The sequence below is a fragment of the Delftia sp. WSY_10 genome, from assembly GCF_043104705.1.
GTDB classification, from domain to species: domain Bacteria; phylum Pseudomonadota; class Gammaproteobacteria; order Burkholderiales; family Burkholderiaceae_C; genus Comamonas; species Comamonas tsuruhatensis.
This window is the reverse complement of the sequence record NZ_JBICKY010000058.1, coordinates 1-57305: the sequence shown is the minus strand read 5'-3', so window position 1 is coordinate 57305 and position 57305 is coordinate 1. Positions and strand designations below refer to the sequence as shown.

Sequence of the window (57305 nt, the reverse complement as noted above, 5' to 3'; positions counted from 1 at the left end):
TATCTCCAGCGGCCACAGCGTCAGCGGCCCGCCGGTGCGGAAATCGCAGATGGTCTGCTCTTCCTGCACCTTGTGGGTGCGCAGCACGCTGCCCGAGGGCAGGGTGAATCCATCGACCAGGTTGCCTTCCTTGGCACTGGGCTTGAGCTGGACCACCACCATGGATGGCGTGGGCGCCAGGTAATGGGGGCAGACCATTTCCAGCATGCGCTGGGACAGGCGCGGGAACTCCGCGTCCATCTTCAGCTGGATGCGTGCGCTCAGAAAGCTGAAGCCCTCCAGCAGGCGCTCCACATAGGGGTCGGCCACATCGGTGTCGTGCAGCGACAGACGGCCCGCGACCTTGGGAAAGGCGGCAGCGAACTCGGCGCCCAGCTCGCGCAGATAGGCCAGTTCGCGGTTGTAGTACTCGACGAGGCGGGGATTCATGGTGTGTGTGGCGGCGTCCGGGCTCAGGCCCTGAGGTTTTGCAGCGAGACCTGGCCCGTCTCCAGGTCCAGGCTGGTCTTGAGCAGCAGCTCCAGCGGATAGGGCATGGACCAGAACTGGCAGCGGATCTCGAACTGCAGCGTGTTGTGGTGGTTGAGCTGCTCGGTGGAGGCCAGCAGCGTCACGGCCAGCGTCTTGGGCAGGATGCGCGGCTCGAAGGCCAGGATGCTTTCGCGGATGCTGCGCTCCACATGGCTCCAGTCCAGCTCGGACAGCAGCTGGCCGGCCAGCGGCGGCATGCCGTAGTTGATGACCGAACGCTGCACATGCTCCAGCCCCTCCATCTCCACGTGGTCCCAGGCATCACGCGCATTGAGCAGCCAGCCCAGGTCGCGCAGCAGGGCCTCGCGCAGGCGGGATTCGTTCACGAAGACCGCATCGGGCCGCTCGGTGCGCAGATGGGGCTCATGGTCGGTCAGCCGGTCCAGCAGGGCGGGCTGCAGCCGGTCCTTGGCTGCGGTCGCCTGGTTCTGGCGCGTGCGCAGCGTGGGCATGGGGTTGAGGGGACTGGGGCGCATGGCTTGTTTCTTCAGGAACCGGCCGGCCGGGCAGCCGCCAGGGGGGTCACGGGCTCCTTCGCCTTCAACGCCGGGTCTTGGCGGCAGGCGGAAAGAGGGCGCGAACGGGCAGAGAAGATCTGAACGATCTGCTCCTTGTCATCGGTGGACACCTTCATGCAGGCGCAGCCATAGCCGTGGCTGCCATGGCCGGTACGCACCCAGTCACGGTTTGCAAAGCGGGGCCAGTCACCCTGGACCTGATGGCCGCCCTGCACGCCAACGGTCCATTCGGTATCGCGATCGGTCAACGAGGCATTGGCGGGCGTGGGGTTGTCGAACCAGCCGCAGCGCAGGGCATTGGCCGGGCCGTGGCTGGAGGCCGATGCAGGCCACGGGCCCAGACACAGCAAGGCAGCCAGCAGCAAGAACGGGCAGCGCAGGGCTTGCGGGGACGCGGGGGCGACTGTTCCGTGCATGGCTTGCTCCGTCATCGCGTGGCGGTGTCCAGCGCCAGCTGGCGCACCTGCAGCATGGGAAAGTCCTCGGAGTCGGTGACCCAGGTGCGCTGGCCGTGGCCGGCCACGTGGCCCGAGGATTCGTCAGGCTCGGAGGAGCCTGAGTCCAGCGGGCTCCACTGCGTGCGGCGCGACATGCGGACGGCGTCGTCATCGCCGGGCGCCAGCGGATAGCGCGCGGGCATGAAGCCCTGCAGCGCGCCGCCCTCGCGCAGCGTGACCTCGCAGGGCAGCCAGATCAGGTCGCGCAGGTCCTGCACGGGCTCGAAGCCGATCTGTGCAATGGCGTCGAAGGGCAGCCAGTAGTAGCTGCCGTGGGCCAGCAGCTCGCACACGGGTCCCAGGCGGGTATCGCTGTCGGCCAGCCATTCGAAGCGGTGCTCGCCCATGTGGCCGGCCGTGGCGGGCGCCTCGTCCAGGGCGCGGGCGCGCAGGTCCTGGGCGGCCGCTCCTTCATGGGCCAGGGCGTCGATCAGGCAGGCCAGCCATTGCGCGGGCTCGCCCATGAGAAAGGGCTTTTTCTTGCCGGCGAAGACCTCGGCGCGCAGCACCTCGCAGCGGATGGCCTCGCGGTAGGCGCGCGCCATGGGCTCGCACGAAGGGTCGAGCTGCGCGCACAGCTGCAGCTGCTCCAGCGCCTTTTGCCATTCGCCCAGCACGCACAGCAGCTGGAAGTAGTAGACGCGCAGGGGCGCCGAGGCCGGTGCCTGGCGGATCTGGTCCTTCAGGGCCTTGAGTTGCTCGTCCAGGGAAAGCTGTGAGGTGAAGCTGGGCAGGGGCATGGTGAAAACGCAGGAAAAAGAGAGGGGCGGGGTGCGGCTGCGCCCCGGTCAGTCGTCGTAGGAGCGGCAGCCCCAGCGCACGGCGTCGGGCGCCTCGCCGGCCACATGGCCGATGACGATGCGCGGTGGCGTCTCGTCCAGGCCCTTTCTGAGCGGCATGGCGCGTGCGTACTGGGCGGGCAGCTCGCCAAAGCCTTCAAGATCCCAGCTGCTGCGCGCCTGCGGCCGGGCCTTGGTGCGCTGGACCAGGGCCTGCAGGCTGCCCGTGGCGCGCGCCGCGACAATGCTGCCGCTGCCGCCGCGCACGGTGATGGAGGACACCTGCGTGCCATCGATCTCCAGCGGCGTGGCAAACAGGTAGAGCAGGTCCAGGCTTTCGCCCGGCGCGCGGTCCACCACGGTCACGCCCTGCGCGCGCAGGCGCTGGGCCAGCGCTTCGTCGCGGCCATCGGGAAACTCGATGCGGCAATGCAGGGCGTCGGTGAACAGGGTGGTGATGTCCGCTGCCGTTGCTGCCGTCGTTGTCGTGGCGGGGCCGGCCTGCACCGTGGCGCAGGCCGTGCCGGCCAGCAGCAGGGTGAAGAAGGTTTTGGAACAGGCGTTCATGGCGTGGCTCAATGGGCGCATCAGGCGCATCAGGGATGGCGGTAGATCTTGAAAGCGGGCTTGTGGGTGCGGTAGCCGGGGCCTGCCCAGAAGCCGTTCTGCTTGAAGTCCGAGATCCAGACGCTTCCGTCGAACATCTGCATGTGGCCGGCCGGCGATGAGGTGAAGCCCTGCATCACCGCCACATCGCCTTTCTTGTAGCCACCTTCGGGCATGGCGTCGTAGCGTGTGAAGCCGGCGGCCACCAGGCTGGTGCCGTAGTCCTTGGCATCGCGCGTGCGCTGCAGTGCGATGCCGCCAGCGCCGATCGCATCGCGCACATAGCGCGCGCAGTAGCCGGCGGAACTGGCGCGGGCATTGGTCTGCAGGGTGGCGACGGCGTTGTCTACATTCCAGGGCATATGAAAATATCCTTTTGATTTCTCTTGATTCTTGATTTGGAGATATTGCTGAAAAGCCTTGTTGGTGACACGCGTTTCACCATGAAAATTTCAGAGGAACCGGCAGGCGCATGCGGTGCACATCCGAAAGAACCATGAAGTCCCCACCATGGCCGTTCTTATCCCTCCATTCCAGGAAATGCTTGTTCTGTACTATGTATTTGCGCCTTTGCGCCTCGTCTGGAGGTACGTTTGCCGTCTCCTGGCCTATGTTGACGCCAGGACGTGCGCCACCCCAGCAATCCACACCCTGGAAACCCCAGCAGCCCAGAGGCTGCGAAACTAATGAGTCACTGTCATTGAAGTCATAGCAATCACGAAGGTAGAACCCAAGTTCATCAATTTCCACGGACATCTTGCCCGGCTCCTCTGTGGTGACCAAGCCAGATACAGCCAGGTTGAGTTGAGACTCGCCCATGGCACCGTAGAAATCGTCCATGGGATCCAGCATCTTGCCAAATACCAGGAAATTCACCTGGCAGGTGTCTTCGAGGATTTTTGCGGGATTGTTCAGGTTGCCAAAGCGCCAAATATTTTGTCCTGAATGTGCAGTTTCCTGGTTTTTAATTCGACGTTTCAGCTGCTCAATCCCGGCATGGCTGTTCCATTTGTTCTTTAAAGTTTCTTGGGCATTTTTTACTCGCTCGAATCCTAATGCCCATTTCATGGTGACACTGGTTTCATCCAGATGAACTGATGGCAATTGACTCAGGCGATAGGGATCCAGGCTTCTCTTTGCCAATGTCGGCATTTTGTAGGCCGCCCCATTGAACCATCGTTCCATTAGTTTTGCTGCCACAGGCCACCCCATGCGTGTACGCATCACGGCCGGTATATCCCGAATTTTGAATACCGGAGTCTGGTATTTTGGTGCGTTCAATGATTCCAAGTGACTTTGTAAGTCACGCTGAAATGATTCGGTATCTATCGAAAGAATGCTCCCCATGTTATCCCTTTAATTTTTGAGAAATATAAAATATCTCAGGTTAGGTTTGCTATTTTTGCGAAAGATGGCAGTTTCAAGGAATTATTTGTTTTTCGGTCAATGGAGGACAGTCCGTGCATTCAGGTGGAATACCTTCAAAAACCACATCTCTGCCAACCTGAATGGTACTGATGGGAGGATTGAGGTACCAATATAACTGTCCGTTGATCCATAGATCAACCACTTTGCTCTCTTCCATCAATGTCTCAGGATTGATTCGATACAGTCGAACGAATCCAGGTAGTTTCATATCCATGTGGAAAAGTCGTTGCAAAGGAGATGCATCGTAGTACTCCAGTCGATAGACTTGCCGCGGACTAATGGATGTTCCAATCATTTTTGGGGTCAGACCATATGGAACCCACAATGCCAGACTCACGGCAATCACCGCAAAAAATGCCCAGACCAAATATTTCAGCAATCTTTTCATGATTTTCTTAGGGCATGGAATGGCTTCTGGCGTACAACAAAATGCATCTTTCCTGTAATCAGGTACCGCTGCCGCCGACCCGCCGCAGCCGGCCGGCGACATCGTCTTACTTCGCGCCCTGCTTGACCGAAGGCAGCTTGGACACCAGGCGCAGCGACACCGTCAGGCCTTCCAGCTGGTAGTGGGGGCGCAGGAAGAACTTGGAGGTGTAGTAGCCGGGGTTGCCCTCGACTTCCTGCACCTGCACCTCGGCGGCGGCCAGGGGCTTGCGGGCCTTGGTTTCCTGCGAGGAGTTGGCCGGGTCGCCGTCCACGTAGTTCATGATCCAGTCGTTGAGCCAGCGCTCCATGTCGGTGCGCTCGCGGAAGGAGCCGATCTTGTCGCGCACGATGCACTTGAGGTAGTGCGCGAAGCGGCAGCAGGCGAACATGTAGGGCAGGCGCGCCGACAGGTTGGCATTGGCCGTGGCGTCGGAGTCGTAGTACTCGGCGGGCTTGGCCAGCGACTGGGCGCCGATGAAGGCGGCCACGTCCGAGTTCTTGCGGTGCACCAGGGGCATGAAGCCGTTCTTGGCGAGCTCGGCCTCGCGGCGGTCGCTGATGGCGATTTCCGTGGGGCACTTCATGTCCACGCCGCCATCGTCGGTGGGGAAGGTGTGGGCCGGCAGGTTGTCCACTGCGCCGCCCGATTCCACGCCGCGGATGGAGGTGCACCAGCCGTAGTACTTGAACGAGCGGTTGATGTTGACCGCCATGGCGTAGGCCGAGTTGGCCCAGCAGTACTTGCCGTGGTCGCCGCTGTCGGTTTCTTCCTCGAAATCGAATTCATCGACCGGGTTGGTGCGCGCGCCGTAGGGCAGGCGTGCCAGGAAGCGGGGCATGGCCAGGCCGATGTACTTGGCGTCGTCGGACTCGCGCAGGCTGCGCCAGGCGGCGTACTCGGTGTTGGTGAAGATCTTGGTCAGGTCGCGCGGGTTGGCCAGCTCCTGCCAGGATTCCATCTGCATGATGGCGGGCGCCGCGCCCGAGATGAAGGGGCAGTGGGCCGCGGCGGCCACCTTGGCCATTTCACCGAGCAGCTCCACGTCCGGCGGGCTGTGGTCGAAGTGGTAGTCGCCCACCAGGCAGCCGAAGGGCTCGCCGCCGAACTGGCCGTACTCCTCTTCGTACACCTTCTTGAAGACGGGGCTCTGGTCCCAGCCCACGCCCTTGAAGCGGCGCATGTTGCGGTGCAGCTCCTTCTTGGAGATGTTCATGACGCGGATCTTGAGCATCTCGTCCACCTCGGTGTTGGTCACCAGGTGGTGCAGACCGCGCCAGGCGCCTTCGAGCTTCTGGTAGTCGTCGTGGTGGATGATGCGGTTGATCTGCTCGGACAGCTTGCGGTCGATCTCGGCAATGATGGCCTGCACCGTCTGGTAGGCATCGTTGGACAGCGTGATCGCCGAGCCCAGGGCCTGCTGGGCCAGCGTCTGCACGGCCGCTTCCACGGCTTCGCGGGCCTGGTCGGTCTTGGGCTTGAATTCCTTTTGCAGCAGGCTGCCGAATTCGCTGCCGGCCAGCGCCTGGGTCGATTGTTCGAGTTGGGTTGCGGTATTCATGACGTGCTTGCCTTCCTGATGTGCTGCCTCAAGCCTCGGATGCAGGGCCCGAGGCCTGCGGGGCAGTGATGTTGGGCGCGGCGGCCAGCGACTTGAGCAGCGCAGGGTCCTTGAGCACCTTGCCGATCAGCTCCTCGGCGCCCTGCTTGCCGTCCATGTAGGACAGCAGGTTGTGCAGCTGGGTGCGTGCCTCCAGCAGCGAGTTGAGCGCGCCCACGCGCCGCGCGATGGCGGCGGGGGAGAAGTCCTCCATGCTCTCGAAGCTCAGGTCGATGTTGAGCTTGCCCTCGCCCGTCAGCGTGTTGTCCACCTGGAAGGCGACGCGGGGCTTGATGGACTTCATGCGCGCATCGAAGTTGTCGATGTCGATTTCCAGGAACTTGCGGTCGGCGATCTCGGGCAGCGGATCGACGGGCTTGCCCGACAGATCGGCCAGCACGCCCATCACGAAGGGGATCTGCACCTTCTTTTCCGAACCGTAGATCTCGACGTCGTACTCGATCTGCACGCGCGGCGCACGGTTGCGCGCGATGAATTTCTGACCACTCTTGCCGGTTTTGGTGAGCGACATGCGGGTGTTCCTTTCAAGAAAAAAATAGGTCGCAGAAGTAAAAAGCCTGGAGTCCCGCCTTGCGGCGGACCGAAGGGCTGAGGGCGCAAGAGGCCGTTTGGAAACGGTCAAAGCCGTGGAAAGGCGCAGATGTCATGGGGACGCTGGCTCCTTGAAGTCGAAGTCCGGCTCCAGCAGATCAGTGCAGGCTTCGCAATAGAGGTAGGACACAGAGCGTTTGCTCTCTGTGGTTCCCCAGCCGGTGCCGTCATCGATGGCCAGCCGGAATTCGCGGCCACCCTTGAAGCGCACGACGGCACTGGCGCTGCAACTACCGGTTTCATAGGCACGCGCGTAATTGAACTGGCTGCTGGGCCTGGCGTGGCGCAGGAAATAGCGCACACGCTTTTCGTCAATGCGCAGTGAGTCGCAATGGATGCGGGGGTCTTCGCTTTTGGCGGTGCCGCCGCGGATCGTGATGCGCTCGATGGCGTTTGCATGCAGTGCACCGGCATCTGCGAAGGCTGGCGTCGAGAGACCCACGCCCAGGGCCATGAAACAGCATTTGGCCTTCATGTCTGCTGCTCCTGCAGGTGGGCGCCCGTGATCACTTCCACCTGGGCCAGGCTGTCGGGCGACAGTTCGCGCAGGATGTCCATGAAGCCCATGCGCATGAAGCGGGCGGCGCGGCGGATGAGCAGGGGGGCGGGGTTGGAGGGCTCGGTGCGCTCCACGAAGGCGGCGATTTCCAGCAACTGGGCAATCGCCTGTTCGCGGTTGCGTGCCGGGGTGTGGGGGGTGCCGGGCGCGGGCTGGGATGCCAGGCCGTCCCCGGTGCCGGCCTGTGCGGCCGGATCGGTTTCAGCGGCCGTGTCGGCGTCGCCTGTGGACTGGGGCAGCCATTGACCGAGGGCCAGCAGCAGCTGGCGCAGGCCGTCGAGCTCGGGCTGCTGGTGGCTGGGCAGGTGCTGTTCGCAGCAGGCGCGGATCCGGTCGAGTTCCTGCAGCGCGGGGGTGACGGCCAGCAGGGTCTCGTGGCCCTCGGCATGCGTGCGGGCCGAGGCCATGCGCAATTCGTCGGCGGTCAGGTGCGGCAGGTCCTCGGGCACGTTGCCCCTGGCCATCAGTTCGGCGTCGCGCACGCTGATCTGGCCCAGGGCTCCGCGCAGGAAGTCGGCGTTGCGCAGGTCGCGCACAAAGCCCGTCACGTCCGACAGGGTGCCCAGGGCGTTCATGCGCATGAAGTAGTCGTCGCCGTCCTCGGGCAGGGGGTGGACATGCTCCCAGTGGCGCTCCAGCAGGGCGGCGCACAGCTGCAGGCCCTGCAGCGTGCCGGGCAGGCCGTGCAGGATGGTCCAGGCACGGCACAGCAGCACGGCCACGCGCAGGTCCTTGGTGCGCTGCATCAGGGCCGAGGCCTGGCGCTCCACGTCGCGCCAGTCCGGTGGTTCGGCGGGGATGACGGTGTCGCCGAACTGCTGTTCGACCTTGCCCTGCGCAGCGCTTTCCATGGACTGGAAGTCGTTGTCATAGGTGAGGTCCGGGCCGCAGGGGGGCTCGGCGGATGTCTCGGTCAGCAGGTCCTGGATATTGGCCATGGGCGGGATTCGATGTGGCTTGGGGTTTGGTGTGCAGGGGCCGTGCGCTCTGTGCGGGTTCAGGCGCCCTTGAACAGCCGGGTGAACAGGCGGCGGTGCAGCACTTCGTGCTGGACCACTTCGTCAGGGGCGTGGCGCGGCGTGGCCGAGATCCACCAGACGGAGGTGGTGGAACCGGGGCGCATGCAGGCGCGCCAGTCCATGCGGGGCAGGCGCGCGGCGTTGCCCTGCGAGGCGCCCATGTCGAGGTCGGCCAGCAGGCTGTGGATGGAGGTGCTGTCCGGCGCGCTGCGCTCCTGCTGGAACGGCCATTGCAGGGTGGCCAGCCGCTCGTCGAGCTGCTGGGCCGACAGAGGCAGGCGCCGCGCGTCGATGAGCGCATCGCGTGCGCCGCTCAGAAAGCGTTCGATGTCCTGGTCCGACGCCGGTATGCCGGAGCTGCCGTCCACCGTGGCCATGATGGCCAGCGGAAAGAGCCGGCCGATGCGGTCGGAGCTGGGGCCGATCACGCCCACCATGGACTGGCCCAGGATGGAGGCAGGGCACAGGAAGAACCACAGCGGCGAGTGCACGAAGCGCGTGGACCAGCCGTCGGCCGCATCGCTGCGCAACTGGTCCATGCCGTTGCGCAGCCATTCGTCCCAGCGCATGGTCAGTGCGTGGGGCATGCGTCGGCCCACGAAATCGCCCTGGCTGGGCAGCTTGCCCCACCAGGCGGCGCAGGGCCGCTGGACAGTCATGGCGTTCACAGCCGGTCCGGACATTCGAATTCCTCCATGGCCTTGAGCCGGAATGGGTTGAGAACGCTGCTGGTGGTGACTTCCATGCGCAGCTTGCGTCCGTCGATGGTGAAGATGGCCGTGAAACGCTCGGGCGAGTTGCCCGGCAGGATCTGGGCACGGTCGAACAGGCGGTGCAGCGCCCAGGGGCCTTCGGTCACGATGCCGGTGTTCTGGGCGCCGGCGGCCGTGATCTGCAGCCGGGCCTGGCCGGTGCCGCGCGTGCCGGGCCAGGAGACGGCCTTGGGGATTTGCGGGCCGTGCTGGTAGCGCACGATTTCGCCGTCCACGTCCAGCACCATCTGGGAGATGGAGGCGTCCATGTCCAGCGGCTTGATCTCCAGCCGGATGCCGGGCGTGTTGCCGCCTGCGCGGAAGAACACGTCGCGGATGGAGGCCGCGCGCTGGAAGGCGGCCAGCGAGGCAGAGCCCCCCACCGGCGTCCCGTCCACACCCTGCTTGAAGGTCCAGGGCACGGTGGAGATATCCACCATGGTCTGCAGCTGGGTGCGGAAGAACTCGTCCATGGTGCCGCCGGTGGCGAACAGGCGGGCGAAGTCGTCCGTGGTCACGTCGCGCGTGGCGCTGCGCGTGAAGGGGTAGCGGCCCAGGATGGCACGGCGGCAGAAGTCGCCGATGGTGGCGTTGAGGTTGCCGCCCAGCGTGCTGCGCACGCTGCTTCCCACGAAGGACGAGGTGGACGTGGCCAGGGCCTCGTACATGCTGTTGAGCGGAGGCGGCACGCGCTTGGCTTCCGAGCGCACCTTCTCCAACGTGCCGCTCAGCGAGGGAGGCACGCCGCCGCCCTGGATCACCTGCTGGCGCGCTGAGGCGATGACGGCCGCCGCCTCGTTGAGCACCTGCAGGCTGGCGGTGATGGGCGCCGGGCCCGAGCCGTTGCTGGTGGCAAGGCGCCGGTATTCGCGGAAGCGGAAGTCCACGATGTCGGCCTCCAGCGTGCCGGTGGCCAGCATGCCGCCCACGTTCAGCGGCTTGCCGGTCAGGCGGCTGAGCTGGTGCTGTTCCTCGCGGATGCGCTGCAGTTTCTCGCCCAGCCAGCTGCTGGTGCTGCCCGAGCTGCCGCCTTCCTGCTGGTCCGGGCGGCGGGCCAGCGTGGTCTCGCGGGCCACGGCGCGGATGAACTGCTCCAGGCTGGAGTTGGCGGACGAGTACAGGCGGGCCTGCTCGCCGGCCTGCTCCAGCGAGGCCGTGCGTATGGGGCGGATGTCGGCCAGGAAGGTTTCCCACAGGCGCGCGTACTCCATCAGGTACAGGCGCTTGACCTCGTTGGCCAGCTGGCCCGTCAGCACTTCCTGGGCCACGCTGCGCCGGCCTTCGGCCTGGCCCAGCACCCAGGTTTCCTCCTTGGCCAGCAAGGTGGTGACCTTGGGCAGCTCGTGCAGGAAGAGGCCGTGGTAGCCGTCATAGGTGAACAGGCCGCTGATGCCCTGGGTGAGCGGCTTGCCGCTGGCACGCGCAAAGACCTGGGGCGCCTCGGGCCCGCTGGCACGCACCACGCTGAAGTCGGGCGGCAGCTTGTCGCCGGTGTTCAGCAGCTGCTTGAGGCGGCTGTAGGCGCGCTGGGCGGGCGACATCTGGGCCAGGCGCTGGCGCACTTCGGCGACCAGGTTGGCGTCAATGGGTTGGGCAGAAACCACCACGCGGCCGTCGATGAGGCGGTCCAGGTGCTCGGACAGCTGGTCCACCAGGCCGGCCTGCACCAGATGCTGGGGCAGGGTGTTTTCCCAATCGCTGCGCAGCCAGGCCTTGACGAAGGTGGCGTCGAAGTGGTCGGGCTCGTAGAGCATGAGATAGGCCTTGAGCGTTTCGTAGCTGGCCTCGGGGCTGCCGGTGCTGACCTGGCGCAGCGAGCGCGCGACATGGCTGCTCAGGCGCGGCAGCCAGGCGTCTTCCAGCAGGCGCAGGTAGGTGGCGTGGGCGGCCGTCTGCACCTTGGGCACCTGCAGCAGGCCCCAGCGCCAGCCCAGCGGGGCCGATTCCTCGAAGCGGCTGCTCTGCGCCACGCGCGCCGCGTGGTTGAGCATGGGCACCAGGGCGACCACGTTGTCGGGATCGGTGGCCTTGGATTCCTCCACGGCCTGGCGCAGCGTGCCGGCGTTGTCGGCCACTTCGTTCAGGTAGCGCTGGTTGTTCTCGTAGCTCAGCGTCCAGGCCAGGGCCGCGCCGCCCAGGGCCAGCAGCAGGGCGCACAGGCCGGCGGCCTGCATCAGGCGCAGTTGGCGCTCTTTCTTGGCGTTGCGCCCGGTCAGGCCGGACTCGTTGAACATCACGTCCTTGAACAGCGACTCCAGGAAGTAGCTGCGGCCCTGCTGCGGCACGGCATCGGCCGGAAGGCGGCCACGCAGCGCAAAGCGGCGCGACAGGGCCGACATCACGCGGTCGAAGGGCATGCCCTCCTGCGTGCCGCTGGTGAAGTAAACGCCGCGCAGCAGCGGCTTTTCCTTGAAGCGCGAGGCGGAGAACGCCGCATCCAGCGTGTCGCGCACCACGTCCTTGAGGCCGGCAAACTGCTGGGGCAGTGCGTAGAGCAGGCTGCGGCGCGCAAGGTCGGGCTCGGTCATCAGCCGCTGGGGCAGCAGGCGGTTGATCTGGGCGACCAGTGCGTCGAACTCCTCCATGTACAGGGCGCTGGCGGCCTGCGGGTCGCTGGCGGGCGAGCGTTGGGTTTTTTCGTCATAGGGATAGGTGAAGCCCCAGACCTGGGCGCGCTCCTCGCGGCTCATGGCGCCGAAGAACTCGTTGAAGCCCGCCAGCAGGTCGCTCTTGGTGACCAGCACGTAGACGGGGAAGCGGATGGTCAGCTCCTCGCACAGCTCGCTCAGGCGCAGGCCGATCAGCTGGGCCAGCTGGGCACGCTCGGTATCGCTGCTGCTGAGCAGCTCCTGCACGCTGAGCGTGACGATGACGCCGTTGACCGGCTGGCGTCCGCGAAAGCGCCTGAGCAGCTGCATGAAGCCCTTCCAGGCAGCCTTGTCCTGCTCCGCATCGCTTTCCTGGGTGGTGTAGCGGCCGGCCGTGTCCAGCAGCACGGCCTGGTCGGTGAACCACCAGTCGCAGTTGCGCGTGCCGCCCATGCCGGGGATGGCGCGCTTGCCGAACTGGGCCGCCAGCGGGAAGTCCAGCCCCGAGTTGATCAGGGCCGTGGTCTTGCCCGAACCCGGCGAGCCGATGATCAGGTACCAGGGCAGCTGGTAGATGTAGCGCTTGTTCCAGCGCCCGAACAGGCCGCCTTCGGTCTGGCCGAAGCGGGTCTTGCTCAGCGTGTCCAGGGCTTCCTTGAAGCGGGACTCCAGCTCGGCCACTTCCTCGGAGCCGGCAGCGGGCGTGCCGTCCGCCTCGCGCGGCGAGGTCAGGCGGGACAGGCCGGTCATGAGGTGCTCGTTCATGCGCTGTGCGCGCCACCATTTCAGCAGCAGGCGCAGGAACCAGAGGATGAACAGGCCGGCGATCAACCACCAGCGCACGGTGGGGCTGCCCAGTGGCTGGTAGGGCTGGATGAAGACGAGGGGGCCGACGAACCAGATGAGCAGGCTCAGGGCCACCAGGCCCAGAAGCTCCAGCATGTAGCGGTTGAACAGCCATGAGGCGATGCGACGGATCATGGGGGTCAGTTCCTGGTCTCGGGTGCGGCAGGCAGGGCCTGCAGTTGCTGGTCACGCTGCTGGGGCGCGACCAGCAGGACGATTTCCACCCGCCGGTTCAGCGCCCGGCCTTCGGCCGTGTTGTTGGGGGCGACGGGGTCGCTGTCGGCACGGCCCTCGGCATGCAGGCGCTGGCGGTCGCGCAGCGAGCCGCCCAGCATCTGGGACACGGCCTGGGCGCGCTCCTGCGACAGGTTCCAGTTGGAGGGGAAGCGTGCCGTGCGGATGGGCAGGTTGTCGGTGTAGCCATTAACGATGACCTTGCCCGGCACTTCGTCCAGCGCCGCGGCCACGCGGTGGATGACCTGCACGTAGCGGGGCTTGACGACGGTGGCAGCCGGGTCGAACAGGCCGTCGCCGCGCAGGATGACGGTGCTGCGGTCGGCTTCGTCGCGCACGCTGACCAGGCCTTCGCGGATTTCGGGCTCCAGGAACTGGCGCAGCCGCGGCTTGATGGTGGCCACGGTGGCAGCCGCCGAGGTGCGCGGGAACCGGATCTCGTTGATGGTGGCGAACAGATCATCCGAGCTGTTGGACAGCCGGTAGCTGAACCACAGGTAGATGAAGAACGCCAGCAGCAGCGTGATGGCTGCCGCCACCCACAGCGGCACCATGGCCCAGGGCGGCGAGGCCAGGCGCTGCACGCCGCGCCAGTGCACGGACAGCAGGCTGCTGCGGTCGCCGCGCGTCGATTCGATGAGCTGCAGCAGGCGCGCCTTGAGCGTCTCCAGCTGGGCGCGGCCGTTGTCGATCACGCGGTAGCGGCCTTCGAAGCCCAGCATCACGCAGTAGTACAGCAGCTCGATGAGGTCGATGTGCTGGTGCGGCGTCTGCACCAGCCGGGCCAGCAGCTGGAAGAACTTCTCGCCGCCCCAGGTTTCGTTGTGCAGGGCCACGAGCAGGCTGTAGTGAGGCCAGATACCTGCGCTTCCCCAGGGCGTCTGGGCGGCGGTTTCGTCGAGCACGGTGCAGATGCAGTAGCGTGCGCCGATGATGGTTTCCATGGGCACGCCGCTGGCGCCGGCACGCTGCTCGAACTCGCGTATGTGTTCGAGCAGCAGCTGCTGCAGCGCGCGCGGGTCTTCGTTGGTGACCATGGCGCGGATCTGGGGGATGAGGTTCAGCAGCTGGTTGGCGGCGGCCACCAGCGGGTTGCCGCCGCTGACCACGTCGGGCAGGTTGGAGCGCAGCGGCTCCTGGCCGGCAGGCGCGGTTGCGCCGCTGGCTGCGCCTTCGGCTCGGCCCGCGTCGCCGTCTCTCCCCCAGGGCATTTGGTGGCTGATGTTGGAACTGTTCATGTCGGAAGATGCGTCGCGCCGTCAGCGGCGGATGGCCCAGAACTCCAGCTGCAGGTCGGGGAATTCACCGGAGACGTGCATGGCAAGGCCGCCGGAGCTTTGCAGCTGGTTCCACAGGTCGTGCGTGGTGTCCACCTCGAAATAGTTGTAGCCCGCGTGGTAGGGGATCTCGCGCGGGGCGATGGGCAGCGGCCGCAGCGTGACGCCGGGCAGGTGCAGGTTCACCAGGTCGCGTATGCGCTCCACCGGGCCCAGCTTGGTCTGGGTGGGGAAGTGGGTGCGCAGGAATTCCGGCGTGGTCTGGGCATGGGCGGCCAGCACGAAGTCGCAGGTGGTCAGCAGCTCGGTGGACGGGATCAGCGCCACGCGCACGCCGTACTGGCGGTCGTGCAGCGGGATCTGGATGGCGTTTTGCTCCAGCACCGAGGACAGGCTGCGCCGCAGCTCCAGCATCAGTGGCGGAAAGCTGCGCCGCAGGTCGTCGTGGTCGTAGGCGGGCAGCACCTCGGGGCGGCGGCGCTCGTGGTCGAAGGTGGTCAGCTCGGCGGCCAGACGCAGCAGTTCCTCGAACAGGCGCTCGGGATGGATGCTGCCGGTGCGCACCCAGTGCTGGGCGGCGCCCGTCCAGTGGTTGATGAGCTGCAGCAGCAGGAAGTCGCCGACCTCGCCGATGCCGCCGCGCTCGGGCTGGATCATGCGCTGGGCCAGAACCTCGCCGCGCTGGCGCAGCAGGCCGTGGATTTCCTTGCAGAAGGTGTTGAGCACCGAGCTGGGCCCGTTGTTGACCACGGTGGGAATGAAGCCGGGCTCCAGCAGCACGCCTCCGCTGGCCTGGCGCTCGACCACATGGGCCACGGGCAGGCTGACCCAGCCTTCGGTCAGCTCGTGGGCGGGGCGCAGGCTCAGGCGCAGCCGGCCCAGCTGCACCTCGGCGGGCTGGGCGCCGACGTCGTTGCTGTCCGCCACTTCGGTCACGTCACTGAGATAGCGCGCGGGGCTTTGCGTGCCTTCGCCAAAGGTGACCTCGCTGCCCGACAGGCGGCGCAGCGGCAGGGCCAGGTGCACCACCACGTCCTTGAGGTCCTTGCCGATGTCCAGCGGGGTGGGCGCCTCGTCGTCGCCCGGCAGCTGGAACGGCGTGCCGTCGGGCAGCACGCCGTGTGCCGAGCGTATGCCCAGCTTGCCCAGGCGCAGCAGATCGGTGTCCAGCTCCAGTTCCGAGAAGCCCCAGAAAAAGGGCTGTCCCGGCAGGCTGCGCGACTGCAGTTGCCGGAACAGGAAGCGCTCCTGCTGCTGGAAGTGCTGGGGCCGAAGGAACATGCCTTCGGCCCAGATGACTTTGCGTTGCCAGACCATGGTGGATAGATGTGCGTTTATTGGGATGCGGGTTGGATGCGCACGGTGACCTCCTCGCGGGTCAGGTGCACCTGGTAGCGCACGGGCTGCAGCTTTTCGGTGGAGCCCATGCCCCACCAGCGCCTGCGCAGCTCCACGGAGTTGGGCGCGGCGGCCGAGGCGCGCCAGGTGCTGCGCTCCAGATCGCGGTAGGCGGCGAACAGGCCGAAGGCGCGCACATCGGGGTTGCCCTTGCGCTCAATCACCTGGCGCTGGCCGGGCGCGATCAGGAATTCCTCGCGCCGCACGAAGTCGCTGCCCAGCTGGCCGTCGTCCTTGTCCTGCAGGTCGAAGAAGCCGGCGCGGTCGAAGGCGGCGGAGGCGCGCAGCTCGTAGATGCGCAGCAGCACGGGCTTGGGGATGCCTTCGCGGTCGGGGTTGATGTCCATGTCGGCCACCACCTCGAACACGGCGGCGGGCACGGCCGTGGGCGCCACTTCAGGCGCGCGGCTCAGGGGATTGAGGGAGCCGCAGCCGGCCAGGCCGGTCGCCATTGCCGTGCCCAGGCCCAAGGCGCCCAGCGTTTGCAGCGCCTGACGGCGCGCTTGCGGTACATGCGGTGCATGCGATTTCCACATGGCTTCTCCTGTCTCGATATCAGTCATTGGTGTCACGCGGGCAGATCCACACCGTCAGCGCGCTGAGGTTGTCCTGGTGCGGATTGCCGCTGGATACGACGCGGCCGACCATGCGCTGTATCCATTCGTCGGGGCGCTGGCTCGCGGCCAGCAGCTGCTCCATTTCCGACTCGTGCATGCCCTCCCAAAGGCCGTCCGAGCACAGCAAAAAGACATCGCCGGGCTCCAGGGCCACGGCGGCGGAGCGGATGCTGGGCGGCACCTGGCCTTCGGCACCGATGGCGCCGGCCAGGACGTTGCGGTTGGGCAGGCGGCGCGGGTCGTTCTCTTCGTACAGGCCGGCGTGCAGCAGCTGCTGCACCAGGCTGTGGTCTTCGGTGCGCAGGTGCATGCGGCCCGCGCGGAACCAGTACAGGCGCGAGTCGCCCCAGTGCGCCCACAGGGCGCGGCCCTGCCCGGGGTCGATGCACAGCACCACCACGGTGGCGCTCATGTGCATGCGCGAGGCCGAGGTGGACTGCTGGCCGCTGACGCGGTGCTCCGCCTGGGAAATCAGGGAGGCCAGGCTGGCAGGGGCGAACAGCGGGTTCTCCCGGAAGCCCTCCAGCACGGCCTGGACCGTGAGCTGGGCGGCAAGTTCGCCATGCCCGTGCCCGCCAGCCCCATCGGCCAGGGTGCAGCACAGGCCGCCGGCGCCCAGGTCCATCAGGCCCATGGCGTCTTCGTTGCTGGAACGCCTGCCGCTGTGGGATGCGCTGGCCACCTGGATGCTGTAGCGGTGGCCGTCTCCGTCGAGGTAGGCGATCACGGCTGGCCTTTCACGGACTGCTCGGCGTTTTCGTAGGCCTCGACGAAGGTGCGGCCCGAGAAGGCCATCAGATCGTCCTCGGCATGGCGGCGCAGCACGTCGAAGTTGTGCTTGTAGTCGTCCCACAGCGCAGCCTTGCGGCCATTGGTCAGCAGCTTGTCCAGCAGGCCGGGGTTGGTTTCGGTGCGGCGCTCCAGCTCGGTCGGATCGAACCGGGTCAGGGCCTCGGCATAGGCGGCGCGGATGCCGGCCATCAGGGCCAGCTGGTGCACGTGCAGATCCTGGAAGGCGTCCTGCATGGCGGGCAGCGGCTTCATGAAGCCCGGGAAGGTCTGGTGGACCATCTGCATGAGCACGCCCTCGGAATTGGGCAGGAACTTGAGCGGATTGTTGGCGCCCGTGGCAATGATGGTGACGCCGGCACGGAACTCGCGCTTGATCTCGGAGCGCGCCGCCAGCAGGTCGATGGTGCCCTGCACGGCAATGCGCAGGGCTTCGCCGAAGGTGCGCATGAATTCGGGCGTGACCTCGAAATGGGTCTTGGCCGGGTTCAGGCCCGCGCCTTCCATGAAGGCCGTGGCCAGGGCCTGCAGGTCGGCGTGGGCGGCGCTGGCGGCGTTGGCGGCCGGCTGGGGCTGCACCGGAGCATCGACAGGCGCGGCGGTGCAGGGCAGGGTGCCGACGGGAATGGCGGCGGCGCCCTGGCCGAGGATGCTGGAGGCTGCGTTGAAGTGGGCGCTGGAGCTGGAGCTGGTGTTGGCGGGAGCGGCGGCAGCGCTTGCGGCAGAAACGATGGCTGGCGCAGCTTGGCCTGCGCCGGACTGGAAGATGTCCAGGTCCAGCCCGTTGGTGGGCAGCAGTCCGTCGAGCACGACGGGCTCGGCGGGGATTTCGGGGGCCGTCGCGGCAGCGGGGGCCGTGGCCATCGGTGCAACAACTGGTGCAGCGGCAGGTAAGGGAGCTGGTACGGCAACTGGTACGGCAGTTGGTGCGGCCTGAACCTGTACAGGTTGTTGTGTCTGCGCCGCAGGCGCCAATGACTGCTCCAGGCCGGCCGGCTGGGCCGGCGCCGCTGCACCCTGTGCAGCAGGCTGCGCAGGCGGCTGCATGCGCGGCAGGTTGAAGGCCTGGCCCAGCTCGGAGCCCCGGCCCGATGCCTGTTGCAGCGGCGCTGCGTCGGCGGGCAGGCCGCCCTGGTCGAACAGCGCGAGCGGATCGAGCTTTTGCGATGCCTCGAAGCACGAAGGCAGGCCGGTATGGGAGGCGTCATGCAGTGCCTCGGTGCTCAGGCCCTTGAGGGGAAGCGTTTGGACCATGCCGTCATGGCGCTGCTGAATCAGCTCGCCCTTGCCGTGCGAGGGCAGGCCGGCCCAGCCTTCTTCCTGCTGCCGAGCCTGCTCGGGCGGCGGTGCAAAGGGGTCGAAATCATTGGGAATCAGCAGCGGGCGATGCTGCGGCCTGGCCGGCTGCGGCATCGCCATGGCCGCTTGCTCGGGGGGGATTGCACTCTCGGCAGAAGGCGCAGGCGGGGTCTGGATGTCATCCAGGCTCAGCGCCGTCAGGCCTTCCCAGGGATCGGCGATGCCGGCGGCGGCTGGAGGCAGAACGTCTGCCAGTGGCGCAGCTTCTGCCGGCCCCGTTGCTTGCGGCTGCAGCGGGCTGTCAACTGCGAGGGGCTGCTGCATCGGTGGCTGCGGGATTGCCGTGACCGGCGAGGGAACCGATGGCGTTGAGGGTGCTGAGGGCGCAGAAGGTGCTGAGGGCGTCACAGCCGCTGCAAATGCTGCGCTGGCAGGCGCCGGCACGGCTGCACCGGGCGAGGCCGGTGCCTCGAAAGGGGTGCCCGGCGCCACGGCGGCCAGGGTGTAGGCGCCGATGCGGATGCGCGCGCCCAGTGTCAGGGCCACTTCCTGGCCCGAGCGCACGGGCTGGTCTGCCACCCAGATGGGATCACGCTCGCTCAGGTTCGCAACAAAGGCTCCCTCGGAATCGAGCCTGACCATGGCGTGCACGCGCGCCACGGAAGCGTCCGGATCCGAGATGATGAGCTTGTTCTGGCCACTGCGTCCGATCGTGCCGCCTGCCATGCCGAATACGGCATGCCAGTGGCGGTCGACCGCAACGCCATCGTGGTCCACGACCCTGAGTTCGATTTTGTCCATGGAGTCTTAGGCTAGGCAGTTTTCAGGAAGCGTCGGGGGCCTCGGCAGGCCTCAGGAGGCCTTGCGCGCGGGCGCCGGGCGCTTGTTGCGCAGCGCGGCCCGGGCATTGTTGAATTCCCGGCCCCAGGTGGGATGGCCCTTTTCGGCCTCGGTCAGCTGGAAGGTGGGGTCCAGGGCCAGGGCCATGTCGAAGTGCTGCCGGCAGGGCTTGCGGCGGCCTTCCACGCAGTGGCTGAAGGCGATGTACTTGAGCGCCTTGACCTGGCTGCTCATCGGCAGCTCCTGCGCGGTGGACAGGGGCGTCAGGGCCGTGATGGCATCCTCGTAGCGGCCATCCACGTAGAGCTGGATGGCCTCGACCAGCTCCTGCTCCTTGATCACCACCGGGTCCACGGGCTTGACGGGCTCGACAGGCGCCTGCACCACGGGCGGTGCTGGCTCGGGCTCCACCGGCTTGGGTGCGGTTTCGCAGGCGGCCAGCCCGAAGGCAACGGCAAGGGCAAGGGTCAGGCGCTGGAGGGAGTGAGGGATATGCATGGACATGGTCATCGGGCATCAAAGTCATGGGAAAGGGTCACCGACTGGCCGTCGGTGATGCGGATCACCTGCCGATAGCTCTCGAAGCCGGGGTTGCGCAGTTCCACCGTGTGGGAGCCTGGCGCCAGCTTGAGCAGCACGACGGGAGGGGTGACGCCGGACGGCTTGCCGTTGATCAGCACGTTGGCCCAGGGGCTGACCCTCAGGCGCAGGTTGTGATCTGTCCGTGGCGTCTCAGGCCGTGCGGCCAGTGCGGCGGAGCGCACCGGGGCCGAGCCCGATGTCAGTGCGGTGATCGATGTGATCACGCGGCTGTTCAGTGCAAAGCCGCCGGCCGTGGGCGCTGCGGTTGCCACGCGCAGCCGTTGGGCGGCAGGGCAGCGCTGGGTCCAGCGTTCCTGGGCGCGGCTGTAGGCGTCCCGCCACGGCGTACCCGTGGTCTCGTAGGCCTGCAGCGCAAAGCCGGGGTGGGCGGCGAACGCGGCGTCGAAGGCGGCCTCGCAGCGCGCCCATTCCTTGTGCGTGCAATAGGTGTAGGCCAGGTACTTGTGGGCGGAGGCCCGCTCCATGGGATCCGCCAGCCCGCCAAACAGCGCAGCCTGCAGCGCACGCTCGGCCTGGGCCAGGTCGCGCGCCTCGAACAGCGCAATGCCCTGCGCCAGCTGCGGGCGTCCTGCCGAGCCGGTTTGGGCCGGCGCGGCCTCCTCGCATGCCGCCTGGGAATGCGCCAGGCAGGGCAGGCCGAGCACTGCAGTGCACAGCATCCATCGCCAGCGGTGGTTCATCAGTCGAGCCATGCGCCGCGCTCATTCGAAAAGATGGTTCACGGTCACCGACTCGCCCTTGGTGACCGTGATGGTCTTGGTCACCGTAGAGGCCGCACCCGGGTTGCTGATGTCGATGCGGTACTCGCCCTCCGGCAACTCCATCTGGGTCAGCGGCGGGCTGGTCCGTGCCGGGGCGCGGTTCACGGAGACATAGCCCCAGGGCACGACCCGGAACACCACCTTGCCTGTGGCCGCTGCGGGCTTGGCGGGGCGGGCTTCGGTCTTGGGCGGCTCGGTGGGCAACGGCTCGGGCACCGCGGCCACCGTGACGGGGGCGACGGGCGCCCCTTGCTCGGGCTGGGAAGGGGGGAGTTCAGCCAGCGCGGCCTGCTCCGGCGGGGTCATCGGCTGCACCTGCTCCGTGGAGGCCAGCGAGGCCTCGTTGAGCAACTGCTTGAGCAGCGCCTGGGCCTCGGTGCGGTGCTGTCCTTCGGGGAAGCTGTCCAGGTAGTCCTGCAGGCGGGCCAGGCTGGACTGGCTTTGCGCCTGCTGCCATGCCAGGCTGTCGCGGGCTGCCAGGGTCTTGGCACGGGCCTGGTCCTGGGAATGGTCGTACCACAGCACGCCGCCGCCCGCGATGGCCGCCAGCACCAGGGCGCCGATGGCCATCGGCACGGCCATGCCGCTGCGCCTGGCCTTGGGCACTGCCTGGACGGCAGCGGCCGGAGGCTGCACCCCTGCGGGCGCGCCCTGAACGGCGGGTGCGGAGGCGGGCTGTTGGGATGCAGGCGCCTGCGCCTGAACCGGGGGCTGCGCAGGCTGAGCGGGGGGCAGTGCCTGGTCGATGTCGATGTACGGACCGTTGTCCAGGCCCATGGGATCGGCGGCAGATGCCTGAGGCGTCATCTGGGGCGCGGCTGCGGCTGCAGATGGCTGGACAGGGCCGCCTGTTGCCAAACCCCCAGGCGCGGTGGGAGCGGGCGGCACCGGTGCGACCGTGGCGACAGGAGGGACCGATGCAACAGATGCAACAGGCGGGACCGCAGGCACGGGCATGGCTGTGGCCGCGGGCGCTGCCTGCGGCGCTGCTGCAGGAACGAAGATTTCCGTGATCGGCACGAAGCGCGGCGCCTGCACGGCTGCCGACTGGGTGGCCATGGCGGCCTGTACGGACGCAGGCGGCGTGATCGGGATGTAGATGGGGCTGGGCTCCCCCGGCGCAGGCGCTGCCCGGGCGTCGGTGGACAGGCCCAGCAGGCTGCGCAGCTCGGCAATGGATTGGGGGCGGTCCTGGGGGCGAACGGCCAGCGCCCTTTGCATGCCCTGCAGGAAAGCGTCGGAGTAGCCCGGGACCTGTTCGGAGGTCAGCGGCTGCATGGGATCGGTGACCATGCGCGCGACCGAGGTGGCCGGGATGCGGCCCGTGGCGGCCTGGTGGATCAGTGCGCCGACCTGGTAGATGTCCGTCCACGCGCCCTGGGGCATGGCGCCGTCGTCCACGTATTGCTCGATGGGCGCAAAACCGGGCTTGAGCACCATGGTCAGCGCCTGGGTCATGTCGCCGATGATGCGGCGCGCGGCGCCGAAATCCAGCAGCACGGGGCTGCCATCGCGCTGCACGAAGATGTTGTCCGGCGCGATGTCGCGGTGGAAGCAGTCTTGCGCATGCAGCACTTCCAGCACGTCCAGCAAGGGGATCAGCAGCGCGCTGAGCCCGGCCTGATCCATGCGGCCGGACGATGCCTTCAGCACCTGGCCCAGCGTCTGGCCCTCGTAGTGGCGCATCACCATGTAGGCCGTGCCGCCGGCTTCGAAGAAGCGGTAGACATGCACCAGGGTGGGGTGGGAGAAGCGCGCCAGCAGGCGGGCCTCGTTGATGAAGCTGCGCAGCCCGGCGTCGAAGGCGCCACGGTGCTGCGAGCGCACATGCACCTGATGGGAGCTTTGCCGTCCGGCCAGTGCCGAAGGCATGTACTCCTTGATCGCGACCTCGCGGTCCAGCGAGAGGTCGCGGGCCTTGTAGACGATGCCGAAACCGCCTTCGCCGATGACATCGAGCACGCGGTATTCGCCAATCTGGACACCTGCCGGAAGGCAGTTGGTCGAACATGCTGCTTCGCTATCCATGCAATCCCACCCAAGATGTTGTTTCACACGCTGGCGGGCGAGGTCTGTCGCAGTGCCAGGGTGCCGAATCTGTTCGAGGCCATTGGACAAGCACAAAGCCGGCATCGCACCGGCAATCTGTCTATGCAACCGCTGGCTTTCCTCGATCAGCCAATTGTCTGAAGCCGGGGGCCAAAGACGAACGTCATGGACTCGTCATGAATACAAGATCGTATTTCAATCGGACTCCGAATGCGGCGTGAGTGTAGCTTGAGTTCTGCAAAAAGCCATGACACGTATCGAATGGATAAGCGATGGATACATTTTTTTTCAGATGTATCGGCCGTAACAATTCAGTCGGGCCAATTGTTTGTATTTTTCCGATCTTATCCACTATCATCGCGGCTCCAACAAAGGAGGGCGGTTCACGACAGTGAGGATTGCAGGCGATTGTCAATACATTCCTTGACCATCCAGGGTATGCGCCGCACTGATCTGAATCACATGTTCAGTGAATCGGTTTCGTGCGCTCTGCCCGGGAGTGGTTTTCCCCTTTGTTCGCGTGTGAACCATCCGATGCAGTCGGTCTATTGGGTTGCATGCGAACGTTTAATCCATTAATTCGAGAGGTGTGCAATGTCCGTTGATATGTTCATGAAGGTCGAGGGCGCCAGTGGCGAATCCCAGGATTCCAACCACAAGGGCTGGACCGACATCGACTCCTTCACCTGGGGCGCGACCCAGCCCAACACCATGGCCAGCGGCGGCGGTGCCGGCGCCGGCAAGGTGAGCTTCCATGACCTGAACGTCATCGCCAAGGTGGACAAGTGCTACCCCGCCGTGCTCAAGCACTGCGCCACGGGCAAGCACCTGGGCCAGGTCGATATTTCGCTGTGCAAGGCCGGTGGCTCGCAGATCGAGTTCACCAAGATCACCCTGACCGACGTCATGGTGACGAACGTGACCGTCAGCGGCGCCAACTCCTCTGACACCGTGACTGTCAACTACTCGTTCCAGGCTGCCAAGGTCAAGACCCAGTACTGGGAACAGACCAACCAGGGCGGCAAGGGCGCCGAGAGCCAGATGGGCTTCAACATCAAGGAAAACCGCGAAGCCTGAGTCTTCTTGCGCAGGCTTGCTGCTGCGGCAAACCCGCGTCGGATGCATCCGGCGTGGGTTTGCCGTGGATGAGCGGGAATATGGCCTCCATCCATCGATGGAGGCTTTCCAGTATGGAAAGCTGGAATCGAGCGGTGGATGGAATATCGGGCAGGACGTGCCTTGTCTCTGCACGCAAAGGCCGCTGCTAGCAGATTCACATGTCAGTTCCTTGACAGAAGGCTGCCTTCCATTCCTGTCAGAGGCTGAATGCCTCAATATCTTGCAATATTTAACAAATACACAAACCCATGGCCGCAGGCATGGGGAATTGATGCGCTCGTTGCACCAGGTGTGTGCAGAAACTCTCTGGAAAAAATGGATTGGCGCAAATATGCGCAGGATTACCGCGAGTGGGTTCCTGTTGGTGTTGGTCCAGTCACTTTGAATGCCTGGTGCCGGGGGCTGCCAAACGCTATGGTGTGTATGGCCTTTGCGGCGGCAAGTCGCGGAGCATACACGAAGATCGGCCGTTGTCGAGGATATTCTTGTAGGTCCAATTATTAAAACGCAATTCGTTTCTTTAATAAATCCCACTGCCAACTTGTGTACAAGAAAGAGTACTAAATGCGTGAATGGACCATTGCCCATTGCCTGATCGCAAATCAGGCAATGGTATTGCTGCTACGGTCGGCGTATACCCTGTCTTCGGCCATGCGCGAGTCCGGTGTCGAAGGCAAGGCCTGGCCCTTCTTCAGGGCTCCGGGCATGTCGTTGCCAGCCCCTGACGGCGGCCAGCGGCAAGGCCTGCGTGCTCCAGCAGGCGTGGCAGTCGCATGAGCATCGCGGTTGTTTCCTCGCCGGTGTGCGAGACGCGCCAGGGGCCTGCAAGCAGCGCGCATTCGCTGGCTGCGCAGATCTACGCCTGCCTGAAGAACGACATCTTCGATTTCCGCCTGCTGCCTGGCGACCGTTTCAGCGAAGGCGAGATCGCCACGCGCATGCAGGTCAGCCGCACGCCCGTGCGCCAGGCGCTGTTCTGGTTGCAGCGCGATGGCTATGTGGATGTGCACTTCAAGAGCGGATGGCAGATCAAGGCCTTCGACTTCAAGTACTTCGAGGATCTGTACGAGGTGCGCACCCTGATGGAGACCAGCGCCGTGGCCAGCCTGGTGGGCGAATCGCTGCAGTCATTGCAGCCGCTGCGCGAAGTCTGGTGCGTGCCCGAGGAGCAGCGCGAGACCGACCCCGCCGTCGTGGCCTCGCTGGACGAGGCCTTCCATACCGGCCTGGTGGCCGCGACCGGCAACCAGGAGATGGCGCGCATCCACCTGGACATTACAGAGCGCATCCGCATCATCCGCCGCCTGGATGTGATCAAGCTGCCGCGCGTCTCGGCAACCTATGACGACCATGCCGCCATTCTTGCCGCCATCGAGGCCGGCGATGCCGCGCTGGCCCAGTCCTGCCTGAAGCAGCACATCGCCGACAGCCGTGCCGAGGTCAAGCGCATCACCTTCTACATGCTGCAGACGGCGCGCGAGCGCTATGGAGCCCTGCAGCAGACGGCTTGATGGTCGGGATGTGTGGAACGGGCCTCTTCGGAGGCCCTTTTTCATGGGCGCACGGGCCGCTGGGCGAAGGCGGGCGTGCATCCGGCCCGGCAAAGGCTGCAAGTCGCGGGTAAGCGGCCCGCTTATCCCTGCATTGCGGCGGCGGCGTCCCGGTAGTCTCCCTGCCAAACCGTGGACGGGCCCTGCGCCCGCACCATCCGCAAACTTACAGGGAAGAGAACATGAGCATCAGAACCGACAACCTGAATGTGCAAAGCCTGTTGGCCCGAGCCCAGTCCAGGCTCAACAGCAGCACCACGGCGCAGACGGCTTCGGACTCGGCCATCAAGAAGAGCGATGCGCAGGCCGGCGCCACGAAGACGGACAGCACCAAGACGGAGACCACCGAAGCGGAGAAAGTCCGCAAGCTGGCGCCTTCGCTGTCCAAGGCACACGAGCGCATTGCGGCCCAGGCCCAGGCGGGCTCTACCTCGCTGTCGGCGCTGGGGCAGTTCAAGTCGTCCCTGGTGGATCTGGCCACGGCGGGCAAGGAGATGGCGGCCCTCACGGCGACCAGCACCACCCAGTCGGTTCAAGGTGCGCTGGAAAAGCTGGTGGCGCGCTACAACGCCAGCGCGGCCAAGGGCAATGCCAGCGCGGCCGCCGGCTCCACCACCGATGTGGGTGCCACCCGCGCGCTGCGCGAGCTGCGTGCGGCCATCATGAGTGTCACGGGCAGCGCGACTTCGCCCAGCCTGGCCAGGATCGGCATCGTCCAGCGCCAGGACGGCACGCTGGCGGTGGACGCCAAGGCCCTGGAAAAGTCCATGGCCACAGATCCCGCAGGCGTGACCTCGGCCCTGGCCGGCATTGGCAAGGCGGTGGAAAACAGCGCCAACGATGCACTGTCCACGGGCAGCCGGCTGAGTTCGTCCATGGCAAGCCTGGGCGACCGGGTCAAGGCGCTGCAGCAGCAGCAAAGCGCCGTGGTGGCGACGGCCGAGAAGCTCGGCGATTCCCTGGTCGGCTCGGCCAACTGGAATCGCATGGTGCTGGACGCCTACCTCAAGAACTAGTTTTTGCCGCGTTTCCGTCCCGCATCCTGTTTCCCCATCATGAAAAATCTGCGCATAGGCCTTCGTCTCGGAGGCGGTTTCACCATTCTTTTGCTGATCATGCTGCTCATCAGTGTCACCAGCATCGTCAGCATGGGGCACATGGCCCGCTCGACCACGGAAATCACCGAGGTGGCCCTGGCCAAGGAGCGGATGATCAGCGACTGGTTCCGCAACATCCACTCGGGTTCGCGCCGCACCACGGCCATTGCCAAGAGCAGCGATCCCTCGCTGGCCACCTTCTTCGCCGAAGACGCAGCCGAGTCCTCGCGCCAGTCCAGCAATCTGCAGGACCGCATCGAGCCGCTGCTGCAGACCCAGGAGGAAAAGGACATCTGGGTCGAGATCAAGAAGGCGCGCGCCGGCTATCTGGCGGGCCGCGACGTGGTGACCAAGGCCAAGGCCGAGGGCCGCGCCGAAGACGCCGAGCGCCTGTTCACCCAGCAATACCAGCCCGCCACGCAGCGCTATATCGACATGGTCCAGCGCCTGCTGGACATGCAGCGCGCGGCCATCGACAGCTCCGCCGCCGATGTGCTGGTGCGCTTCTCGGCCAGCCGAGCCGCCATCATCACGGTGGTCTCGCTGGCCTTTGTGCTGGGCGCGCTGGCCGCCTGGTGGATCACGCGCGGCATCACCAGGCCGCTGGCCGAGGCCCTGCGCGTGGCGCGCACCGTGGCCAACAACGATCTGACCAGCCGCATCACCGTCGATTCGCGCGACGAAACCGGCCAGTTGCTGCAGGCGCTGCGCCAGATGAACGACAACCTGGCCCAGGTCGTGGGGCAGGTGCGCTCGGGTGCCGACAGCATTGCCACAGCTTCGGGCGAGATCGACGCGGGCAACCAGGACCTGTCCTCGCGCACCGAGCAGCAGGCCAGCTCGCTGGAGCAGACGGCCGCTGCCATGGAGGAGCTGACCAGCACGGTCAAGCAGAACGCAGAGAACGCGCGCCAGGCCAATCAGCTGGCCGCTTCGGCGTCGCAGACAGCCGTGCAGGGCGGCAAGGTGGTGGCGGGCGTGGTGGACACCATGGGCGGCATCAGCGAGTCCAGCCGCAAGATTGCCGACATCATCGGCGTGATCGACTCCATTGCCTTCCAGACCAACATCCTGGCGCTGAACGCCGCCGTGGAAGCGGCGCGCGCCGGCGAGCAGGGCCGCGGCTTTGCCGTGGTGGCCGGTGAGGTGCGCGCGCTGGCGCAGCGCAGCGCCTCGGCGGCCAAGGACATCAAGGACCTGATTGCCGACTCGGTCTCCAAGGTGGAGGCGGGCACGCGCCAAGTGGCCGAGGCCGGACGCACCATGGACGGCATCGTGCAAAGCGTGCAGCAGGTCAGCGACCTGGTGGCCGAGATCACCGCCGCCAGCCAGGAGCAGAGCAGCGGCATCAACCAGGTGCACCAGGCGATTTCGCAGATGGACACGGTGACACAGCAGAATGCGGCGCTGGTCGAAGAGGCGGCCGCTGCAACCGGCTCGCTCAAATCCCAGGTGCACCAGCTGGCCGCTGCAGTGAGCGTATTCCGTATCGAGGGCGCGGCGTCCGCTCGTCCGGCGGTGGCCCCAGCCCCGGCCCCTGCCGGGCGTGCACAGCCTGCGGCAGCGCAGATGCGCGCTCCTGCCAGGCCGCTGGCCGCGCCTGCGGCTGCTGCGTCCCCGGGCGCACCCGCCGCCAAGCCTGCAGCCGCCAAGCTGCCGGCCTCCCGGCAGTCCGTGCCCGCCACTGGCAAGGACGATGGGGACTGGACCTCGTTCTGAGCCCGGCCAGGTTACTTGGGGGCGCCCAGCTCGTACTTGGAGCCCTCTCCCTGGCCGTCGGTGATGGCGGCGGCCTGGCCGGCGGCCGGATTCACGCCGCCTGCATCTTCCTTGTTGGTGGCACCTGACCCGCTTGCCGGTTCAGACGCCCGGGCGGGCAGCGGCGCGGCGGCCGGCAACGGCTCATGCGGGTCGCCCTTGGCATGGGGCATGACCTGCTCGGCCGTGATCACGGGCTGGCCCAGCAGGGGCTTGTCCGGTGGCGGCTGGTTGAAGCGCGGCACTTCGGCCATGGGAAATCCCGCGCGCTGCGACGAGGTCTCGCCCGAGCAGGCGGCCAGCGTCAGCAAAGAGCTTGCGGCGACGCCCAGGGCCAGCCGTCTGGCAAGTGTCGTGGCATGCACAAATTCATGGGGCATGGTTGTTCTCCGGTGGTCTATCTTCCGGCCGACATGCTCCCACGCGCCCAGGGCTGGTGGCGTAGGTCCATGCCGGATTCCCGGTCGCCGACCACCGCAATCCTTGCTCAGGGCTGGCTGCCGCTGGCCTTCCACGATCCGTCGGACTGCTTGCAGAACCAGAAGCGCCAGTTTTCCGAGGTCTTTTTCAGGCGCACATCGGCCGACAGCAGGCGGCAGCTTCCGGCCGTCCCGGTCTGCACGGTCTGCTGCGGCTGCAAGGCCAACGTCACGCGCTGGTTGGTTCGGTTCGGGCCGCTGGTCCATTCGGTCACGGAGCCGTCGGCGGCCTCGTTGAGCACCTTGGCCACGGCGGCCTTGGCATCGGGCAGGTCCCTGGCGGGAATGCGCGCGGCGATGGTGTCGTTGAGGAAGATCGAAGCCGCAGCGCTGGCGCTGGTGGACACCAGCGAAGCGGCAGCGGCCAGCGATGCGACGGTGATGGCAAAGGTTTTCATGCAATGGGTCCTGGAAAGTGGGCCGACGCCCGCAGCGGGGTGCCGGAAGGAGAGTATCGGGCCATGTTAACGGCTGCAATGGCGCCTGCGGGCGTCGCGCGCCGCCGAAACCAGCGCAAGCTGCGCCACAGTGCTGCCGAGGGCTGCGCAAAACGTTTACAGTCCTTGGCGGATTTCCCCGTCCCTTCCTGCCAGAAACTCCACTGCATGCCACGATCCTCCCGCAATCAGAGCACCCAGCGCTTTGCCATTCCATGGACACTTGTTGCCGGCTTTGGCGCGGCGGCACTGGCCACCCTGGTCATTGCCTTCGTCAATTTCAGGGCGTCTGAGACGCGAGGCCAGGCCGTGGTGGCCATGGACCGCACGACACTGGCCATGCGCCAGCTCAGCCAGCTCAATGCTTCGCTCAAGGACGCTGAGACCGGGCAGCGCGGTTTTCTGCTCACGGGCGACCCGGCCTACCTGCAACCCTACCAGCAGGCACGCGATGTGCTGATGCAGCAGCTGGAGGCGCTCAAGGCGCGCACTTCCAATGACTCCGACCAGCACCGGCTGCTGGCGCAGATCGAGGAGATATCGGCCCAGAAGCTGCGCGAGCTGCAGGAGACCATAGACCTGCGCAAGTCCGGCGATCTGGACGCCGCCATGGCCCTGGTGCGCCTGGACGTGGGCAAGAACGCCATGGACCGGCTGCGCGAGCTGATCGACGACCTCTACACGCACCAGACACGGGAGCTGGCCCAGCGTCGCCAGCTGTGGGTGGAGGCATCCACCACCTCGACCTACTATTCCTGGGGCGGCTCCCTCATCCTGCTGGGCCTGATCCTGGCATCGGCCGCGCTGACGGTGCGCGAGTACCGCGTCAAGGCCCGCCAGTCGTGGGTGACGTCCGGTCTTTCCGGCCTGGGGCAGCAGTTGCAGGGAGACCACCGGCTGGAAGACCTGGGCCAGAAGGCGCTGGAGTACCTGGCCAACTATTTGCGTGCCGATGTGGGCGCCGGCTATGTGGTGGACTGCGCCGATGGCGGGTTGCGCCTGTTCGGCGGCTATGCCCTGCCGCGCGAGCGACTGCAGCAAAAGCTGCTGCCCGGCGAGGGGCTGGCGGGCCAGGCGGCCGCGTCGCGCAAGCTGCTGCATGTCAGCGATGTGCCTGCCCAGCATTTGCAGATTTCCTCGGGCACCGGCCAGTCCAGCCCCTTGCAGCTGATGCTGGTGCCCGCCATGGAAAACGGCGAAGTGTTCGCCGTGATCGAACTGGGCTTTCTGCGCCCCGTGGGCGAAGCCGAGCGCAGCCTGCTGGAGCGCGCCTCCGAATCGCTGGCCGTGGCCATTCGCTCGGGCCTGGACCGTTCGCGCCTGGAGACCTTGCTGGAGGAAACGCGCCGCCAGTCGGAAGAGCTGCAAGCCCAGCAGGAAGAGCTGCGCGTGAGCAACGAGGAGCTGGAGCAGCAAAGCCGCATCCTGCAGGAGTCGCAGACCCAGATGGAGCACCAGCAGACCGAGCTGGAGCAGACCAATGCCCACCTGGAAGAGCAGACGCAGCAGCTGGAGTACCAGCGCGAGCAGTTGCTGCGCGCCCAGGGCGCGCTGACCGACAAGGCCCGCGAGCTGGAGCTGGCCAGCCAGTACAAGAGCGAGTTCCTGGCCAATATGAGCCACGAACTGCGCACGCCGCTGAACTCCACCCTGATCCTGGCCAAGCTGCTGGCCGACAACAGGCCGGGCAATCTGCAGGCCGAGCAGATCAAGTACGCGCAGACCATCCACGCCGCAGGCAGCGACCTGCTGGCGCTGATCAACGACATCCTGGACCTGTCCAAGATCGAGGCCGGCCAGGTCACCGTGGTCGCCGAGCCCGTGACCATTGCCACGGCGCTGCAGACGCTGATGGAGCCGTTGCGCCCGATTGCCCGCGAAAAGGGCCTGGAGCTGACCTGGACGGTGGACCCGGGCGTGCCCGCCACCATGCAGACCGATCCCATGCGGCTGGCCCAGGTGCTCAAGAACCTGTTGTCCAACGCGCTCAAGTTCACGGCCAAGGGCTCGGTGGGCCTGCAGGTGTCCTGCGCGCCCCAGGGCATGCTGTCTTTCGCGGTGCGCGATACCGGCATCGGCATTGCCGAGCAGCAGCAGCAATTCATCTTCGATGCCTTCCGCCAGGCCGATGGCAGCACGCACCGCAAGTTCGGCGGCACGGGCCTGGGCCTGTCGATATCGCGTGATCTGGCGGGGCTGCTGGGCGGCACGCTGACCGTCTCCAGCACGCCTGGCCAGGGCAGCGTTTTCACACTGACCGTGCCCGTGAGCCTGGAGTCGGCCGAGTCCGGCCCGGCCACGGCCCCGACTGCCGCACCGCAGCCTCAGCCGCAGGGGCTGCGAGAGGCCTTGGCAGCGTCGTCCGTGCCCGTGCTCGCAACGGCCAACGTTGCGCCCGCCGCACCTGCGTTCGCGCCGCCCATGTCGCCTGCCATGGCACCTGCCGCGTCGGCGGCAACGGACGCCCTGCGCAAGAGGGGTCAGAGCGGGCGCCGCATCCTCGTGATCGAGGATGACCTGCGCTTCGCGGACATCCTGTCGGAGCTGGCACGCGAGATGGATTTCGAGTGCGACGTGGCCAATACGGCGTCCGACGGCCTGTCCATGGCGGCCGACAATCAGCCCAACGCCATCGTGCTCGATATCAACCTGCCCGATTTCTCGGGCCTGGGCGTGCTGGACCAGCTCAAGCGCAACCCGGCCACGCGCCACATTCCCGTGCACGTGGTCTCGGTCGCGGACTATTCGCAGGAAGCCATGGGGCGGGGTGCCGTCGGCTACGCGCTCAAGCCCGTCAAGCGCGAGGAACTGGTCCACGCCCTGCAGCGGCTGGAGGCCAAGTTCACCCAGGACCTGCGCCGCGTGCTGGTGGTGGAGGATGACGAGCGCCAGCGCGAGAGCGTGCGCCACCTGCTCAGCCGCAGCGATGTGGACATCGTCTGCGCGGGCACGGCGGCGGCCGCGCTGGATCATCTGCGCGGCTCCACATTCGACTGCATGGTGATGGACCTGAACCTGCCTGACATCAGCGGCTACGAGCTGCTGCAGCGCATGACGGACCAGGACGATGTTTCCTTCCCGCCTGTCATCGTCTACACGGGCCGGGCGCTGTCGCGCGATGAAGAGCAGCAGCTGCGGCGCTTTTCCAAGTCCATCATCATCAAGGACGCGCGCTCGCCCGAGCGCCTGCTCGACGAGGTCACGCTGTTCCTGCACCAGGTGGAGTCGGAGCTGTCGGCCGAGCACCGCCAGATGCTGCAGGTCGCGCGCAGCCGCGAGTCTGCGCTGGAAGGGCGCACGGTGCTGGTGGTGGAAGACGATGTGCGCAACGTGTTTGCGCTGTCCAGCATCCTGGAGCCCACGGGCATCCGCGTGGAGATCGCGCGCAACGGGCGCGAGGCGCTGGAGGCGCTGGAGTCTCGCGGCGCGGCGCAGGCCGGTATCGACCTGGTGCTGATGGACATCATGATGCCCGAGATGGATGGCTACACCGCCATGCGCGAGATCCGCAACCGGCCGCAATGGCGCCGCCTGCCCATCATCGCCCTGACCGCCAAGGCCATGAAGGACGACCAGGAGAAATGCCTGGCCGCCGGTGCCAACGACTACATCGCCAAACCGCTGGACGTGGAAAAGCTGCTGTCGCTGGTGCGGGTGTGGATGCCCAAGTAGCAAGGAGGACGCGATGCCTCAGCTGAAAAATAGCCCCCACGCTCCCCTTGCTGCGCAAGGTCCGCTGCCCCCCAAGGGGGCCGCTTTTTCATCTTGGGGCGGCCCGGCGATGAAAAATGGCCCCCACGCCCCCCTTGCTGCGCAAGGTCCGCTGCCCCCCGAGGGGGCCGCTTTTCATCTTGGGGCGGCCCGGCGATGAAAAAAGCCCGCACCGCCGACATCGAGCAGCGCCTGCTGATCGACGCCATCTACCACCGCTACCACTACGACTTCCGGGGCTATGCCCAGGCCTCGCTCAAGCGGCGCCTGCAGACGGCCCTGGTGCAGTTCGGCTGCCAGACGCTGTCGCAGCTGCAGGACCGCGTATTGCATGATGCAAGCGTGTTCCCGGCGCTGCTGGAATACCTCACGGTCCAGGTCAGCGACATGTTCCGCGACCCGAGCTATTTCCGGGCGCTGCGCACCGAGGTGGTGCCGCTGCTGCGCACCTATCCCTCGCTCAAGGTCTGGGTGGCCGGCTGCAGCGCGGGCGAGGAGGTGTATTCGCTGGCCATCCTGCTGGAGGAAGAGGGCCTGCTGGACCGCACCCTGATCTATGCCACCGACATCAATCCGCATGCGCTGCGCGCGGCCGAGCAGGGCGTGTTCGACATGTCGCGCGTGGCGGCCTTCACCGACAACCATGCGCGCTCGGGCGGGCACAGCTCGCTGTCGCACTACTACACGGCGCGCTACGGCCGCGTGGTCTTCGACAAGGGGCTGCGCGAGCACATGGTGTTCTCCGACCACAGCCTGGCCACCGACAGCGTGTTCGCCGAAATGCACCTGGTGTCCTGCCGCAACGTGCTGATCTATTTCGAGCGCGAGCTGCAGGACCGGGCGCTGGGCCTGTTCCGCGATGCGCTGTGCCATCGCGGATTCCTGGGGCTGGGCTCCAAGGAGTCGCTGCGGTTTTCAGGGCATTCGGAGGCCTTCGAGGACTTCGTGCTCGAGGACCGCATCTACCGCAAGAAGGCCGGGCTGTGATGCCCGTGACCACGAACACACCCGCCTCCGACGCCGCCACAGCCTACGAGGCCATCGTGATCGGCGGCTCGGCCGGCGCGCTCGATGCGCTATCGGTGGTGCTGCCCGCGCTGCCGGCCAGCCTGCGCGCCTCGGTGCTGGTGGTGCTGCACCTGCCGCGCGATCGCCGCAGCCTGCTGGCCCAGCTCTTCGGCCCGCGCTGCGCCGTGCCGGTGCGCGAGGTGCAGGACCAGCAATGGATCGAGCCTGGGTGCCTGTACTTCGCCCCGGCCGACTATCACCTGCTGGTGGACAGCGGCCCCCGGCTGGCGCTGTCGCTGGATGCGCCCTGGCATTTTTCGCGGCCCTCCATCGACGTGCTGTTCGAGTCCGCTGCGGATTGCTATGGCGAGCGGCTGCTGGCGGTGCTGCTGTCCGGCGCCAATGACGACGGCGCGCAGGGCATGGCCAGCGTGCACGCCGCCGGTGGCCTGGCCGTGGTGCAGGCGCCCGACGGCGCCCGCATGCCCACCATGCCGCTGGCGGCGCTGGCCCGCGTGCCGCAGGCCCAGGCGCTGGCGCCCGAAGGCATTGCCTCCCTCATTGCATCGCTGCACCGCCAGGGAAGGCTTTGAATGTCCAGCCGGCACGCCCCCACAAGACTAAATACCGAGAGAGAATCCATGCCCCATACAGATCGCGTCAAATGCTTGATCGTCGATGACATCGCCGAGAACCTGATCGCCATCGAGGCGCTGCTGCAACGCGACGGCATCGAATTCCTCAAGGCCCAGTCCGGCCCCGAGGCGCTGGAGCTGCTGCTCAACCACAGCGACGTGGCCCTGGCCCTGCTGGATGTGCAGATGCCCGAGATGAACGGTTTCGAGCTGGCCGAGCTGATCCGCGGCAGCGAGCGCACGCGCCATATCCCGCTCATCTTCATGACGGCCGGCTCGCGCGAGCACAACTGGCAGTTCCGTGGCTATGAGAGCGGCGCCGTGGACTTCCTGTACAAGCCCATCGATCCCCACATGCTGACCACCAAGGCCAATGTGTTCTTCGAGCTGCACCAGCGCAAGCAGGCACTGGCCCATCAACTGCAGGAACGCACCGAGGCGCTGCGCATCAACGAGATGTTCATGGCCGTGCTCAGCCACGACCTGCGCACGCCGCTGCAATCCATCAAGGCCGCCGCCACGTTGCTCACGCGCCAGCCCGATACGGGCAAGGTGGCCAGCATGGCCGAGCGCATGCTCAGCAGCAGCCAGCGCATGTCGCGCATGATCGAGGACCTGCTGGACGTCACCCGCATCCGCCAGGCGGAAGGCCTGCCGCTGTCACCGCGGCCTACCAGCTTGCAAGCGCTGCTGCAGCGCACGCTGCAGGAAGTGGAGACGGGTTTTCCGCAGCGGCGCCTGGACAGCGAAATGCTGGGCAATCTCGATGGCACCTGGGATGGCGAACGCCTGTGCCAGGTGCTCACCAATCTGGTGGGCAACGCCATGCACCATGGCGATCCGGCGCAGCCTGTGCAGGTGACGGCCGATGGCAGGCAGGACCATTGCGTGGTCATCACGGTGCGCAACGGCGGCACCATTCCTGCGGAGCTGATGCCCACCCTGTTCAACCCGTTTCGCGGAGGAGAGCGCAAGCCGGGCCAGCACCAGGGCCTGGGCCTGGGGCTTTTCATCGCGCACCAGATCGTGCGTTCGCACAACGGGCGCATCGATGTGCACTCCGCCGATGGCGTGACCAGCTTCAGGGTGGAGTTGCCGCGCGAGATGGCAGCGGGAGGCTCCAAGGCCGTGCTGTGACGGCGGGAGCCGATGGACCGGCAGGCCGGTCTCGGAAAAATGGGCTCAGTGGACGGGCCTGGTGTGCAGCGCTTCCTGTATGGAGTCCAGCAGCGTTTCCAGGTCCTCGATTTCGAAGGGCTTGAGCAAGGTCCGCACCTGGGGACCCCAGGCGGCCGGGTAGGGCCCCAGGTCGTAGCCGGAGCACAGGATGATCCAGCGCTGCGCATCGGCCTGCAGCAGCTGCCGCGCCAGATCGGTGCCGGACAGGCCCGGCAGACTGACATCGGAGACCACCACGTCGAAAGGCTGGCCCGCATCCAGTTCCAGGGCCTGCTCGGCAGTGGCGCAACTGGTCACGAAACGGGATTCGCTCTCCATCAGCAGGCCAATGGTTTCTCGCAGGTCGGCATTGTCTTCAACGTACAGGATTCGCATATCTCTTTGTTGCAGTGCGTCATGCTGCTATCAAAAAGGCAGCATGGACGAGGGCTGATCATCCACACCCGCCGCCCTCCATCACGTAGGACAGCATGCAAACTTGGTCGACGGTTGCCTTCTGTGCGTGCCAGGCGATGGATTGTGCAATACAAAGGCAAGTCCCACGAACGGCCTGTGCGATCTCAAGTCCGGGCAGTGGGCAGGGGATCCAGCACATGCCTTTGCACGGGCAGGAATTCACCGGCCTGCCGCGAATAGTCCCAGCGCGTGAGCTGCCGGCGCCAGTCCTGGCCTGTGGCGCCATCCCGATGCTCCAGGGTGAACAGGCTGTTGGGCGCATGGGCGCGCAGCCGCACCGAGACCGCGGTGCCCGCCTGCGCTGCCCACAGCCCGGGCAGGGGCTGGACCAGGCCGGGGTCATGCCCATGGCCCGAGAGCACCAGTTGCGCTCCGGCATCGCGCCAGCGGGCCAGGGCCTGCGCGGCGCGGTGAGGACGGTGGCTGCGGTCCTCTTCGTGGGCCGCAGCCAGCGGGTGGTGGCTGACGACGATGCGCCAGTCGGCGGGGCTGGCCTGCTCCAGGCGCTGCGCCACGTGCAGGATCTGCCCGGCCGACAGGCTGCCGCGCTGGTGGCGCCACCAGCGTGTGGTGTCCACGCCGATCACGCAAAAGCCTGGCACGGCGCACCAGGGCTGCAGTTCGGAATCGATCCAGCGCACATAGCGGTCGTGGGCGTGGCCACCCAGCCGTTCCCACCAGGCGAGCAGCGGCAGGTCGTGGTTGCCGGGCACCACCAGTCGCCGGGGCACGGAAAGGCTGTCGAGAAACTCCCGCGCCTGGGCAAATTGCGCAGCCGTGGCGCGCTGGGTCAGGTCGCCGGAGACCACCAGCAGCGTTACCGGCAGCCGGGCCGCCAGTCTGGCCACGGCGGCGCACACGGCCTGATCGTGGGCGCCGAAATGCAGGTCCGACAAATGCATGAGCAAGGCCATGGGCGCTCCTTGTTCCTCATTCGGCGGTCAGGAGGAGGCGGGCTCTGCCGGGGCAGGCACCACCAGCCACAGCGGCTTCTCGCCCAGGCGAAAGCGGATGGGCGGCGCCATCCATTCGCGTTCGCCATCGAAGGCTACCTTCATGCGGCGAGGACGCCGTCCTGCAGGCTCCGCCACCAGCTCGGTACAGGCCAGGCTGGCGACGGCATCGTCCTGGGCCAGCCGTCCCATTACCGCATTCCAGACCACGCGCGCCGGGGCCTCGCTGGCCTGGGGCAGCAGCAGCACGGCGGCCAGATGACGGCCATCGGCCACGGCGCGGGCCTCGTCAATCCCCACGCGCTCCAGCTGCAGCGGGTTGTTGCCGACGAACAGGGTGGTGGCCAGGTGCTCCTGCTGCTGCAACGGCGCATCCCGGTCGGGGCGCAGGGCCACGCGCCAGCGGCGCACGCTGCCGCCGCGCAGGATGCTCCAGATGGAGGCGGCTATGGCCACCAGCCGGGTGCGGCCGAAACGGGTGGACGCGCGTTCGCGTTCGTCTAGCAGGCGGGGGTACAGGCCCAGGCTGGCGTTCACCAGGAAAAGCCGTTCGTTGACCAGGCCCACGTTCACGGCCCGCATCTGGCCGGCCTGCAGCGCCAGGAGAATGTCCTGCACGGCCTGGGCCGGCTCCAGTGACAGCGCCTGCTCGCGGGCGAAGTAGTTGAAGGTGCCCAGCGGTACCACGCCCATGGGCACGCCACGCGACCAGGCAGCCGAGGCCACGGCATTGATGGTGCCGTCACCGCCGGCGGCCACGACCAGGCCGCCGTCCCTGCGGGCACTGTCCACGGCGCTGGCGGCCAACTGCACGATGTCGGCCCTTGCGCCCGGCACATGCCAATGCACGCTGCGCTGCTGCAGCGCCGGCACGCCGGTCAGGCGGGCGCGCAGCTGCTCCAGGTCGGCGCCGGGGCGCAGCGGCACGATCAGGTGGATGGGGCCGGCGGGATCAAGCCTGGGCGGCTGGTTGTCGCAAGATGAGGGCGTCATGGAAGGAAGCGGGCTGGAACAGGCGCCGATTGTTCCGTGGATGGCACCTGCCGGTGCACCGGATCATGCAAGCGGTGCGCGTCAGCCAAAGCCGACAGTCTGCGGGCTGCTGACTGTACCGGCTCACTCGCGCCAGGGGGCGCGGTAGTCCAGCATTTGCGCCAGCGGCACGGGCCGCTCGAACAGATAGCCCTGCGCATGCTCGCAGCCGAGCTCGTGCAGCAGCTGCGCCTGGGCCTGTTCTTCCACACCTTCGGCGACCACCTTGACGCCAAAGCCCTGGGCAATGCGCAGCACGGCGGTCACGATGGCCTTGTCGGACTCGGAAGCCGGCAGCTGGCCCACAAAGCTCTGGTCGATCTTGATGCAGTCAAAGCGCAGGCGGCTCAGGTAGGCCAGGGACGAGTAGCCGGTGCCGAAGTCGTCGATGGCGATCTTCACGCCCAGCGCGCGGATGGCGGCAATGCGCTGCAGCGTGGCGTCGCTGTCGTCCAGCAGCATGGACTCCGTCAGCTCCAGGGTCAGCACCCGGGCGGGCAGGCCGCTGGTGGCCAGCGCCTGCTCCAGCGTGCAGGCGAAGTCGGACTGGATCAGCTCGCGTGCCGACATGTTGACGTGCAGCTCGAAGTCGGCCGGCAGGTGTGCAAGGTGCAGGGCAATATCGTGCGCCGCCGTGCGCAGCACCCATTCGCCGACGCTCAGGATCAGGTCCGACTCCTCGGCCACCGGGATGAACACGCCCGGCGGCACCCTGCCGCGCGTCGGGCTTTCCCAGCGCACCAGGGCCTCGGCACCCACCATGCGGCCCGTGGCCAGATCCACCACGGGCTGGTAGAAAACGCGCAGTTCGTTGCGCTCCAGCGCCTGGCGCAATTCCATGGCCAATTGGGTGCGGCCCAGCATTTTCTGCGCCAGGCCTGGCTCGAACAGCACAAAGGGCTGCGCTGCGCCAGCATTGCGCTGCGCCTCGCCCAGCGCAATGCTGGCGTTGCGCAGCCACTCGGGCAGCGCGCCCGGCAGCAGCTCGCCGCTGACGGCACCCGCGCAGGCGCGCAGCACGATGTCGTCCTTGCCCACGGAAAATGGCTGGTCGAAGATCTCCAGCAGATGGCGGCATTTGTCCTGTACCTGCAGCGGCGTGCAGTCGTGCAGCCACAGCACGGCGAATTCATTGCTGGCCGTGCGCGCCAGCAGGGCCGGAAATTGCAGATGGTGGTTGCGCAGCCGCTCGGCCACGGCCCGCAGCAACTGCTCGCCCGTGCCATGGCCCACATCGTCGCGCACGCTGCGGAAGTTCTGCAGCTCCAGCAGGCACAGCGCGGCAGGGACGGGCGCGCCGGCGTTGGCGGCCGCGTCGGCCTGCTCGATCAGGCCGGCGCGCGTGAGCAGCTGCGTCAGGCTGTCGTACTGCAGCAGGGTGCGCATGTGCTCGAAGGATTCCTGCAGCCGCTGCGCCATGTTGTGGAATGCCGAGACCAGGGACGAGGTTTCCACCACGGACGTGTCCGGCAGCGCCTTCACCGCGCTCCAGTCACCCTGGGCCAGGCGGTTGGCCGCGTCGGCCGCCACGGCCAGGGGGCGCAGCGCCCTGCGCAGGCACCACAGGCCCAGCGCCAGCCCCAGCAAAGCCAGGCCGACAGCCAGGAAAAGGGTCTGGCGGCTGTCCTCCCGCATGCTGCTGACCAGATCGGACTCGGGCTGCAGCACCAGGATCCGCCAGTCGATGCCGCGCACATCGTGGAAGGGGGTGACCTGCCCGTGGTAGATCTGGCCCTGCTCCGTGAAGCTCAGGTTGATGACACGGTCAGGGCCTGTCCGGGCTGGCGTCGAGCCCTCGCGCGCATGCCCGGGCAGGTGCTCGGGAAGCCGGGCTGCCAGCGAGCGCAGCGCCAGGTCGGGGCTTTCGGACAGGCGCAGGCGCACGGGCGGGTCATAGGGGCCTTCGCGGCGTTTCAGCACCGACAGCTCGGAGGAGTGCGCCACCATGTAGCCCTGCGCATCGACCACGGCGATATGGCCATTGCCGCGCAGGGGCTCGTCGCGCAGAAAGCGGTTCATGCTGCTCAGCCGCACATCGGCGGCCAGCACGCCGGCCAACTGGCCGGACACACGCACCGCAGTGGCTGCGGAAATCGTGGCATCACCCCGGTCCCCCGTCACCGTGTAGATGGGCGACCAGTGCGGGCCGTCTTCGCGAATGGCGGGCTGGTACCAGGGACGCACGCGGGGGTCGTAGCCGGCAAGGCTGGATATGGGCGGGCCCGGCTGCAGTCCCTCGAAAATCTGCAAGGTTCCCTGGGTGCTGCGGTCCTGAAGAATCAGGCGGTAGTGGCCATCGGGCTCCAGCCGCACCCCCGTGTATTCGCCTTGCACGCCTCCAAAGCTCAACAGGCTGATCTGGTGGTGCTGGGCATAGAGCTCGGTGAATGAGCGTGTCAGATAGCCATAGATGGGCCGCAGGTCTCCGGGGGTGTAAAGCGCCTGCCGGGCCACGGTCTCGGCCAGGGCCTGCTGCACGCGCAGCGGAGTCTCCAGATAGTCGGCCAATTGGTGGCGCGTGGTGGTGGACAGGGAGTCGAGCAGCCGCAGACTTTCGCGATTGATGAGCTGGTCCACCTGGCGCTGCTGCCAAGCCGCCAATAGCCCGGCCGTGACCACAAACACCGCAATGAAGGGGGCCGTGACTGCCGTGCGAAGTGAGAGCCGAAAGGCGGGCATGCAGAGGTTTCCGTAGCGTGCGCCGGGCAGCCAAGGGCCGGGTCTGCCTGCGACAGCGGCCATTGTGCAGTGCCTCGGCAGCCTTTCGCGGCAGCGGTCGCCCCCTGTGCAGGAGCTCTCCTGTGGGTGATAGTAAAAATTGTCGATAAATGATTTTCAGTAGAAAAAATAAATAATGAACGGTCATTTGCAGCAACGCAAAGGCATGGTCAGTGCGTCTGCAATGCCTTCCATTGCGGCACTCCTTTTACATATCCGTTTACAAATTGATCTTCATTACATGTAGACATCACATGTAATGGTCGCTATGGTATCCGCATGGAACAAAAGACATCAGCCCACTACCAGCGTCTGCACCGGCAACGGCTGCGCGAGCAGGGGCTGGTGAAAAAGGAGGTCTGGATTCTTCCAGAGTACGGTGCTGCATTGCAGCAATTGGAAAAGCAAATGCGCGTGTCCGGCTTGCAACCGGATTCAATGGTTCTCATCCACAAGGAGGGCAGCATGGACAACAGCAGACAGGCATATCGGGATATTCACGCCTTGGCGGGCGATCTGCAGCAATCAACGCTGGTGCAGGGCGGCCGGCTCCATATCGAGGTGCTTGAAGGCGCGGACGCCAGTCTGCTCATCAGCCTGCCCGAATTCGGCGATCTGCCGGTCCACGTGGCCCTGTCGGGCGACCAGCTGGTGGTGGAGGCCTTTCTCTGGCCCGCCGACCAGGTGCACGACCGCGCCGGCCTCAACGAGCAGATGCTGCGCCTGCAAAAGCTGTTTCCCTTCACTACCATGGCGCTGGAACCCCAGGCCCATGGCGGCGAGGGCTATGTGATGTTCGCCGCCCTGCATGCCAGCAGCAGCGAGGGCGACATCATTTCCGAAATCCTCACCCTGGCCGACAGCGTCATCCAGGCCACCGAGGCGCTGGCCCACTATCTGACCCCTGCGCCGGTGCCCGCGCCAGTGCAGGCCTGAAGCCTGCCCGTTGAAGACACTGAGCCCCAAGGAGATCATCATGACCATCTGGAACAAGCTGGTGACCGCGTTGCGCGGCGCAGCGCACGAGGCCGGCGAGGCGGTGACCGACAGCCAGGCCCTGCGCATCCTGGACCAGGAAATCCGCGATGCCGACAGCGACCTGAACAAGTCCAAGGAAGCGCTGGCCGACATCATGGCCAAGCAAAAGCTGGCGGCCGGCAAGCTCAAGCAGACCCAGGAACGCATTGCCGAGTACGAGGGCTATGCCGTCAAGGCGCTGGACACCAGTGACGAGGCGCTGGCGCTGGAAGTGGCCGGCAAGGTCTCCGTGCTGGAGACGCAGCGCGACGAGGAGCAATCCCAGCTGGACGCCTACACGCAAAGCGTGGAGCAGCTGCGCGTGGCCATACAGACGGCGCAAACGCATATCAAGCGTCTCAAGCAGCAGGCCGACACCGTCAAGGCCACGGAAAGCGTGCAGCGCGCCCAGGCCACGGTGGCCGGCCGCTATGCAGGCTCGCAGACGCGCGTGCAAAGCGCGCTGGATTCGCTGGAACGCATCAAGCAAAAGCAGGCCGAGCGCGGTGCGCGCATGGAAAGCGCGGCCGAGCTGGCGCGCGACAGCAGCGAAGACGCGCTGGATGCCAAGCTGCGCGCCGCCGGCATCACGCCCCAGGCGGGCAATGCGCAATCGGTACTGGAACGCCTGAAGGCGCAGCGCGCAGCCGCTGGCGGAAAAAGCGCTTGATGCGCGGCCGTGGTCCGGGCAGGCCGCGTCGTGCCCGCCGTCCTGGCTGCCGGGTTTGAAGGGAGGAGATAAAACATGTCTGCATTCCTGCAATACGCGTTCGGCTTTCCGACCTTCATCTTCGGCGCCTTGCTGCTGTTCATGCTGCTGTACTGGCTGATCGCCATGCTGGGCCTGCTGGAGGTGGACTCGCTGGACCACTGGGTGCTGTTCGACGGCAGCGACCATGCGCACGGCGTGGAGCACTCGGCCAGCGCGCTGGCCGGGCTGCTGCTCAAGGTGGGCCTGGGCGGCATTCCGCTCACGGTCATCCTCACCGTGCTGTTCCTGCTGTCCTGGCTGGCTTCCTATGTGCTGTGCCATTTCGTGCCCATGCCCCAGGGCTGGACCCTGGTGAACCTGCTGACCGGCACCTTGGTGGCCGTGGCGGCTGCCGTGCTGGGCTTTGCCGCCACGGTGCTGGTGCTGCGCCCGCTGCGGGGCATCGTCAACAAGGTGGCGCCTGCAGAGGAGCCCAAGGTGCTGCTGGGCCGCACCGGCCTGGTGCGCAGCGCCGTGGTGGACGGCACGCAGGGCTACGGCAGCGTGGAGGACGGCGGCGCCGGCCTGAACGTGCAGATGCGCTCGCCCGAGCGCGCACTGGGCCGGGGCACCGAGATCGTGCTCATCGAGCACCTGCCCGAGCACAACGCCTGGCGCGTGGTCAGCAAGGCCGAGTTCGACGGCACCGAGCTGCCGCGCTAGCTCCAGGAATTTCCAGGAATTCCTTCCTATTCGTTCCCATTGATTCCCATTGGCCCGGGCGCCCGTGCGGCGGGCGCGGCCTTTGCGTTTTTCAGCGTTTTCACAGATAGCAATTCACAGGGGAGATTCGCATGAACATGAGCAATATGGAGTGGTACATCGTCGCCGGGGTGGTGATCGGTTCCGTCTTCGTCGTCATCCTCGGGCTGTTCGCCCTGGTCAAGGCCTTCTACATCAAGGTCCCGCAGGGCACGGCGCTGATCATCAACGACACCACCTCGCAGCCCAAGGTCAAGTTCACGGGCGGCCTGGTGCTGCCGGTGATCCACAAGAAGGAATTCATGCAGATCTCGTTGCTGACGCTGGAGATCGACCGGCGCGGCAAGGAAGGCCTGATCTGCCGCGACAACATGCGCGCCGACATCACCGTGGCCTTCTACCTGCGGGTCAATGAAACGGCCGAGGACGTGCTCAAGGTGGCCAAGGCCATCGGCGTGGACCGGGCCTCGGACAAGACGGCCGTCAACGACCTGTTCAACGCCAAGTTCTCCGAGGCGCTCAAGACCGTGGGCAAGCAGATCGAGTTCGTGAAGCTGTTCGAGAACCGCCAGGATTTCCGCGACCAGATCATCCATGTCATCGGCAACGACCTCAACGGCTATGTGCTGGAGGACGTGGCCATCGACTACCTGGAGCAGACTCCCAAGTCCTCGCTGGACCCCAACAACATCCTGGATGCCGAAGGCATCCGCAAGATCACCGAGCTGACGGCCAACCAGAACATCGTCACCAACGAGCTCGAGCGCAACTCCGACCTGGCCATCACCAAGAAGAACGTGGAGACCAAGGAAGCCATGCTGGCGCTGGAGCGCCAGCAGGCCGACGCCGAGGCCCGCCAAAAGCGCGAGATCGCCACCATCCAGGCGCGCGAGCAGGCCGAGACCCAGAAGGTGCAGGAAGAAGAGCGCCTGAAGGCCGAGCAGGCCCGCATCCAGACCCAGGAGCAGCTGGACATCCGCGAGGAAAATCGCCAGCGCGAAGTGGCCGTGGCCCAGCAAAACCGTGAGCGTGCGGTGGTGATCGAGGTCGAGAAGGTCACGCGCGCCAAGGAGCTGGAGATCGTGGCCCGCCAGCGCGAGGTGGAGCTGCAGCGCATCGAGAAGGAAAAGGCCATCGAGGTCGAGAAGGCCAACATCGCCAATGTGGTGCGCGAGCGCGTGGTGGTGGAAAAGTCCGTGGCCCAGGAAGAGGAACGCATCAAGGAAGTGCGCGTGGTCTCCGAGGCCGAGCGCATGAAGCAGGTCACCGTGCTGACTGCCCAGGCCCAGGCCGAGGAAGACCTGGTGCGCCAGGTCAAGAAGGCGGAGGCCGAAGAGGCCGCCTCGCGCCACAAGGCCGTGGAAGTCACGACCATGGCCCAGGCCGAGCTGGAGGCGGCCAGCAAGACCGCCGAGGCCAAGAAGAAGCTGGCCGAGGCCATCGAGGTCGAGCGCGCCGCGCCCGGCCTGGCCGATGCCAAGGTGCGCGAAGTCACGGCCGCCGCCCTGGAAAAGGAAGGCCTGGCGCAGGCCAGGGTGATCGCCGAGAAGATGATGGCCGAGGCCAAGGGCCAGCAGGAAAAGGGCCTGGCCGAGGCGCGCGTCATCGAGGCCACGGCCGACGCCAACGAAAAGCAGGGCCTGGCCGATGCCAAGGTGCTGGAAGAACGCCTGCTGGCCCAGGCGCGCGGCGAGGCCCAGGTGGGCGCGACCAAGGCCTTGGTCACCCGCGACGTGGGCACGTCCGAGGCCGATGTGCTGCGCGACAAGCTCTTCGCCGAGGCCAAGGGCCTGACCGAGAAGTTCACCGCGCTGGCCTCGCTGTCCGACCAGGCGCGCTCGCATGAGGAGTTCCGCATGCAGTTGGAAAAGAATTTCGAGCAGGCGCTGGCCGCTATCGAAGCCAACAAGAGCGTGGCCAAGGACCAGTCCGAGGTGCTGTCGGCCGCGCTCAGCAAGGCCAACATCGACATCGTGGGGGGCGAGGGCGCCTTCTTCGACAACTTCGCCAAGGCGCTGTCCGTGGGCAAGGCCGTGGAAGGCGTGGCGGGCAAGAGCCCCATCGTGCAGGACCTGATCGGCAAGTTCCTCAGCGGCAAGGGCGGCGCATCGCTGCTCAACGCGCTGGGCGACGGCAAGGGCCTGCCGCCCACGCAGAGGGTCGACTGAACGGTCGATTCAACGGCCGACTGAACGGGGCGGCCGCCCGGCCGCTCCCTCCGCCGGCTGCCCAGCCTCCCGCATCCGCCTTCGTCTTCGCCTGCCTGCCCGCCCGTCTGCCGGCCGGCGGGGAAAGGCGTGAATGCTCCCTGACACGCGAAAGCCCGTGACGCCCATGTCCCAACCGTCCCCATCGTCCACACCGTCCTCACCGCCCCTCTCCCCCGACACTGCCGCCTCCGCCGTGGACCAGGCAGTCGCCAGCGGCGGCTCCTACGAAGTGCTGGCCAAGCGCCTGGACGGCCAGGGGCAGGCGCTGGAGGCGCTGGTGCGCCAGCTCAACGAGGAGCGGCTGGAGGAATTCGGCCGCAGCCAGATGGAAGTCATCGGGCGCATGCGCGTGCGCACCGAAAACAACTGCCTGGGCCGCGACATCGCCCAGGTCGGCGGCTACCTGCTGTTCGGCTACAACGTCTTCATGGGCCTGAAGCAGTCCACGCGCGTGGAAGACGTGTTCGGCCTGTATCGCCTGCACGAGGGAGAGCAGGGCTACGAGGTCACTCCCGTGGACCTCAAGGACAGTTTCCTGGGCATACAGAGCTTCGTGCAGGACTTCCAGGAGCTGTACGCCTACTACAAGAACACGCGGCTGATGCAGCTGGCCGTGCGCGACGGCAAGCTGCTGGCGAGCTTCCAGATCGGCGAGCGCCTGTCCGATGTGCGCGTGTTCCGCTGGTCCGTGCCCGTGGACGGCCAGCCCATACGCTACATAGACAACCGCGGCGAGCGCGACATCGAACTGCCTGCGCCCCATGACTTCGAATGGCAGCGCGCCGGGCGCGAGCAACTCGTGCAGGGGCGACACCCGCACATCAACGTGCTGGACAAGGTCTTCGTCGAGACCCTGGGCGGCACGCTGACCATCAAGGTCGAGAACAACACCAACGACGGACTGGGCATCTACAGCGAGCCCGTGCAGGAGAAGAGCCAGTCGCTGGACGACGCCGTGTTCGAGTACGCCGCCGTCGGCAGCCTGATCCTGCTGAAGATCCTGCCCTACCGCGAAGAGCAGTGGCGCTACCTGATCTTCAACACCGTCTCCCGCCAGGTGCTGCGCATGGATGCCATCGGCGCGGCCTGCATCCAGCTGCCGCAGGACCACGGCATCATCTTCCCGGGCGGCTACTACCTGCAAAGCGGGGAGAACCGCTCGTTCGAGCAGAACATGCAGGGCATGCGCTACCGGCGCAGCATCCGATCGCCCAACGGCGAGGACGTGCTCTACGTGTTCTACGAGCCCGAGAGCGGGCGCATGGCGCTGTTCAAGTACAACCTGATCGAGCGCGCCCTGCAGCCGCCCATCATCGGCCACGGCCATGCGCGCATGGACGACGGGCGCATCGTCATCTTCGCGGCCGAGAGCAACGAAGCCTCGCGCGTGCACCCCATGCAGGTCTGGCGCACGCCCTTCGCCTCGGACGACTACGCGGCGCGCCAGCCGCAGCGCGACAGCTTCCTGGGCCGCATCGGCAATGCCGAGCTGGTCAGCGGCATCTCGGACCTGTACAGCGTGCGCAAGGAAATCGCGGCCACCGAGGTCTCGCTGCCGCGCTACGAGCGCCTGATCGACGCCGCGCGCCGCCTGTTCGAGCGCTACCACTGGCTGGGCGCGCCGCAGCTCAAGGGGATGCACGAGACCCTGCTGGGCATCGTCGCCACGGGTGATGCGGTCATCGACGAGTACGAAAAGGTCGAGAGCATCCGCAATGCCTCGGCCAAGGCCATGGGCGAGGTGTCCGGCCGCCATGGCCGGTTGCTCAAGCAGTTGCGCGTGGCGGACTGGAAGGGCATTGGCGAATACGTGGATGCGCTCACCCAGCTGGGCCAGCTGCGCGGCCAGCTCATGGCCACGCGCGACCTGCGCTATGTGGACCAGGCCGCCATCGACACCATGGTGCAGGGCGTCAACGAGGCCCAGGCCGATGTCTCCCAGCGCACGGCCGCCTTCATTGCCACCGACGAGGCCATGCAGCCCTATGCCGAGCAGCTGCAGGCGCTGGACCAGGCTGCGCAGGCGGCAGCCACGGTGGCGCAGATCAACGAGCCGCTGGCGCGCATGGCCGACATGGCGGCCGCGCTGGACATGCTGTCCGAGCTGATGGGCAGCCTGTCCATCGACGACGCCACGCAGCGCACCCAGGTGGTGGACCGCATCTCGGCCGTCTATGCGCGCCTGAACCAGGTGCGTGCACGCGCCGAGCAGCGCAGGTCGGGCCTGGGCGGCGCCGAGAACGTGGCCCAGTTCGCGGCCCAGCTGGCGCTGTTCTCGCAAAGCATCGTCAGCGCCCTGGGCCTGGCGCAGACGCCCGAGAAATGCGACGAGCAGCTGGCGCGCCTGCTGGTGCAGCTGGAGGAAATCGAAAGCCGCTTCGGCGAGCACGAGCAGTTCCTTGGCGACATCATGGCCAAGCGCGAGGAAGTGCTGGAGAGCTTCGAGGCGCGCCGCCAGTCGCTGCAGGACGAGCGCCAGCGCAAGGCGCAAGGCGTGCTGGACGCGGCCCTGCGCATCGTGCAGAGCCTGCCCAAGCGCACCGAGAAACTGGCCAGTGCCGACGCGCTGCATGCTTTCTTTGCAGGCGATCCGCTGATCGGCAAGCTCAAGGAGCTGTCCCAGCGCCTGCGAGAGCAGCTGCACGACCCGGTCAAGGCCGACGATATCGACGGCCGCGTCAAGAACCTGCGCGACCAGGCGTTTCGCGCGCTGCAGGACCGCAGCGAGCTGTACGAAGGCGGCGGCGCCATCATCCGCCTGGGCCGCCACCGCTTCAGCGTGGGCAACCAGGAACTGGACCTGACCCTGCTGCCGCGCAACGGCGCATTGTTCCTGCACCTGGTCGGCACCGAGTATTTCGAGCCCGTGGACAATCCCGAGCTGGCCGCTTTGCAGGCCTACTGGGATGCCTCCACGCCGGCCGAATCGGCAGACTTCTATCGCGGTGAATACCTGGCCCTGGAAGTGGTGCAGGCCGCACGCCAGCGCCGCGACGGCTGGAGCGAGGCCCGGCTGGCCCAGTTGCTGCCCGACGAGGCGGCGCTGACCCAGGCCATCCGCGAATTCTCCGCGCCGCGCTACCGCGAAGGCTATGAGCGCGGTATCCACGACCATGATGCGGCCCGCATCCTGCAGGTGCTGCTGCCCCTGCGCGATGCCGCCGGCGTGCTGCGCTTTGCGCCCGACGCCCGTGCGCTGGCCCTGCTGTTCTGGAGCGCACAGGCCCAGGTGCAGCAGCCGCAGCTGGCTGCCGCCATGGCGCAGTGGCCGCTGCGCGCCCAGCAGGCCCAGGCCATGCAGCAGATGTTCGGCAGCGAGGCCGAGCAGCTGAGCCTGCGCGCCGACATTGCCGAGCGCCTGCGCGCCTATGCCGACGAGCGGGGCCTGCTGCGCGACCTGCTGCCAGGACAGGCGGCGCCCGCAGACAGCGATATCGACAGCCTCATCCACGGCGCCGCCGACTACCTGCAGGCCGAGCTGGCGCAAAAGGCCGTGCGCTTTTCCTTCTCCAGCTACAGCCAGTCGGCCATTGCCGCACTGCAGGCCGCCGTGCAGCAGCAGGCCCAGCCGCTGCAGCGCTGGGAGGAAATGCAGGCCTACTGGCAGGGCGAGGATCGGCACGACAAGCCTTTGGCGCCGCTGGACCAGCGCTGGCGCAGCGCTCTGCACTGGCTGCAGACCGCCTGCCGCGCGCTGGACGACGGGCAAGGGCAGGCCTGGCTGGCCTATTGCGGCGAAGCCGCCGCCTGGCTGTGCTGCGCCGGCCCACTGCCCTGCAAGGTCAGCAATGTGGACCTGCGCCATGAAGTGCCGGGCCTGCTGGGCCAGCATCCGCGCATTGCGGACGGCCGCATGTGGCTGCAGATCGACGACCTGTGCCAGCGCGCCGCGCGCCATTTCCGCAGCTTTGTCCCCGAATTCGGCCGCTACCAGGCGCTGCGCCAGCAGCTGCTGCAGGACTGGCGCTCGCGCGTGCGGGTGGACGAATTCAAGGCCCGGCCGCTGTCGTCCTTTGTGCGCAACCGGCTCATCAACGAGATCTACCTGCCCGTGATCGGCGACAACCTGGCCAAGCAGATCGGCGTGGCTGGCGAGAACAAGCGCACCGACCAGATGGGGCTGCTGATGATGATCTCGCCGCCCGGCTACGGCAAGACCACGCTGATGGAGTACGTGGCCAACCGCCTGGGCCTGATCTTCATGAAGATCAACGGCCCGGCGCTGGGCCACTCCGTGCGCTCGCTGGACCCGGCCCAGGCGCCGGACGCCACGGCGGCCAAGGAGCTGGAAAAGCTCAACCTGGCGCTGGAGATGGCCAACAACGTGATGCTGTACATCGACGACATACAGCACACGCACCCCGAGTTCCTGCAGAAATTCATCTCGCTGTCGGACGGCACGCGCCGCATCGAGGGCGTGTGGAAGGGCCAGACCCGCACCCACGACATGCGCGGCAAGCGCTTTTGCGTGGTCATGTCGGGCAATCCGTACACCGAGTCGGGCGAGGTCTTCAAGATCCCCGACATGCTGGCCAACCGTGCCGACATCTACAACCTGGGCGATGTGCTGGGCGGCATGCAGGAGGTGTTCAAGCTCAGCTATATCGAAAACAGCATGACCTCGAACGCCGTGCTGGCGCCGATGGCCACGCGCAGCCTGCAGGACCTGTACCTGCTGCTGGACAAGGCGCAGGGCAGGGATGTCTCGGGCAATGCGCTGTCGCACGACTATTCATCGGCCGAACTGCGCGAGATCGAGGCCGTGCTGGCCCGCATGGTGCAGGTGCGCGAGCTGGTGTTCAAGGTCAACCAGCAGTACATCCAGAGCGCCGCGCAGGACGACGGCTACCGCACCGAGCCGGCCTTCCGGCTGCAGGGCAGCTACCGCAACATGAACAAGCTGGCCGAAAAAATCACCCCGGTGATGAACGACCAGGAAATGCAGCAGATGCTGGCCGACCACTACCAGGGCGAAGCGCAGATGCTGACCACGGGCGCCGAGGAGAACCTGCTCAAGCTCGCCGAGCTGCGCGGGCAGATGAGCGACGAGGACAGCGCCCGCTGGCAGCAGATACGCCAGCAGTTCCTGCGCCGCCAGGCCGCAGGCGGCGCCAATGCCGACGCCGCCACGCGCGTGACGGCGCAGCTGGTCGACCTGGTCGCCGCCACGCGCGAGGTGGCCCAGTCGGTGGCCCAGCCCCAGCAGCAGGCGATGCAGGAAGGCGCCGCCGAACAGTCCCAGCTCCTGCAAGCGCTGCAGGCACTGCTGGCCCGGCTGCTGCAGACGCAAAGCGCCGCAGGCGACTCGCTGCACGGCATACGCGAGCTGATGGCGCAAAGGGCGGCCAGCGAGCCCGCCAGCACCCAGGCCGGCACCCCGTCGGAGGTGCAGGCCGCCCAGGACCGTCAGGCCCTGGTTCACATGCTGGGCCAACTGCTGACCCGGTCGCTGGCCCAGTCCCTGGAGCCCGTGGTCACGCACCTGGACCAGGCCCGCCGACAGCAGCTGGGCTTGCACCGCGTGCTGATGCAGGTGGCCACGCGCATGCAGGAGCAGATCGACGCCCAGCGCGCGGGCCGTCCCGTGCCGGCTGCGGGCGCCATACGCTCCGAGGAAATCGACAAGGCCTTCGAGCGCATGCAGCGCGGCGACGTGCCGCCTGCGGCCTAGGCGCAGCGCCGGGGCCGGGGCAGGGCCCATCGGCAAAGGCTGGGGCGCCTTGCTGGCGCTGCCTTTGCATGGGCCGGGGGCCCTCGCACGTCTGCATGCGCTGATCCGTCATCGGACAACCCGATGTCCCGGACGTTGGACCATCACCTACAACCCGGGGCGCGTCCCGAACCGATGCTTGGAGTGGCGTGTCCGCAGCAGTGTGCACGCCCCACGAAGAGCCAACACGATGGACGCCCCATGGAACACAACACCCAGCTTTCCGTTTCGCGCAGGGACCTGCTGATTGCAGGTGCCTCCACGGCTGCGGCAACGGCCGTGCCTCGATCGGCCGGCGCGCAAGTGCAGCCTCCCTCCATCCCCGAAGGGGTCCAACTGCCCGTCACCCTGCAGGTGAACGGCCAGGAACACCGCCTGGACCTGGACACCCGCACCACGCTGCTCGACGCCCTGCGCGAGCACCTGCACCTGACCGGCACCAAGAAAGGCTGCGACCATGGCCAGTGCGGGGCCTGCACGGTGCTGGTCAATGGCCGGCGGGTGGTGTCCTGCCTGAGCCTGGCCGTGATGAACCAGGGCGCCGCCGTGACCACCATCGAAGGCCTGGGCACACCGCAATCCCCGCACGCCATGCAGGCCGCCTTCGTGCGGCATGACGGATTCCAGTGCGGCTACTGCACGCCGGGGCAGATCTGCTCTGCCGTGGGCATGCTCGACGAGATCCGGCAAGGCATGCCCAGCCATGCCAGCGAAGACATCGTGGCCCAGCCCCTGGTGTCGGCCCATGAACTGCGTGAACGCATGAGCGGCAACCTGTGCCGCTGCGGGGCGTATTCCAACATCGTCGATGCCATCGCCGAAGTGGCGGGGGAGGGCAGGACATGATTGCCTTCACCTACGAACGCGCCCAGTCCCCCGCGCAGGCTGCCGCCGCCGTGGCGGCCCGGCCGGGCGCCCGCTTCATCGCCGGGGGCACGAATCTGCTGGACCTGATGAAGCTGCAGATAGAAACCCCCGTGCATCTGGTCGATGTCAACGGCACCGGCATGGATACCGTGGAGCCCACCGCGCAGGGCGGGCTGCGCATAGGCGCGCTGGTGCGCAACAGCGACCTGGCCGCCCATGCGCGCGTGCGGCGTGACTACGGCGTGCTGACCCGCGCCCTGGTGGCCGGCGCCTCTGGCCAATTGCGCAATATGGCGACCACGGGCGGCAATCTGCTGCAGCGCACGCGCTGCCCGTATTTCTACGACACCAATATGCCGTGCAACAAGCGTGTGCCGGGCAGCGGCTGTTCGGCCTTTGCCGGCGTGAGCCGCCAGCATGCGGTGATCGGCGGCAGCGAGGCCTGCATTGCCACCCACCCCAGCGACATGGCCGTGGCGCTGCGCGCGCTGGACGCCACGGTGGAAACCGTCCAGGCCGACGGCAAGGCCCGCGTCATCCCCATTGCCGACTTCCACCGGCTGCCCGGCAGCACGCCGCAGGTAGAGACGGCCTTGCAGGCCGGCGAACTGATCACCTCCGTCACCCTGCCGCCGCCGCCGGGCGGCACGCACATCTATCACAAGGTACGCGACCGGGCTTCCTATGCGTTTGCGCTGGTGTCGGTGGCCGCCATCGTGCAGCGCGACGGCAGCGGGCGCGTGGCCCTGGGCGGCGTGGCGCACAAGCCGTGGCGTCTGGAGGCTGCCGAAGCGTTGATGCCGCAGGGCGCCAAGGCCGTCACCGACCGCCTGCTGGCAGGCGCCCGGCCCACGCACGACAACGCCTTCAAACTCACGCTGGCCGAGCGCACGCTTGCCTCCGTGCTGGACCAGGCCAGGAACTGACGCCATGAAATTCGACACCCCCGCAACGGTCAACCCCATTGACCAGCTCAAGATCATCGGCCAGCCGATGAACCGCATCGACGGCCTGCTCAAGACCACCGGCACGGCGCCGTATGCCTATGAGCGGCATGACGTGGTCCAGCACCCGGCCTATGGCTATGTGGTGGGCTCGGCCATTGCCAAGGGCCGCATCCGCAGCATCGGGCTGGCGCAGGCAAGCCGCGCGCCCGGCGTGCTGGCCATCGTCACCGCACAGACCGCTGGCAAGCTGGGCCAGGGCAAGATGAACACCGCGCCGCTGCTGGCAGGCCCCCAGGTGGCCCACTACCACCAGGCCGTGGCCCTGGTGGTGGCGGAAACCTTCGAGCAGGCGCGCGCTGCCGCGCAATTGGTCCGTGTGGACTACGAGCCCGTGGCTGGCGCCTATGACTTGGCCAAGGCCAGGGACTCCGCCGTGCCACCCGACAGCATCAATGGCGATGCGCCGGACACGGCCATTGGCGATTTCGAAGGCGCCTTCGCCTCTGCCCCCGTGAAGGTGGACGCCACATACACCACGCCAGACCAGTCGCACGCCATGATGGAGCCCCATGCCACGCTGGCCGCATGGAAGGGCGACCAGCTCACGGTATGGACCTCGAACCAGATGATTGCCTGGGGGCAGGGCGAGCTGGCAAAGACGCTGGGCATTCCCAAGGACAAGGTGCGCCTGGTCTCGCCATTCATCGGCGGCGGTTTTGGCGGCAAGCTGTTCCTGCGGGCCGATGCACTGCTGGCCGCGCTGGGGGCGCGCGCGGCAGGCCGGCCCGTCAAGGTCGCACTGCAGCGCCCGCTGATGGCCAACAACACCACGCACCGCCCGGCCACCATCCAGCGTGTGCGCATCGCGGCAGGGCAGGACGGAAAAATCACCGCCATCGGCCACGAAAGCTGGTCGGGCGACCAGCCCGGAGGATCGGCGGACGGTGCCGTGGACCAGACCCGCCGCATGTATGCCGGCACCCATCGCATGACCGCCACGCGCCTGGCCGTGCTGGACTTGCCCGAGGCCAATGCCATGCGCGCCCCCGGCGAAGCCACGGGGCACATGGCCCTGGAAGTTGCCATGGACGAGCTGGCGGAAAAGCTCGGCATCGATCCCGTGGAGCTGCGCATCCGCAACGACACCCAGGTGGTGCCGGACAGCGGCAAGAAGCCGCAACCCGAGGCGAAGGAGGGCACCCCTGCCCAGGAGCACAAGCCGTTTTCCCGCCGTGAGTTCGTGCAGTGCCTGCGCACGGGCGCCGAGCGCTTCGGATGGAGCCAGCGCAATCCCCAGCCGGCCCAACGGCGCGAAGGGCGCTGGCTGATCGGCCTGGGCATGGCCGGCGCCTACCGTGGCGCGCCTGTCATGAAGTCCGCCGCCCGCGTGCGCCTGGACAGGCAGGGCATGCTCACCGTGGAAACCGACATGACCGACATCGGCACGGGCAGCTACACCATCATTGCCCAGACGGCGGCCGAGATGCTGGGCCTGCCGCTGCAGCAGGTGCGCGTGCGGCTGGGCGACTCCGGCTTTCCCGTGTCTGCCGGCTCGGGCGGGCAATGGGGCGCGGCCAGTGCCACCTCCGGCGTCTATGCCGCCTGCGTGAAGCTGCGCGAGGCCGTGGCGCGCAAGCTGGGCATGGACCCGGGGACGGCCGAATTCGCGGATGGGCATGTGCAGGCGGGCGGCAAGCGCCGGGCTCTGGCCAGCGCTGCCGGCGACGGCGACCTGACGGCCGAGGATGCCATCGAATTCGGCGTGCTCGACAAGAAGATGCAGCAGTCCACCTTTGGCGCGCACTTCGTGGAGGTCGCCGTGGACGCCTTCACTGCAGAGGTCCGCGTGCGGCGCATGCTGGCCGTTTGCGCGGCCGGCCGCATCCTCAATCCCAAGACGGCCCGCAGCCAGGTCATCGGCGCCATGACCATGGGCGTGGGCGCGGCCCTGATGGAGGAGCTGGCCGTGGACACGCGCCTGGGCTTGTTCGTCAACCACGACCTGGCGGGCTATGAGGTGCCCGTGCATGCCGACATCCCGCACCAGGAAGTGATCTTTCTGGACGAGGTCGATCCCATGGCCTCGCCCATGAAGGCCAAGGGCGTGGGCGAGCTGGGCATCTGCGGCGTGAGCGCAGCCATTGCCAACGCCATCTACAACGCCACCGGCGTGCGCGTGCGCGACTACCCGATCACGCTGGACAAGCTGCTGGCAGGACTGGGGAGGCTGGCATGAGAGGGCACTGCACCTGAGGCAGCCCGCTCAGGCCCTGGATTCTTGATGAACGAAGGCCGGTCACCTCTGGGTGGCCGGCCTTTTTGCATGTAGCCATCAATAGAACGCATAGCTTGCGCGTGCGTAGGCATTGGCCTGGAGAGGCTGGCGTGGAGATACTTTTTGCACTGGGAAATGTCGGCGCTGTGCGCTCCGAACGCAGGCCACCCCCAGTTTCCCCACAACAGAACCTGGCCTGGGTGCAAAGCGCCTGCCAGGGCAAAGAGACAACCTGCTCCGACAAGGACTTGTATGAAAGATATCCGCAAGACGATGGACGAGGGCGCCATGGCGCCGTTCCAGTGGCTGGCCGTGGCCATCTGCATCCTGCTCATCATGCTGGACGGCTTCGATGTGCTGGTGATGGCCTTCACCGCCTCGGCCGTCGCTGCCGAGTGGAAGCTCAACGGGGCGCAGCTGGGCGTGCTGTTCAGTGCCGGGCTGATCGGCATGGCCATAGGCTCGCTGTTTCTGGCGCCCGTGGCCGACCGCCGTGGCCGGCAACCCGTCATCGTGCTGTGCCTGGTCGTGGTGTCCGTGGGCATGCTGCTTTCTGCCGCAGCGCGCAGCTATGTGGAACTGGCGGCCCTGCGCGCCATGACGGGCGTGGGCATTGGCGGCATGCTGGCCAGCGTGGGGGTGATCACCTCGGAGTATTCATCGAACAAATGGCGCAGCACGGCGATTGCGCTGCAGGCCACGGGTTATCCGATTGGCGCCACGCTGGGCGGGCTCATGGCCGCCTGGCTGCTGGCACACCATGGCTGGCGCTCGGTCTTTGTGTTCGGCGGCCTGGCCACGGCGCTGATGGTGCCCATCGTGCTGTGGCGGCTGCCGGAGTCGGTGGACTTTCTGTTGGGCCGCCGCCCGGCACGTGCGCTGGAAAAGCTCAACCGGCTGATGGCGCTGATGGGCCATCCTGCCTTGCTGCAGCTGCCTGCACAGGCCGGCGGCGAATTCCGGCAGGGCAACACCGTGGCTGCCCTGTTCAGGAACGGCCTGGCGCGCCCCACGCTGATGCTCTGGGCCGGCTTCTTCCTGCTGATGTTCAGCGTCTATTTTTCGCTGAGCTGGACGCCCAAGCTGCTGGTGCAGGCCGGCCTGTCGGCACAGCAGGGCGTGACGGGCGGCGTGCTGCTCAACCTGGGAGGCATTGCCGGCGGCAGCCTGTTCGGCCTGCTGGCGGTGAAGGCCAAGCTGCGGCATCTGGCCATGGGCAGCCTGCTGCTGAATGCCTTGTTCACTGCGCTGTTCGGCCTGGCCTCGGCCAGCCTGGGCTGGGCGTTCGCCGCAGCGGTAGGCGTGGGCGTGTTCCTGTTCGCCTCCATGGCCGGGCTGTACGGGCTGGTGCCGGCCACCTATCCGGCCCAGGTGCGCGCCACCGGCATGGGCTGGGCCATAGGCATTGGGCGCATAGGCGCCATCGTGGCGCCCACCATGGCCGGCCTGCTGCTGGACGGTGGCTGGCAGCCTGCCTCGCTGTACTACGTCTTTGCCTTGCCGCTGATTGCCGCGGGGCTGGCCGTGTGGGCCACTGGCGCCGGCCGCACCCTGGCGCCGATGGGTGGCGCGCTGCGAGCGCCTGGTGCTTGATCCTTGAACCCCTATCCGTGAGCACGCGCCCGAGCGCCCGAGCGCCCAAGCGCTCAAGCGCAGGAGAAACACTTCCATGGCATTGGACAAACCCTATCTCGACGTACCGGGAACCACGGTCTTCGACGCCGAGCAATCCCGCCAGGGCTACTGGCTCAACCAGTTCTGCATGTCGCTGATGAAGGCCGAGAACCGCGAGCGCTTTCGGGCTGACGAGCGCGCCTATCTGGGCGAATGGGCCATGACGGCCGAGCAAAGACAGGCCGTGCTGGACCGCGACCTGAACCGCTGCATTGCGCTGGGCGGAAACATCTACTTCCTCGTGAAGATCGGCGCCACCGACGGCGTCAGCGTGCAGAACATGGTCTCGACCATGAGTGGCATGAACGAGGAGGACTACCGCCAGATGATGCTGGGCGGCGGACGCAGCATCAATGGAAACCGCTACCTGCATGAGCAGGAAAGACAGGAA

At 66.8% G+C, this 57305-nt stretch carries 47 protein-coding genes (1 of these 47 running past the window's edge); 19 read left to right on the top strand and 28 right to left on the bottom strand.

Annotation, left to right across the window (positions count from 1 at the left end):
• The 22 genes from tssF to ACF8ML_RS28370 all read right to left on the bottom strand — a co-directional run.
• Positions 1-429, bottom strand: partial view of a type VI secretion system baseplate subunit TssF gene (gene tssF / locus ACF8ML_RS28475; protein ID WP_016446993.1) — the 5' portion only. It extends 1446 nt beyond the left edge of the window; only the first 429 of its 1875 coding nucleotides appear in the window; it begins with the start codon at positions 427-429; the stop codon falls past the left edge of the window.
• A gap of 23 nt (positions 430-452) precedes the next feature.
• On the bottom strand, positions 453-1007 hold the full coding sequence (gene tssE / locus ACF8ML_RS28470; RefSeq protein ID WP_012205683.1) for a type VI secretion system baseplate subunit TssE: 555 nt from the start codon (positions 1005-1007) through the stop codon (positions 453-455).
• 11 nt (positions 1008-1018) lie between these two features.
• Positions 1019-1465: a DUF4087 domain-containing protein gene (locus tag ACF8ML_RS28465; protein ID WP_133073822.1), complete on the bottom strand. Its 447-nt coding sequence runs from the start codon at positions 1463-1465 to the stop codon at positions 1019-1021.
• 11 nt (positions 1466-1476) lie between these two features.
• Entirely contained in the window at positions 1477-2286 is an 810-nt protein-coding gene (locus tag ACF8ML_RS28460; protein WP_046986249.1) for a type VI secretion system accessory protein TagJ, read from the bottom strand.
• Positions 2287-2334: 48 nt separating this feature from the next.
• Positions 2335-2892, bottom strand: coding sequence for a hypothetical protein (locus ACF8ML_RS28455; protein WP_392408585.1), 558 nt, complete (start codon positions 2890-2892; stop codon positions 2335-2337).
• Between the two features lie 29 nt (positions 2893-2921).
• Entirely contained in the window at positions 2922-3293 is a 372-nt protein-coding gene (locus tag ACF8ML_RS28450) for a hypothetical protein (RefSeq protein WP_013802359.1), read from the bottom strand.
• A 76-nt stretch (positions 3294-3369) separates the two neighbouring features.
• A complete protein-coding gene (locus ACF8ML_RS28445; RefSeq protein ID WP_392408584.1) occupies positions 3370-4278 on the bottom strand; it encodes a DUF6402 family protein in 909 nt (302 codons plus the stop codon).
• 73 nt (positions 4279-4351) lie between these two features.
• Positions 4352-4747, bottom strand: coding sequence for a hypothetical protein (locus ACF8ML_RS28440; protein ID WP_392408583.1), 396 nt, complete (start codon positions 4745-4747; stop codon positions 4352-4354).
• A 106-nt stretch (positions 4748-4853) separates the two neighbouring features.
• Positions 4854-6347, bottom strand: coding sequence for a type VI secretion system contractile sheath large subunit (gene tssC, locus ACF8ML_RS28435; protein ID WP_012205676.1), 1494 nt, complete (start codon positions 6345-6347; stop codon positions 4854-4856).
• A gap of 28 nt (positions 6348-6375) precedes the next feature.
• Entirely contained in the window at positions 6376-6918 is a 543-nt protein-coding gene (gene tssB, locus ACF8ML_RS28430; RefSeq protein ID WP_012205675.1) for a type VI secretion system contractile sheath small subunit, read from the bottom strand.
• A 132-nt stretch (positions 6919-7050) separates the two neighbouring features.
• Positions 7051-7473 (bottom strand): hypothetical protein, encoded by a 423-nt coding sequence (locus ACF8ML_RS28425; RefSeq protein ID WP_392408582.1) that lies wholly within the window; start codon positions 7471-7473, stop codon positions 7051-7053.
• Positions 7470-8495 carry a type VI secretion system protein TssA gene (tssA, locus tag ACF8ML_RS28420; protein ID WP_392408581.1) on the bottom strand — a complete coding sequence of 342 codons (1026 nt, stop codon included), beginning with the start codon at positions 8493-8495 and terminating at the stop codon, positions 7470-7472. The genes ACF8ML_RS28425 and tssA overlap by 4 nt, the downstream gene beginning before the upstream one ends.
• A 59-nt stretch (positions 8496-8554) precedes the next feature.
• On the bottom strand, positions 8555-9259 hold the full coding sequence (gene tagF, locus ACF8ML_RS28415) for a type VI secretion system-associated protein TagF (protein WP_016453379.1): 705 nt from the start codon (positions 9257-9259) through the stop codon (positions 8555-8557).
• Positions 9241-12897, bottom strand: a complete 3657-nt coding sequence (gene tssM / locus ACF8ML_RS28410) for a type VI secretion system membrane subunit TssM (RefSeq protein ID WP_017405328.1) — start codon at positions 12895-12897, stop codon at positions 9241-9243. The genes tagF and tssM overlap by 19 nt, the downstream gene beginning before the upstream one ends.
• A 5-nt stretch (positions 12898-12902) precedes the next feature.
• Complete coding sequence (locus ACF8ML_RS28405; RefSeq protein WP_392408580.1) at positions 12903-14234, bottom strand: DotU family type VI secretion system protein; 1332 nt, start codon at positions 14232-14234, stop codon at positions 12903-12905.
• Between the two features lie 21 nt (positions 14235-14255).
• A complete protein-coding gene (gene tssK / locus ACF8ML_RS28400) occupies positions 14256-15590 on the bottom strand; it encodes a type VI secretion system baseplate subunit TssK (protein ID WP_047328075.1) in 1335 nt (444 codons plus the stop codon).
• 17 nt (positions 15591-15607) lie between these two features.
• A complete protein-coding gene (tssJ, locus tag ACF8ML_RS28395; RefSeq protein ID WP_016446983.1) occupies positions 15608-16207 on the bottom strand; it encodes a type VI secretion system lipoprotein TssJ in 600 nt (199 codons plus the stop codon).
• 19 nt (positions 16208-16226) lie between these two features.
• Entirely contained in the window at positions 16227-17015 is a 789-nt protein-coding gene (locus tag ACF8ML_RS28390) for a PP2C family serine/threonine-protein phosphatase (protein ID WP_046240040.1), read from the bottom strand.
• The gene (gene tagH, locus ACF8ML_RS28385; protein WP_047328076.1) at positions 17012-19177 is read right to left on the bottom strand and encodes a type VI secretion system-associated FHA domain protein TagH; all 2166 of its coding nucleotides are present in this window, start codon (positions 19175-19177) and stop codon (positions 17012-17014) included. Before tagH ends, ACF8ML_RS28390 begins: the two co-directional genes overlap by 4 nt.
• A 51-nt stretch (positions 19178-19228) precedes the next feature.
• The gene (locus tag ACF8ML_RS28380; RefSeq protein ID WP_223275220.1) at positions 19229-19714 is read right to left on the bottom strand and encodes a TssQ family T6SS-associated lipoprotein; all 486 of its coding nucleotides are present in this window, start codon (positions 19712-19714) and stop codon (positions 19229-19231) included.
• Positions 19715-19722: 8 nt separating this feature from the next.
• Positions 19723-20511 carry a PEGA domain-containing protein gene (locus ACF8ML_RS28375; protein WP_016446979.1) on the bottom strand — a complete coding sequence of 263 codons (789 nt, stop codon included), beginning with the start codon at positions 20509-20511 and terminating at the stop codon, positions 19723-19725.
• 9 nt (positions 20512-20520) lie between these two features.
• Positions 20521-22608 carry a serine/threonine-protein kinase gene (locus ACF8ML_RS28370; protein WP_047328077.1) on the bottom strand — a complete coding sequence of 696 codons (2088 nt, stop codon included), beginning with the start codon at positions 22606-22608 and terminating at the stop codon, positions 20521-20523.
• Between the two features lie 615 nt (positions 22609-23223).
• On the opposite strand from ACF8ML_RS28370, the gene ACF8ML_RS28365 reads away from it, so the two are divergent.
• The 5 genes from ACF8ML_RS28365 to ACF8ML_RS28345 all read left to right on the top strand — a co-directional run bounded on the left by ACF8ML_RS28365 (position 23224) and on the right by ACF8ML_RS28345 (position 28114).
• Positions 23224-23706, top strand: a complete 483-nt coding sequence (locus tag ACF8ML_RS28365) for a type VI secretion system tube protein Hcp (protein ID WP_016446977.1) — start codon at positions 23224-23226, stop codon at positions 23704-23706.
• A gap of 606 nt (positions 23707-24312) precedes the next feature.
• Positions 24313-24525, top strand: a complete 213-nt coding sequence (locus ACF8ML_RS28360) for a hypothetical protein (protein ID WP_151019488.1) — start codon at positions 24313-24315, stop codon at positions 24523-24525.
• Complete coding sequence (locus ACF8ML_RS28355) at positions 24522-25259, top strand: GntR family transcriptional regulator (RefSeq protein WP_016453385.1); 738 nt, start codon at positions 24522-24524, stop codon at positions 25257-25259. Before ACF8ML_RS28360 ends, ACF8ML_RS28355 begins: the two co-directional genes overlap by 4 nt.
• Before the next feature lie 221 nt (positions 25260-25480).
• Positions 25481-26314 (top strand): flagellar filament capping protein FliD, encoded by an 834-nt coding sequence (fliD, locus tag ACF8ML_RS28350; RefSeq protein WP_017407064.1) that lies wholly within the window; start codon positions 25481-25483, stop codon positions 26312-26314.
• A 39-nt stretch (positions 26315-26353) separates the two neighbouring features.
• A complete protein-coding gene (locus ACF8ML_RS28345; protein WP_392408578.1) occupies positions 26354-28114 on the top strand; it encodes a methyl-accepting chemotaxis protein in 1761 nt (586 codons plus the stop codon).
• An 11-nt stretch (positions 28115-28125) separates the two neighbouring features.
• Here the strand turns inward: ACF8ML_RS28345 and ACF8ML_RS28340 are convergent, their stop codons facing one another.
• Together ACF8ML_RS28340 and ACF8ML_RS28335 are read right to left on the bottom strand one after the other, a co-directional pair.
• Positions 28126-28533, bottom strand: a complete 408-nt coding sequence (locus tag ACF8ML_RS28340) for a hypothetical protein (protein WP_034367181.1) — start codon at positions 28531-28533, stop codon at positions 28126-28128.
• 107 nt (positions 28534-28640) lie between these two features.
• Positions 28641-29030: a hypothetical protein gene (locus tag ACF8ML_RS28335; protein ID WP_017407005.1), complete on the bottom strand. Its 390-nt coding sequence runs from the start codon at positions 29028-29030 to the stop codon at positions 28641-28643.
• A gap of 207 nt (positions 29031-29237) precedes the next feature.
• On the opposite strand from ACF8ML_RS28335, the gene ACF8ML_RS28330 reads away from it, so the two are divergent.
• The 4 genes from ACF8ML_RS28330 to ACF8ML_RS28315 all read left to right on the top strand — a co-directional run bounded on the left by ACF8ML_RS28330 (position 29238) and on the right by ACF8ML_RS28315 (position 35560).
• A complete protein-coding gene (locus ACF8ML_RS28330) occupies positions 29238-32741 on the top strand; it encodes a response regulator (RefSeq protein WP_017407004.1) in 3504 nt (1167 codons plus the stop codon).
• A gap of 195 nt (positions 32742-32936) precedes the next feature.
• Positions 32937-33767, top strand: a complete 831-nt coding sequence (locus ACF8ML_RS28325) for a protein-glutamate O-methyltransferase CheR (protein ID WP_016446970.1) — start codon at positions 32937-32939, stop codon at positions 33765-33767.
• Positions 33767-34381 carry a chemotaxis protein CheB gene (locus ACF8ML_RS28320; protein ID WP_016446969.1) on the top strand — a complete coding sequence of 205 codons (615 nt, stop codon included), beginning with the start codon at positions 33767-33769 and terminating at the stop codon, positions 34379-34381. Before ACF8ML_RS28325 ends, ACF8ML_RS28320 begins: the two co-directional genes overlap by 1 nt.
• Before the next feature lie 48 nt (positions 34382-34429).
• Entirely contained in the window at positions 34430-35560 is a 1131-nt protein-coding gene (locus tag ACF8ML_RS28315) for a hybrid sensor histidine kinase/response regulator (RefSeq protein WP_016446968.1), read from the top strand.
• Between the two features lie 45 nt (positions 35561-35605).
• On the opposite strand, the gene ACF8ML_RS28310 is transcribed toward ACF8ML_RS28315, so the two are convergent.
• The 4 genes from ACF8ML_RS28310 to ACF8ML_RS28295 form a co-directional block, all read right to left on the bottom strand.
• Positions 35606-35977 (bottom strand): response regulator, encoded by a 372-nt coding sequence (locus ACF8ML_RS28310; RefSeq protein WP_016446967.1) that lies wholly within the window; start codon positions 35975-35977, stop codon positions 35606-35608.
• 185 nt (positions 35978-36162) lie between these two features.
• Positions 36163-36972, bottom strand: a complete 810-nt coding sequence (locus ACF8ML_RS28305) for a metallophosphoesterase (RefSeq protein WP_016453389.1) — start codon at positions 36970-36972, stop codon at positions 36163-36165.
• Positions 36973-36999: 27 nt separating this feature from the next.
• A complete protein-coding gene (locus tag ACF8ML_RS28300; RefSeq protein ID WP_047328080.1) occupies positions 37000-38004 on the bottom strand; it encodes a diacylglycerol kinase family protein in 1005 nt (334 codons plus the stop codon).
• A 123-nt stretch (positions 38005-38127) separates the two neighbouring features.
• A complete protein-coding gene (locus ACF8ML_RS28295; protein WP_047328081.1) occupies positions 38128-40785 on the bottom strand; it encodes an EAL domain-containing protein in 2658 nt (885 codons plus the stop codon).
• 441 nt (positions 40786-41226) lie between these two features.
• On the opposite strand from ACF8ML_RS28295, the gene ACF8ML_RS28290 reads away from it, so the two are divergent.
• The 10 genes from ACF8ML_RS28290 to ligA form a co-directional block, all read left to right on the top strand.
• Positions 41227-41697, top strand: coding sequence for a YjfI family protein (locus tag ACF8ML_RS28290; RefSeq protein ID WP_227469518.1), 471 nt, complete (start codon positions 41227-41229; stop codon positions 41695-41697).
• Between the two features lie 40 nt (positions 41698-41737).
• Positions 41738-42448 (top strand): PspA/IM30 family protein, encoded by a 711-nt coding sequence (locus tag ACF8ML_RS28285; protein ID WP_016446962.1) that lies wholly within the window; start codon positions 41738-41740, stop codon positions 42446-42448.
• A gap of 75 nt (positions 42449-42523) precedes the next feature.
• The gene (locus tag ACF8ML_RS28280) at positions 42524-43192 is read left to right on the top strand and encodes a hypothetical protein (RefSeq protein WP_017405589.1); all 669 of its coding nucleotides are present in this window, start codon (positions 42524-42526) and stop codon (positions 43190-43192) included.
• A gap of 131 nt (positions 43193-43323) precedes the next feature.
• Positions 43324-45399 (top strand): hypothetical protein, encoded by a 2076-nt coding sequence (locus tag ACF8ML_RS28275; protein WP_046240080.1) that lies wholly within the window; start codon positions 43324-43326, stop codon positions 45397-45399.
• Between the two features lie 166 nt (positions 45400-45565).
• Complete coding sequence (locus ACF8ML_RS28270; RefSeq protein WP_235434700.1) at positions 45566-51112, top strand: DNA repair ATPase; 5547 nt, start codon at positions 45566-45568, stop codon at positions 51110-51112.
• A 240-nt stretch (positions 51113-51352) separates the two neighbouring features.
• Positions 51353-51997, top strand: a complete 645-nt coding sequence (gene paoA / locus ACF8ML_RS28265; RefSeq protein WP_047328083.1) for an aldehyde dehydrogenase iron-sulfur subunit PaoA — start codon at positions 51353-51355, stop codon at positions 51995-51997.
• Positions 51994-52944, top strand: coding sequence for a xanthine dehydrogenase family protein subunit M (locus ACF8ML_RS28260; protein WP_047328084.1), 951 nt, complete (start codon positions 51994-51996; stop codon positions 52942-52944). Before paoA ends, ACF8ML_RS28260 begins: the two co-directional genes overlap by 4 nt.
• Positions 52945-52948: 4 nt before the next feature.
• Positions 52949-55201 (top strand): aldehyde oxidoreductase molybdenum-binding subunit PaoC, encoded by a 2253-nt coding sequence (gene paoC / locus ACF8ML_RS28255; RefSeq protein ID WP_047328085.1) that lies wholly within the window; start codon positions 52949-52951, stop codon positions 55199-55201.
• A 291-nt stretch (positions 55202-55492) separates the two neighbouring features.
• Positions 55493-56833, top strand: coding sequence for an MFS transporter (locus ACF8ML_RS28250; RefSeq protein WP_047328086.1), 1341 nt, complete (start codon positions 55493-55495; stop codon positions 56831-56833).
• Positions 56834-56909: 76 nt separating this feature from the next.
• Positions 56910-57305: protocatechuate 4,5-dioxygenase subunit alpha (gene ligA, locus ACF8ML_RS28245; protein ID WP_392408577.1), on the top strand; the 396-nt coding region annotated here is incomplete at its 3' end.

Excerpts from the sequence above, each read along its gene's own strand:
- tssE (WP_012205683.1), bottom strand. The coding sequence starts at position 1,007 with ATGCGCCCCAGTCCCCTCAACCCCATGCCCACGCTGCGCACGCGCCAG.
- ACF8ML_RS28465 (WP_133073822.1), bottom strand. The coding sequence starts at position 1,465 with ATGCACGGAACAGTCGCCCCCGCGTCCCCGCAAGCCCTGCGCTGCCCG.
- ACF8ML_RS28460 (WP_046986249.1), bottom strand. The coding sequence starts at position 2,286 with ATGCCCCTGCCCAGCTTCACCTCACAGCTTTCCCTGGACGAGCAACTC.
- ACF8ML_RS28455 (WP_392408585.1), bottom strand. The coding sequence starts at position 2,892 with ATGAACGCCTGTTCCAAAACCTTCTTCACCCTGCTGCTGGCCGGCACG.
- ACF8ML_RS28450 (WP_013802359.1), bottom strand. The coding sequence starts at position 3,293 with ATGCCCTGGAATGTAGACAACGCCGTCGCCACCCTGCAGACCAATGCC.
- ACF8ML_RS28445 (WP_392408584.1), bottom strand. The coding sequence starts at position 4,278 with ATGGGGAGCATTCTTTCGATAGATACCGAATCATTTCAGCGTGACTTA.
- ACF8ML_RS28440 (WP_392408583.1), bottom strand. The coding sequence starts at position 4,747 with ATGAAAAGATTGCTGAAATATTTGGTCTGGGCATTTTTTGCGGTGATT.
- tssC (WP_012205676.1), bottom strand. The coding sequence starts at position 6,347 with ATGAATACCGCAACCCAACTCGAACAATCGACCCAGGCGCTGGCCGGC.
- tssB (WP_012205675.1), bottom strand. The coding sequence starts at position 6,918 with ATGTCGCTCACCAAAACCGGCAAGAGTGGTCAGAAATTCATCGCGCGC.
- ACF8ML_RS28425 (WP_392408582.1), bottom strand. The coding sequence starts at position 7,473 with ATGAAGGCCAAATGCTGTTTCATGGCCCTGGGCGTGGGTCTCTCGACG.
- tssA (WP_392408581.1), bottom strand. The coding sequence starts at position 8,495 with ATGGCCAATATCCAGGACCTGCTGACCGAGACATCCGCCGAGCCCCCC.
- tagF (WP_016453379.1), bottom strand. The coding sequence starts at position 9,259 with ATGTCCGGACCGGCTGTGAACGCCATGACTGTCCAGCGGCCCTGCGCC.
- tssM (WP_017405328.1), bottom strand. The coding sequence starts at position 12,897 with ATGATCCGTCGCATCGCCTCATGGCTGTTCAACCGCTACATGCTGGAG.
- ACF8ML_RS28405 (WP_392408580.1), bottom strand. The coding sequence starts at position 14,234 with ATGAACAGTTCCAACATCAGCCACCAAATGCCCTGGGGGAGAGACGGC.
- tssK (WP_047328075.1), bottom strand. The coding sequence starts at position 15,590 with ATGGTCTGGCAACGCAAAGTCATCTGGGCCGAAGGCATGTTCCTTCGG.
- tssJ (WP_016446983.1), bottom strand. The coding sequence starts at position 16,207 with ATGTGGAAATCGCATGCACCGCATGTACCGCAAGCGCGCCGTCAGGCG.
- tagH (WP_047328076.1), bottom strand. The coding sequence starts at position 19,177 with ATGGACAAAATCGAACTCAGGGTCGTGGACCACGATGGCGTTGCGGTC.
- ACF8ML_RS28380 (WP_223275220.1), bottom strand. The coding sequence starts at position 19,714 with ATGCATATCCCTCACTCCCTCCAGCGCCTGACCCTTGCCCTTGCCGTT.
- ACF8ML_RS28375 (WP_016446979.1), bottom strand. The coding sequence starts at position 20,511 with ATGGCTCGACTGATGAACCACCGCTGGCGATGGATGCTGTGCACTGCA.
- ACF8ML_RS28370 (WP_047328077.1), bottom strand. The coding sequence starts at position 22,608 with ATGGATAGCGAAGCAGCATGTTCGACCAACTGCCTTCCGGCAGGTGTC.
- ACF8ML_RS28365 (WP_016446977.1), top strand. The coding sequence starts at position 23,224 with ATGTCCGTTGATATGTTCATGAAGGTCGAGGGCGCCAGTGGCGAATCC.
- ACF8ML_RS28360 (WP_151019488.1), top strand. The coding sequence starts at position 24,313 with ATGCGTGAATGGACCATTGCCCATTGCCTGATCGCAAATCAGGCAATG.
- ACF8ML_RS28355 (WP_016453385.1), top strand. The coding sequence starts at position 24,522 with ATGAGCATCGCGGTTGTTTCCTCGCCGGTGTGCGAGACGCGCCAGGGG.
- fliD (WP_017407064.1), top strand. The coding sequence starts at position 25,481 with ATGAGCATCAGAACCGACAACCTGAATGTGCAAAGCCTGTTGGCCCGA.
- ACF8ML_RS28345 (WP_392408578.1), top strand. The coding sequence starts at position 26,354 with ATGAAAAATCTGCGCATAGGCCTTCGTCTCGGAGGCGGTTTCACCATT.
- ACF8ML_RS28340 (WP_034367181.1), bottom strand. The coding sequence starts at position 28,533 with ATGCCCCATGAATTTGTGCATGCCACGACACTTGCCAGACGGCTGGCC.
- ACF8ML_RS28335 (WP_017407005.1), bottom strand. The coding sequence starts at position 29,030 with ATGAAAACCTTTGCCATCACCGTCGCATCGCTGGCCGCTGCCGCTTCG.
- ACF8ML_RS28330 (WP_017407004.1), top strand. The coding sequence starts at position 29,238 with ATGCCACGATCCTCCCGCAATCAGAGCACCCAGCGCTTTGCCATTCCA.
- ACF8ML_RS28325 (WP_016446970.1), top strand. The coding sequence starts at position 32,937 with ATGAAAAAAGCCCGCACCGCCGACATCGAGCAGCGCCTGCTGATCGAC.
- ACF8ML_RS28320 (WP_016446969.1), top strand. The coding sequence starts at position 33,767 with ATGCCCGTGACCACGAACACACCCGCCTCCGACGCCGCCACAGCCTAC.
- ACF8ML_RS28315 (WP_016446968.1), top strand. The coding sequence starts at position 34,430 with ATGCCCCATACAGATCGCGTCAAATGCTTGATCGTCGATGACATCGCC.
- ACF8ML_RS28310 (WP_016446967.1), bottom strand. The coding sequence starts at position 35,977 with ATGCGAATCCTGTACGTTGAAGACAATGCCGACCTGCGAGAAACCATT.
- ACF8ML_RS28305 (WP_016453389.1), bottom strand. The coding sequence starts at position 36,972 with ATGGCCTTGCTCATGCATTTGTCGGACCTGCATTTCGGCGCCCACGAT.
- ACF8ML_RS28300 (WP_047328080.1), bottom strand. The coding sequence starts at position 38,004 with ATGACGCCCTCATCTTGCGACAACCAGCCGCCCAGGCTTGATCCCGCC.
- ACF8ML_RS28295 (WP_047328081.1), bottom strand. The coding sequence starts at position 40,785 with ATGGCCGCTGTCGCAGGCAGACCCGGCCCTTGGCTGCCCGGCGCACGC.
- ACF8ML_RS28290 (WP_227469518.1), top strand. The coding sequence starts at position 41,227 with ATGGACAACAGCAGACAGGCATATCGGGATATTCACGCCTTGGCGGGC.
- ACF8ML_RS28285 (WP_016446962.1), top strand. The coding sequence starts at position 41,738 with ATGACCATCTGGAACAAGCTGGTGACCGCGTTGCGCGGCGCAGCGCAC.
- ACF8ML_RS28280 (WP_017405589.1), top strand. The coding sequence starts at position 42,524 with ATGTCTGCATTCCTGCAATACGCGTTCGGCTTTCCGACCTTCATCTTC.
- ACF8ML_RS28275 (WP_046240080.1), top strand. The coding sequence starts at position 43,324 with ATGAACATGAGCAATATGGAGTGGTACATCGTCGCCGGGGTGGTGATC.
- ACF8ML_RS28270 (WP_235434700.1), top strand. The coding sequence starts at position 45,566 with ATGTCCCAACCGTCCCCATCGTCCACACCGTCCTCACCGCCCCTCTCC.
- paoA (WP_047328083.1), top strand. The coding sequence starts at position 51,353 with ATGGAACACAACACCCAGCTTTCCGTTTCGCGCAGGGACCTGCTGATT.
- ACF8ML_RS28260 (WP_047328084.1), top strand. The coding sequence starts at position 51,994 with ATGATTGCCTTCACCTACGAACGCGCCCAGTCCCCCGCGCAGGCTGCC.
- paoC (WP_047328085.1), top strand. The coding sequence starts at position 52,949 with ATGAAATTCGACACCCCCGCAACGGTCAACCCCATTGACCAGCTCAAG.
- ACF8ML_RS28250 (WP_047328086.1), top strand. The coding sequence starts at position 55,493 with ATGAAAGATATCCGCAAGACGATGGACGAGGGCGCCATGGCGCCGTTC.